The 57671-nt window shown below is 37.0% G+C and carries 44 protein-coding genes and 2 pseudogenes (1 of these 46 only partly in view); 32 read left to right on the top strand and 14 right to left on the bottom strand.

The window, feature by feature from the left end:
- Nucleotides 1–227: the beginning of a transcriptional repressor LexA gene (gene lexA / locus HMPREF2802_RS01765; protein ID WP_002472065.1), read on the bottom strand. 397 nt of this gene lie to the left of the window's left edge; 227 of the gene's 624 nt are visible here — the first part of the coding sequence; the start codon lies at nucleotides 225–227; its stop codon lies beyond the left edge, outside the window.
- A gap of 143 nt (nucleotides 228–370) precedes the next feature.
- Between lexA and sosA the strand changes: the two genes are divergently transcribed.
- The 9 genes from sosA (at nucleotide 371) to sbcC (ending at nucleotide 10335) form a co-directional block, all read left to right on the top strand.
- Nucleotides 371–637, top strand: coding sequence for a DNA damage-induced cell division inhibitor SosA (gene sosA, locus HMPREF2802_RS12215; protein WP_040806597.1), 267 nt, complete (start codon nucleotides 371–373; stop codon nucleotides 635–637).
- A gap of 103 nt (nucleotides 638–740) precedes the next feature.
- Nucleotides 741–992: a DUF896 domain-containing protein gene (locus tag HMPREF2802_RS01755; RefSeq protein WP_049405136.1), complete on the top strand. Its 252-nt coding sequence runs from the start codon at nucleotides 741–743 to the stop codon at nucleotides 990–992.
- A gap of 113 nt (nucleotides 993–1105) precedes the next feature.
- A complete protein-coding gene (gene tkt / locus HMPREF2802_RS01750; RefSeq protein ID WP_070502567.1) occupies nucleotides 1106–3094 on the top strand; it encodes a transketolase in 1989 nt (662 codons plus the stop codon).
- 202 nt (nucleotides 3095–3296) lie between these two features.
- On the top strand, nucleotides 3297–3536 hold the full coding sequence (locus HMPREF2802_RS01745; RefSeq protein WP_049405131.1) for a YneF family protein: 240 nt from the start codon (nucleotides 3297–3299) through the stop codon (nucleotides 3534–3536).
- 202 nt (nucleotides 3537–3738) lie between these two features.
- On the top strand, nucleotides 3739–4206 hold the full coding sequence (locus HMPREF2802_RS01740) for a CcdC family protein (protein ID WP_002472069.1): 468 nt from the start codon (nucleotides 3739–3741) through the stop codon (nucleotides 4204–4206).
- A 160-nt stretch (nucleotides 4207–4366) separates the two neighbouring features.
- Nucleotides 4367–5080, top strand: coding sequence for a hypothetical protein (locus HMPREF2802_RS01735; RefSeq protein WP_070502566.1), 714 nt, complete (start codon nucleotides 4367–4369; stop codon nucleotides 5078–5080).
- 102 nt (nucleotides 5081–5182) lie between these two features.
- Entirely contained in the window at nucleotides 5183–5962 is a 780-nt protein-coding gene (locus HMPREF2802_RS01730; protein WP_083307571.1) for an OmpH/Skp family outer membrane protein, read from the top strand.
- A gap of 216 nt (nucleotides 5963–6178) precedes the next feature.
- The gene (sbcD, locus tag HMPREF2802_RS01725; protein ID WP_070502565.1) at nucleotides 6179–7306 is read left to right on the top strand and encodes an exonuclease subunit SbcD; all 1128 of its coding nucleotides are present in this window, start codon (nucleotides 6179–6181) and stop codon (nucleotides 7304–7306) included.
- A 2-nt stretch (nucleotides 7307–7308) separates the two neighbouring features.
- The gene (gene sbcC, locus HMPREF2802_RS01720) at nucleotides 7309–10335 is read left to right on the top strand and encodes an exonuclease subunit SbcC (protein ID WP_070502564.1); all 3027 of its coding nucleotides are present in this window, start codon (nucleotides 7309–7311) and stop codon (nucleotides 10333–10335) included.
- Nucleotides 10336–10432: 97 nt separating this feature from the next.
- On the opposite strand, the gene mscL is transcribed toward sbcC, so the two are convergent.
- On the bottom strand, nucleotides 10433–10798 hold the full coding sequence (gene mscL / locus HMPREF2802_RS01715) for a large conductance mechanosensitive channel protein MscL (RefSeq protein WP_070502563.1): 366 nt from the start codon (nucleotides 10796–10798) through the stop codon (nucleotides 10433–10435).
- A 214-nt stretch (nucleotides 10799–11012) separates the two neighbouring features.
- Here mscL and HMPREF2802_RS01710 point away from each other — a divergent pair, with 214 nt between their 5' ends.
- The 3 genes from HMPREF2802_RS01710 to menI all read left to right on the top strand — a co-directional run bounded on the left by HMPREF2802_RS01710 (nucleotide 11013) and on the right by menI (nucleotide 16505).
- On the top strand, nucleotides 11013–12656 hold the full coding sequence (locus tag HMPREF2802_RS01710; RefSeq protein WP_002472019.1) for a BCCT family transporter: 1644 nt from the start codon (nucleotides 11013–11015) through the stop codon (nucleotides 12654–12656).
- Nucleotides 12657–13174: 518 nt separating this feature from the next.
- Nucleotides 13175–15880, top strand: a complete 2706-nt coding sequence (gene acnA, locus HMPREF2802_RS01705; protein WP_070502562.1) for an aconitate hydratase AcnA — start codon at nucleotides 13175–13177, stop codon at nucleotides 15878–15880.
- 157 nt (nucleotides 15881–16037) lie between these two features.
- Nucleotides 16038–16505, top strand: a complete 468-nt coding sequence (gene menI, locus HMPREF2802_RS01700; protein WP_070502561.1) for a 1,4-dihydroxy-2-naphthoyl-CoA hydrolase MenI — start codon at nucleotides 16038–16040, stop codon at nucleotides 16503–16505.
- A gap of 478 nt (nucleotides 16506–16983) precedes the next feature.
- Here the strand turns inward: menI and HMPREF2802_RS01695 are convergent, their stop codons facing one another.
- The gene (locus HMPREF2802_RS01695) at nucleotides 16984–17280 is read right to left on the bottom strand and encodes a HesB/YadR/YfhF family protein (protein ID WP_070502560.1); all 297 of its coding nucleotides are present in this window, start codon (nucleotides 17278–17280) and stop codon (nucleotides 16984–16986) included.
- A 208-nt stretch (nucleotides 17281–17488) separates the two neighbouring features.
- Nucleotides 17489–18097, bottom strand: a complete 609-nt coding sequence (gene plsY, locus HMPREF2802_RS01690) for a glycerol-3-phosphate 1-O-acyltransferase PlsY (protein ID WP_070502559.1) — start codon at nucleotides 18095–18097, stop codon at nucleotides 17489–17491.
- Nucleotides 18098–18290: 193 nt separating this feature from the next.
- Here plsY and parE point away from each other — a divergent pair, with 193 nt between their 5' ends.
- The 5 genes from parE to mprF all read left to right on the top strand — a co-directional run bounded on the left by parE (nucleotide 18291) and on the right by mprF (nucleotide 28788).
- Nucleotides 18291–20291, top strand: a complete 2001-nt coding sequence (gene parE / locus HMPREF2802_RS01685) for a DNA topoisomerase IV subunit B (RefSeq protein ID WP_070502558.1) — start codon at nucleotides 18291–18293, stop codon at nucleotides 20289–20291.
- On the top strand, nucleotides 20288–22693 hold the full coding sequence (gene parC / locus HMPREF2802_RS01680; RefSeq protein WP_070502557.1) for a DNA topoisomerase IV subunit A: 2406 nt from the start codon (nucleotides 20288–20290) through the stop codon (nucleotides 22691–22693). The genes parE and parC overlap by 4 nt, the downstream gene beginning before the upstream one ends.
- Before the next feature lie 194 nt (nucleotides 22694–22887).
- On the top strand, nucleotides 22888–24348 hold the full coding sequence (locus HMPREF2802_RS01675) for a glutamine transporter AlsT (protein ID WP_049410502.1): 1461 nt from the start codon (nucleotides 22888–22890) through the stop codon (nucleotides 24346–24348).
- Between the two features lie 338 nt (nucleotides 24349–24686).
- A complete protein-coding gene (locus tag HMPREF2802_RS01670) occupies nucleotides 24687–25937 on the top strand; it encodes an AI-2E family transporter (protein WP_070502556.1) in 1251 nt (416 codons plus the stop codon).
- A gap of 322 nt (nucleotides 25938–26259) precedes the next feature.
- Nucleotides 26260–28788, top strand: a complete 2529-nt coding sequence (gene mprF / locus HMPREF2802_RS01665; protein ID WP_070502555.1) for a bifunctional lysylphosphatidylglycerol flippase/synthetase MprF — start codon at nucleotides 26260–26262, stop codon at nucleotides 28786–28788.
- 196 nt (nucleotides 28789–28984) lie between these two features.
- Here mprF and msrA read toward each other — a convergent pair whose 3' ends face one another.
- Nucleotides 28985–29503, bottom strand: coding sequence for a peptide-methionine (S)-S-oxide reductase MsrA (msrA, locus tag HMPREF2802_RS01660; protein WP_070502554.1), 519 nt, complete (start codon nucleotides 29501–29503; stop codon nucleotides 28985–28987).
- A 137-nt stretch (nucleotides 29504–29640) separates the two neighbouring features.
- Between msrA and HMPREF2802_RS01655 the strand changes: the two genes are divergently transcribed.
- Nucleotides 29641–30633 (top strand): LCP family protein, encoded by a 993-nt coding sequence (locus HMPREF2802_RS01655; RefSeq protein WP_070502553.1) that lies wholly within the window; start codon nucleotides 29641–29643, stop codon nucleotides 30631–30633.
- 140 nt (nucleotides 30634–30773) lie between these two features.
- Here the strand turns inward: HMPREF2802_RS01655 and HMPREF2802_RS01650 are convergent, their stop codons facing one another.
- On the bottom strand, nucleotides 30774–30959 hold the full coding sequence (locus HMPREF2802_RS01650) for a 2-hydroxymuconate tautomerase (protein ID WP_002472067.1): 186 nt from the start codon (nucleotides 30957–30959) through the stop codon (nucleotides 30774–30776).
- Nucleotides 30960–31100: 141 nt separating this feature from the next.
- On the opposite strand from HMPREF2802_RS01650, the gene HMPREF2802_RS01645 reads away from it, so the two are divergent.
- Nucleotides 31101–32363 (top strand): Y-family DNA polymerase, encoded by a 1263-nt coding sequence (locus HMPREF2802_RS01645; protein WP_070502552.1) that lies wholly within the window; start codon nucleotides 31101–31103, stop codon nucleotides 32361–32363.
- A 153-nt stretch (nucleotides 32364–32516) separates the two neighbouring features.
- Here HMPREF2802_RS01645 and HMPREF2802_RS01640 read toward each other — a convergent pair whose 3' ends face one another.
- Entirely contained in the window at nucleotides 32517–33608 is a 1092-nt protein-coding gene (locus tag HMPREF2802_RS01640) for a prephenate dehydrogenase (protein ID WP_070502551.1), read from the bottom strand.
- A 102-nt stretch (nucleotides 33609–33710) separates the two neighbouring features.
- Between HMPREF2802_RS01640 and HMPREF2802_RS01635 the strand changes: the two genes are divergently transcribed.
- From HMPREF2802_RS01635 to HMPREF2802_RS01585, 11 genes and pseudogenes are all read left to right on the top strand, one after another.
- Nucleotides 33711–34751, top strand: coding sequence for a M42 family metallopeptidase (locus HMPREF2802_RS01635; RefSeq protein WP_070502550.1), 1041 nt, complete (start codon nucleotides 33711–33713; stop codon nucleotides 34749–34751).
- A gap of 500 nt (nucleotides 34752–35251) precedes the next feature.
- A pseudogene (locus tag HMPREF2802_RS01630) lies at nucleotides 35252–36659 on the top strand (anthranilate synthase component I).
- Complete coding sequence (locus HMPREF2802_RS01625) at nucleotides 36656–37279, top strand: anthranilate synthase component II (RefSeq protein ID WP_070502549.1); 624 nt, start codon at nucleotides 36656–36658, stop codon at nucleotides 37277–37279. The pseudogene HMPREF2802_RS01630 and the gene HMPREF2802_RS01625 overlap by 4 nt, the downstream one beginning before the upstream one ends.
- On the top strand, nucleotides 37230–38246 hold the full coding sequence (gene trpD / locus HMPREF2802_RS01620) for an anthranilate phosphoribosyltransferase (RefSeq protein ID WP_070502548.1): 1017 nt from the start codon (nucleotides 37230–37232) through the stop codon (nucleotides 38244–38246). The genes HMPREF2802_RS01625 and trpD overlap by 50 nt, the downstream gene beginning before the upstream one ends.
- A complete protein-coding gene (trpC, locus tag HMPREF2802_RS01615) occupies nucleotides 38230–39009 on the top strand; it encodes an indole-3-glycerol phosphate synthase TrpC (protein WP_070502547.1) in 780 nt (259 codons plus the stop codon). The genes trpD and trpC overlap by 17 nt, the downstream gene beginning before the upstream one ends.
- Nucleotides 39009–39656 (top strand): phosphoribosylanthranilate isomerase, encoded by a 648-nt coding sequence (locus HMPREF2802_RS01610; RefSeq protein WP_070502546.1) that lies wholly within the window; start codon nucleotides 39009–39011, stop codon nucleotides 39654–39656. Before trpC ends, HMPREF2802_RS01610 begins: the two co-directional genes overlap by 1 nt.
- Complete coding sequence (gene trpB, locus HMPREF2802_RS01605; protein WP_070502545.1) at nucleotides 39640–40869, top strand: tryptophan synthase subunit beta; 1230 nt, start codon at nucleotides 39640–39642, stop codon at nucleotides 40867–40869. Before HMPREF2802_RS01610 ends, trpB begins: the two co-directional genes overlap by 17 nt.
- The gene (trpA, locus tag HMPREF2802_RS01600; RefSeq protein ID WP_070502544.1) at nucleotides 40862–41590 is read left to right on the top strand and encodes a tryptophan synthase subunit alpha; all 729 of its coding nucleotides are present in this window, start codon (nucleotides 40862–40864) and stop codon (nucleotides 41588–41590) included. Before trpB ends, trpA begins: the two co-directional genes overlap by 8 nt.
- Nucleotides 41591–41707: 117 nt before the next feature.
- Nucleotides 41708–42370: a type 1 glutamine amidotransferase domain-containing protein gene (locus tag HMPREF2802_RS01595; RefSeq protein WP_070502543.1), complete on the top strand. Its 663-nt coding sequence runs from the start codon at nucleotides 41708–41710 to the stop codon at nucleotides 42368–42370.
- 390 nt (nucleotides 42371–42760) lie between these two features.
- Nucleotides 42761–44029, top strand: coding sequence for an aminoacyltransferase (locus tag HMPREF2802_RS01590; RefSeq protein ID WP_070502542.1), 1269 nt, complete (start codon nucleotides 42761–42763; stop codon nucleotides 44027–44029).
- Between the two features lie 25 nt (nucleotides 44030–44054).
- The gene (locus HMPREF2802_RS01585; protein ID WP_070502541.1) at nucleotides 44055–45314 is read left to right on the top strand and encodes an aminoacyltransferase; all 1260 of its coding nucleotides are present in this window, start codon (nucleotides 44055–44057) and stop codon (nucleotides 45312–45314) included.
- A gap of 2050 nt (nucleotides 45315–47364) precedes the next feature.
- On the opposite strand, the pseudogene HMPREF2802_RS01580 reads toward HMPREF2802_RS01585, so the two are convergent.
- Nucleotides 47365–47670, bottom strand: a pseudogene (locus tag HMPREF2802_RS01580) (hypothetical protein); the annotation flags it as partial.
- Between the two features lie 255 nt (nucleotides 47671–47925).
- Between HMPREF2802_RS01580 and pepF the strand changes: the two are divergent.
- The gene (gene pepF, locus HMPREF2802_RS01575) at nucleotides 47926–49731 is read left to right on the top strand and encodes an oligoendopeptidase F (protein WP_070502539.1); all 1806 of its coding nucleotides are present in this window, start codon (nucleotides 47926–47928) and stop codon (nucleotides 49729–49731) included.
- Between the two features lie 135 nt (nucleotides 49732–49866).
- Here the strand turns inward: pepF and phoU are convergent, their stop codons facing one another.
- From phoU to HMPREF2802_RS01545, 6 genes are all read right to left on the bottom strand, one after another.
- Nucleotides 49867–50505: a phosphate signaling complex protein PhoU gene (phoU, locus tag HMPREF2802_RS01570; protein ID WP_070502538.1), complete on the bottom strand. Its 639-nt coding sequence runs from the start codon at nucleotides 50503–50505 to the stop codon at nucleotides 49867–49869.
- Between the two features lies 1 nt (nucleotide 50506).
- Nucleotides 50507–51349 carry a phosphate ABC transporter ATP-binding protein PstB gene (gene pstB / locus HMPREF2802_RS01565; protein ID WP_049410471.1) on the bottom strand — a complete coding sequence of 281 codons (843 nt, stop codon included), beginning with the start codon at nucleotides 51347–51349 and terminating at the stop codon, nucleotides 50507–50509.
- A gap of 12 nt (nucleotides 51350–51361) precedes the next feature.
- Nucleotides 51362–52279 (bottom strand): phosphate ABC transporter permease PstA, encoded by a 918-nt coding sequence (gene pstA, locus HMPREF2802_RS01560; RefSeq protein WP_002472017.1) that lies wholly within the window; start codon nucleotides 52277–52279, stop codon nucleotides 51362–51364.
- 1 nt (nucleotide 52280) lies between these two features.
- Complete coding sequence (pstC, locus tag HMPREF2802_RS01555; protein ID WP_371091345.1) at nucleotides 52281–53216, bottom strand: phosphate ABC transporter permease subunit PstC; 936 nt, start codon at nucleotides 53214–53216, stop codon at nucleotides 52281–52283.
- Nucleotides 53217–53336: 120 nt separating this feature from the next.
- Entirely contained in the window at nucleotides 53337–54311 is a 975-nt protein-coding gene (locus HMPREF2802_RS01550; RefSeq protein ID WP_002472029.1) for a PstS family phosphate ABC transporter substrate-binding protein, read from the bottom strand.
- A 429-nt stretch (nucleotides 54312–54740) separates the two neighbouring features.
- Nucleotides 54741–55652: a CvfB family protein gene (locus tag HMPREF2802_RS01545; RefSeq protein WP_002472054.1), complete on the bottom strand. Its 912-nt coding sequence runs from the start codon at nucleotides 55650–55652 to the stop codon at nucleotides 54741–54743.
- Nucleotides 55653–55804: 152 nt separating this feature from the next.
- On the opposite strand from HMPREF2802_RS01545, the gene HMPREF2802_RS01540 reads away from it, so the two are divergent.
- Nucleotides 55805–57415 (top strand): ABC-F family ATP-binding cassette domain-containing protein, encoded by a 1611-nt coding sequence (locus HMPREF2802_RS01540; RefSeq protein WP_002472027.1) that lies wholly within the window; start codon nucleotides 55805–55807, stop codon nucleotides 57413–57415.
- The last annotated feature ends 256 nt before the right edge of the window (nucleotides 57416–57671 follow it).

Genomic DNA, 57671 nt, shown 5'->3' with positions numbered 1-57671 from the left:
GCATCTTCTAATTCTTCATTAACAATTTCAATGGCTCTCGGCTTTGTTGGGTCTCGTCTAATATAACCCTTTTCTTCTAATCTTGATAAATGTCCATGTACTGTAGAACTAGAAGCAAGTCCAACTGCTTCTCCTATTTCACGAACACTTGGTGGGTAACCTTTGTTCTGTACGACATACTTGATAAAATCGAATATTTCACTTTGACGTTTAGTTAATTCTTTCATTATAGGCACTCTCCTAAATAGGTTTGAGTCAATTATAGCATGCTTTATAGCCTTTTACAAACGTTTGTTCGTTTAAGTGTTGACAGAGAACTTATGTTCTGGTAAGTTATTAATACAAACAAACGTTCTAGGAGTGAGAGTAATTGACTTTGATAAATAAATTTCATTTAAGTCCTTATATTGCGGTGTTTATTGCTACTGTAGTCCTTTGTACTATATTTTTTATTAGCGCAAATGTAAATGGAACAACGGAACAGACGTACGAAATGACGGATCATAGTATTTCTAGCTCTACGGCTCAACACGAACAAGAAAAGCGAACTGAACATTTAAAAGCTCAAGATGACTTACCGAGTCAATATAAAGAAGATGAAAATGTCTCTAAACCTTTAATTGCTAAAGCAAATTAATATATCATATATTAGGAAGATGAAGAGTGAGCGAAACTGTTTTAGTTTGGCTCACTTTTTTGGTATATTCTTCGTATAAATTCGTCACCTAAGGAGGTTAATTATGTCAGGTAAAGATAGTCTTAATATCGAACGCATTAATGAATTAGCTAAAAAGAAAAAAGAACAAGGATTAACTGAAAAGGAAAAGAAAGAACAAGAGAAATTACGTAAAGAATATTTACGTTCATTTAGAGAAGGATTTAAGAAACAAATTGAAAATACAAAAGTGATAGATCCAGAAGGTAATGATGTAACACCGGAGAAAGTCAAAAAAATGAGAGAACAAAATCAAGATTCTGAGAAGAAAGATTAATTTAAATTAATAGTGAAAGTGCTTATATTACTAAAAGGTGAATCTTTTGTTAAGCTATTTTCAATTAAGTTATAATAATTGATAAGTAGATGTTTAGAAAGGAAGTCATATAGATGTTTAACGAACAAGATCAATTAGCTATTGATACAATTAGAGCACTGAGTATAGATGCAATTGAACAAGCTGGCTCTGGACACCCAGGCCTACCTATGGGTGCAGCGCCAATGGCATATACATTATGGACACGTCACTTAAATTTTAATCCCCAATCTAGTAATTATTTCAACAGAGATAGATTCGTTCTATCAGCTGGTCACGGTTCAGCTTTACTTTATAGTTTACTTCATATTTCAGGTAGCTTAGAAATGGAAGAAATGAAGAACTTTAGACAGTGGGGCTCTAAGACACCTGGGCACCCTGAATTTAAACATACTGAAGGCGTAGAAATTACTACTGGTCCGCTAGGTCAAGGATTAGCTATGTCAGTTGGTATGGCCTTAGCAGAGAAACATCTTGCTGGTAAATTTAACAAAGATAACTATGATGTTATAGATCACTATACCTACGTTTTAGCCTCAGATGGTGACCTCATGGAAGGCATTTCTCACGAAGCAGCATCGTTTGCTGGTCATAATCAATTAGATAAACTAATTGTTCTTTATGACTCAAATGATATTTCATTAGATGGTGACTTAAATAAAGCCTTCTCTGAAGATACTAAACAACGCTTTGAATCATATGGTTGGAACCACATCTTAGTTAAAGATGGTAATGACATTGAAGCGATCGATGGGGCAATACAACAAGCTAAAACTCAACAAGGTCCAACAATTATTGAAGTTAAGACAATCATAGGATTTGGTGCTACAAATAAACAAGGAACACATGGTGTTCATGGTGCACCTTTAGGCGATGATGAAAGAAAAGTAGCGTTTGAAAATTATGGTTTAGATCCTGAAAAACGTTTTAATGTACCAGATGAAGTTTATCAAATCTTTAAAGATACGATGCTAAAACGTGCGAATAGTAATGAAGATGAATGGAACAAATTAGTTGAAGCATACTCAAATGAATATCCTGATTTAGGTGAAGAATTCAAATTAGCTATTAGCGGTAAATTACCATCACAATATGAACAAGAGTTACCTCATTTTGATAGTGAGCATAACGCAGCTTCACGTGCTGATTCTGGTGAAATTATTCAAGCACTTAGTAAAAGTGTTCCTTCATTCTTTGGTGGTTCAGCCGACTTAGCTGGTTCAAATAAATCTAATGTTAAAGAAGCCATAGATTTTGACAAAGATCATCCTGAAGGTAAAAATATTTGGTTTGGTGTACGTGAATTTGCTATGGGTGCAGCGGTAAATGGTATGGCTGCTCACGGTGGTATTCATCCTTATGGAGCGACGTTCTTCGTGTTTAGTGACTACTTGAAACCGGCATTAAGACTTTCAGCGCTCATGGGATTAAATTCTACATTTATTTTCACTCACGATTCTATTGCTGTCGGTGAAGATGGACCTACACATGAACCAATCGAACAATTAGCTGGACTTAGAGCCATTCCTAATATGAACGTGATTCGTCCGGCTGATGGTAACGAAACACGTGTAGCTTGGCAAGTCGCATTAGAATCTGAATCTACACCTACTTCTCTAGTATTAACACGTCAAAACTTACCAACATTGGATGTAGATCAACAAGATCTTGAAAAAGGTGTACGCAAAGGTGCTTATGTTGTGTATGAATCAGAACAAGAAGTAGAATACTTATTATTAGCATCTGGTTCAGAAGTAAGTCTTGCTGTTGAAGCAGCTAAAGATTTAGATGCTCAAAACAAAGGTGTCCGTGTTCTTTCAATGCCTAACTGGCACGCATTCGATCAACAAGATGAAGCATACAAAGAACAAATCTTACCTAAGCATATTACTAAACGTGTAGCGATTGAAATGGCTTCCTCCCTAGGTTGGCATAAATATGTCGGTACAGAAGGTAAAGTCATTGCTATTGATGAATTTGGTGCGAGTGCGCCAGGTGGTTTAGTAGTTGAAAAATATGGCTTTACTAAAGAAAATATCCTAAACCAAATTCAAACATTCTAAGTAATAATTAATTAATCTTTGCTTTTTTATAGGAGTAGAGTATAAATACTGTTATGTTCTACTCCTTTAAAAAAAGCATGTTTACAATATCTCACCATAGTTGGTATACTTTAAAAGTTAGTAACAGTAGATTTGAGGATAATCTTGAATTAAATCTATTTATTTAGTAAAATGCAAACGGATAAAGAAAGTGGGTGAGATTATGGCAACATGGTTAGCAATTTTATTAATTGTCCTTGCACTCATCATCGGTTTAATTGGCGGTTTCTTCTTAGCTAGAAAATATATGATGGACTATTTTAAAAAGAACCCACCAATTAATGAAGAAATGTTACGTATGATGATGATGCAAATGGGTCAAAAACCTTCACACAAAAAAATAAATCAAATGATGACAATGATGAATAAAAACATGGATAGCAAGATGAAAAAAGGTAAATAATTTGCATAAAAGGGCTAGAAGCGTATGTATTGTGTCGCTTTTAGCCCTTCTTCTTTCTCATTATGTCAGAATACGATGTAGACATTTTAAATAGGACGTCATATGTTAAAAATTAACTCATTAAATTTACTGATATTAGAAGGTGTTAGTGGTATAATGTCGACTATGAATAAGTCATAAGTGTATAAAAGAAGGTGTAAACGTGCTTTATCTTATATTCTCCATAGCTTTCGCCTTTTTAATGGGTATTGCAGTTATTATCATACGAATGAAAGCTCAGAAATTTCCAGTTAATGAAAAGAAAATAATCTTACCACCTTTCTTCATGGCAACTGGTGCATTAATGTATGTCGTTCCTTACTTTAGACTCACTGGTATGGAAATTCTAGAATCAATAATACTTGGCGTGATTTTTTCAAGTGTATTAATTTGGACATCCAAATTTGAAGTTCAAGGCAGTGAGATTTATATGAAGAGATCTAAAGCCTTTCCAATTATTTTGATTAGTTTACTAGTAATAAGAACTGTCATTAAGATTTTTGTTAGTAATACGATTGACCCAGGACAGCTCGCAGGTATGTTCTTTTTATTAGCTTTCAGTATGATTGTACCTTGGCGTTTAGCAATGTTATATAGATTTAAAAAGTTACAAAAACAAATGATTCGATAATATTAAAACCGTTTATCTTTAATTAGGTAAACGGTTTTATTCGTATAAAGTCGAACTTTTTTGAATTAATTTCCTAAAAAGTATTATCATTTTATTGAATTTAAGTTATCATCTATCATGGAAATATTATTCCAAATAGATATAGCGGAGGATTTATATTATGAAGAAATTTTTAGTATTAATTTTATCTACTATTTTTATTTTAGGGGCTTGTGGCCAAAGCAAGAGTGATAAAAAAGGGAAGACAGTTAGTTTTACTGACCAACTTAATAAAGGTAATCATGTAGTATTGCTCTATGAAGATAGCGATGATGAAATAGATAAAGATCAATATTTAGACGGTATTGCAAATATTGAAGATGGAAAGGCTACTTTGTATAACTTTAGAGAAAAACATATGAACGTTGGGGAAGCTGAGAAAAAAAGTGATAAAGATTTAGTTAAAATGGCAAAAAAAGAAGATAAAAAGGCGTTCAAAGATGCTAAACGAAAAAAAATTGACCTTTACGAAAATTTAAGTTCTTCTGATGATGACAAATTTAAAGAAGATAATAAGAAAGAGTTAAAAGAAGCTAAAAAATTAAAATACAAAGAACCCAAAAAACAAACGATGACTACTGAAGTGAAAGCGGTGAAAGGTACTACAAAAAATTCTAGAATAGAAACTTCAAAATTCGATGATGATTCAGATGATGAAATAAACGATATTATATTGGATTATAATAGTTATCTAAATGAAGAATTTAATAGTGTATGTAAACCTAAAAAAGTTGGTTCTACTAAAATGATTGGTGTAGTTAAAAAAACAGGTAGCGGAGATAATTTACACGCAATTATGAGAAGCGACTATAATGTTAGCAAAGTCACTCTATAAAGGATGTCTTGTGAACTATTTTCCTATATAATGTGGGTAGAGCAATAGTATTGTATGTTAACTAACTCTATTAGTACATCAATAAAATAGAGGAGAATGATTATGAGCAATCAAGATTTAAAAAATTACCCACAAATTTTAAAAATTGAAGATGATGGGAAAATAATCGCTCTAGATAAAAATGGTAGAGTGAATACTGAACTTAATACACACACTATTAACGATAATGAAGAATATCGAGTATTTGGCAGATTATTATATGATGATTATCGCAGAAATAGCATGAGTCGCTATGAGAGAAACAAAGAAACTTACGATGAGGATCGTCGGATTCAAAGTCGACCAGAAGATTACTATACTGACCGTGATCGTGAACGCGATTGGCAACAACGTGATGAGATTAATAAACGAAAGTCAATGACAAAATGGCTAAGTATCGGTTTAATCATCTTGCTTATCGTGGTAGTTATCTTCGTTGTAAAAGCTTGTACAACTCATGATGATCAACAGAATACAAATTCAGATAACCAACAAACAGAACAGAAAGAGCCAAGTAACGAAGATAAAGATTATGTTCAGAAACAATCTGACGATATTAAACAACAAATTCAAGAAACTAAAGATAGTATCCAAAACAACAAAGAAGATACTCAGTCTAAATTAGACCAACTTAAACAAAAGATTAATGATTTGAAGTCTAAAACTAGTGATGAGCAGTCTCAAAAAGTAGCGAATGATTATCAAGATACTGCCGATAATCTAGATAAAGCACAACAAGAGAGAAACAACGGAAATGAAAGCAAGATGCAAGAAGAGTTAGATAAAGTCAATTCTAAACTCGATGAGATTAAGAATAAAATATCTGAGTGGTTTAATAAATAAAAGTTCTCAAATTTAACAAGCCACTGCATCTCTAACTTAATATATGAGAAAGAGTAGTTCTTTACTTTAGTCCAAGGTGATTTAAAGTGAGGCTACTCTTTTTCTATATTTGTTGGCTGAGAAATAGTGTAAAATGAGCCACTCAAATTACTTGCTATGATTTAGAAATTGTAATATTATAAAAGAGAACAAACGTTCTGTATAGGAGAGGTTGAAATGAAGATAGTACACACTGCTGATTGGCACTTAGGTAAAATTTTGAATGGAAAGTCATTGTTAGAAGACCAAGAATATATATTAAAACAGTTTGTAGAAGAGATGAAAGAAGAACAACCTGAGGTAATCGTCATCGCTGGCGACCTTTATGATACAAGCTATCCCAATAAAGATGCAGTAAAGTTACTTGAACAGACAATTGCTGAATTAAATTTAGAATTAAACATTCCGTTAATTATTACTAATGGTAACCATGATGGTAAAGCGCGATTAAACTATGGAGCAGAGTGGTTTAGTAAATCTAATTTACATATTAGAACGTCATTAGAAGATATCAAGAAACCGATTATTATAAATGACGTTAACTTCTATACATTACCTTTTGCAACACTCGCTGAAATTAAAGACTTCTTAAACGATGATGAAATTCAAACATACCAACAAGGTATTACTCAATTAATTAACCTTATGACTGAAGATCTAAATAGTAATGAAATTAATATACTGATTGGGCATTTAACAGTTCAAGGAGGCATACGTTCTGATTCAGAAAGAGAAATAACAATAGGTACAGTTGAAGAAGTTAATGAGCGTTATTTCGAAAGTTTTGATCGCGTACTGCTAGGTCATCTTCATCACCCATTTAGTATTAATTCTGAGTATATCCAATATAGTGGTTCACTATTACAGTACTCATTTTCAGAGGTGAATCAATCCAAAGGATATCGTATTATTTCAATTAAGGATAACGAGATTAAAGGTTATTTTAAAAAATTAGATCCTCAACGTGAATTAGAAATTGTGACTGGGGACTATGAGGACGTGGTTCAAGAACGACTACTTGTTAAGAATAAAAATAACTATATGCAGTTTCGATTAAGCCATATGTCTCACGTTACTGATCCTATGTCCATATTAAAAAATATATTTCCTAATACTTTATCCCTAATTAATAATGAAATGAATGAGCAACTTAATCAATTTGAAGTTGATCATACAATGCATCAAAAAAGTGACTTTGAAATCATTAATGAATTCTATCGACACGTCACAAATCAGTTATTATCCGACAACCAATCTAAAATGATTACCGATGTGCTTGAAGAAATCGATAAAGGAGAGTATTAATTATGAGACCTTTAAAGCTAACAATGAATAATTTTGGTCCTTTTATTAAAGAACAGATTGATTTCACACAAATAACTAACAATCAACTGTTTTTAATCAGCGGTAAAACGGGTTCTGGTAAGACGATGATTTTTGATGCGATGGTATATGCGCTCTTTGGCGAGGCTTCTACAAAAGATCGTGACAAAGGAGATTTGCGAAGTCACTTTGCTGATAGAAATGAGGCATTAAAAATTGCTTTCGAATTCAAGCTAGGTACAGAAATTTTTCGAGTGGAAAGACAAGGGAAGTTTACTAAAGAAGGTAATAAATCTGAAACACCTGGACATCTGACTGTTTATAGAAAAACAAATAATGATTATGAGCTAATTGAGAGCACGATTAAAGATGGTAATAAATTTATTAAAGAAAGACTAGGCGTTAATGCTGATCAATTTAGACAATTGTTTATCTTACCTCAAGGCGAATTTAAAAAATTCTTAGTTTCAAGTAGTTTAGAAAAGCAACAAATTTTAAGAACACTTTTTAATAGTCAAAGATTTGAAGTGATACAGAATACATTAAAGGAAAATGTGGATCAAGTACGCCAACAAATTGATGATTTATATCGAAAGTTCCAAGATAATTGGGACGATGTTAATGATTTTAATGATGAAGATTTGCAAGCTTTAAAAAACATTGATGCCAATCAAACGAAGCGGATTGTTGAGGCTATTAAAAGTTTTGAGCATCGAGCGAATGATATACTAACGCACTTGTTTCATAATAAAAATGAACATGAAAAAACACTTAATCAACATTTAAAGATATTCGAAGAACAAAAAACACTTTCACAGAACTATAAAAAGCTATCAGAATACGAAAATCAATATAATAAATTGTTAGAAAGAAAAGATGAAATAGCTAAGATTAAACAATATTTAAATGAAATTAATGAAGTTAAATTGCTATCACAATATATGAAACAGCATAAAAGCGTATCTAAAAAGATTTCTGATAGTCAAATGAAAATAGATGAAGCTAAAAATAAATCGAAACTACAAGAAAAACGTATTCAAGAATATGAAGAAAAATTAAATTCACTTGAAGAACAAAGTGACTACTACAAGCATATTGAAACCTTTCTAACTGAAAACAAGTTGTTCTTTAAAAATATTGACTCCTACCAACAAGCCTATAAGAACATAAATGAATTAAATGAAAAAATTACCGATTTAAAAAATGAACAAAATGAGGTCAATGTTAATTTAGAAGAGTTGGCGCTTAATATCAAAGATAAAGAACTTAACTATGAGATTATAAATGATTTCAATAACGATATTTATCAATTAAAAGACCAAGAAAGACTTGTTACACAAGAGATTGAAGAGAATTCTCAAAGAGAAAATTTAATTGGTTTACTTTCGAAAGAAAAGAAACATTTAGAAAAAGTAAATAAAAAACTAGAAGAAAATTTCAAACATACGCAAACCAATTTATTGAATTTAGATTTTGATAATTATGAGAAACTCGTTTCAACTCTTCAACAGCAAGTGACAATAGGAGACACTTGTCCTATATGTGGGAATGAAGTTACTGATTTAAGCGAACATATTGATATCGACCAAATGAAAGAAGATCAATTTAAACAGGAGCAAATTGCAAAACAACTTAGTGAATTACAGGAGAAAAAAGGTAAATTATTAAATAGTATTGATAACATTAATCAAGAATTACCTAAGTTAGCTCAGTCTAATAAAACGATGGAAGATGTTCAGAGCTTAAAATCAATGAGAGAAAATCTCGAAGCACGTTTAAAGAAACAAAAGCAACACAATCAGTTTATAGAAAAACAAAAAGAAGAACAGGAAAAATTGGTGAATAAACAGCGTAAAATCGAAACAGACTTACTCAATTTTAAACATCAATTTAAATCAGAAGAAACTAAAATCAATGATTTCGAAACAACGACAGAATACACTGACATAGAACAATTTAAAGAAAGTTATCAATCTCATCAAAGTGATTTAGAACAATACTCTAAACAGTTTAATGATACTAAGGACCATGTTAAGGAGGAGAAACAACAACTTGAATTAACTCAAAATAATATTAAGTATCTCAATGATACTTTTGAAAACTTACAACAAGAAAAGCAAGAATTAGATGAGCAAATTAGCAATGAAATGACACGAATTGGTTTCGAAACCCAACAAGAAATTGATGAAGCTGTTGATAAAACAAAATATCAAACTCGATATGAACAACAGGTTGAGAGTTATGAAAAAGAAAAACAATCTCTTGAAGGCATCATTCAAAATCTTAAAGAAGACTTAAAAGATAAGAAACAATTAGATTTAATAGAAGTTGAAGAGACCTATCAGAAGAGTAAACAACAATTTAATGAAATTGTAGAGAAGTATAATCATCACACGTATAAAGTAGAATTTAATAATCAAAAATTCAAAGAAATTAAAGCAATTGTTAATCAGTTAGATAATGAATTACAAAATCAAACCGAAATGATACAGCTATCTGATGTCATAACAGGTAAAAATGCAACGAAATTAAAACTTGAGAATTATGTACTTATTCATTATTTAACTCAAATATTAAGCCAGGCTAATAAGAGATTATCTTCAATGACTGGCGAGAGATACCAACTTGTAAGAAAACAATCTGTTTCGCAAGGGTATAGTGGCCTTGAAATTAATGTTTTCGATGCGCATTCTAATAAAGAGAGACATGTTAGCACTTTATCAGGAGGAGAAACTTTCCAAGCTTCTTTAGCACTTGCGCTCGGTTTGAGTGAAGTTGTGCAACAAGAATCAGGGGGTATCGCTTTAGAGTCCATCTTCATTGACGAAGGTTTCGGCACTTTAGATCAAGAAACACTTGATACTGCGTTAGATACCTTAATAAACTTACAGTCTACAGGTAGATTGGTAGGTATTATCTCTCATGTTTCTGAATTAAAACAACGTATCCCACTTATTTTACAAGTTACATCTAGTCAGAGAGAAAGTTACACGAAGTTGATTAAACAGTAATAGAAAAGAGAGGAAATCGCTTATTGATTTCCTCTCCAATATAAATATAATTTACTTCGACCCATAGTGTATTCAAGATTATAACTGCTTCGTTGTTTTAAATATCTTTCTTTTCGCGAAGTAAATCACGAATTTCAGTTAATAGTACTGTATTCGCCTCTATTTCTTCTTCCTCTTCTTCTTCTTTACGCATTAATGTATTAGCGATTTTAACGAAAATAAATAATGCGAAAGCAATGATTAAGAAGTCAATAACTGATTGGACAAACATACCGTATTTAATACCCATAAACGACCAGCTTTTCGCAAAGTCTACTGTTCCAAAAATAAGTCCGATTAAAGGCATGATAATGTACGTAACTAGCGCTGTGACAATCTTATTGAAAGCTGCACCCATAACTACAGCTACAGCGAGATCTAGTACATTTCCTTTGAAGGCGAACTCTTTAAATTCCTTTAACATGCTTAATTACCTCCAACTAAAAAATAGTTTTAATAGTTTTTTAATTATACCTTATAACTCAAAAAAAGGGAATGCTACATAAAAGTAAATTTGATTAGATTGTGGAGTTTTGTTATTCTATATGGTAGCTTATGGAATGGTAGTATTAATTTGTGTCACAAATTAATAAATCTTTTTCGGTTTGACAATTTAATAGGAAGGGGAGTAATTAGTTATGAATTCTTCTAATCAGTACGATAGTAAGAAGAAGATTTCGCCTGTCTTTATATACAGTGCAATAATCGTTGCTATCGTCGTTATATTAGGTGCCGTTTTCCCTGCGAAATTCGGTGAAGTAACGGACACGATTAAGCTATGGATTACTGACAAATTAGGTTGGTATTACTTAATCTTAACAACGATTATTGTATTCTTCTGTATCTTCTTAATCTTTAGTCCTATCGGTAAGTTGAAACTCGGTAAACCTAATGACAAACCTGAATTTAATACAATTTCATGGTTTGCGATGTTATTCAGTGCCGGTATGGGAATTGGTTTAGTATTCTATGGTGCAGCTGAGCCAATGGGTCACTTTATGTCACCACCAACAGCTGACAAAGGATCCCCTGCTGCATATACTGAATCATTACGTGCAACATTCTTCCACTGGGGCTTCCATGCTTGGGCTATTTATGGTGTAGTTGCTTTAGCACTAGCATATGCTCAATTTAGAAAAGGCGAACCTGGTCTTATCTCAAGAACACTTCGCCCACTCTTAGGTAATAAAGTTGAAGGTCCAATCGGAATTATTGTTGACGTACTTGCAGTCTTTGCAACTCTCGTTGGTGTTGCCGTATCTCTTGGTATGGGTGCGCTTCAAATCAACGGTGGTTTACATTACTTATTCGGAGTACCTAATAATGAATGGGTACAAGCGATTATTATCGTTGTAGTTACAATCCTATTCATTGCAAGTGCTTGGTCAGGTTTAAGTAAAGGTATCCAATACCTTAGTAACTTAAACATTAGTCTAGGTGCAATCTTGATGGTTGCAGTGCTTATTATTGGACCAACAGTGCTTATTCTTAACTTCATGACTAGCTCTATAGGTCACTTATTTAATTCATTCTTACTCAATACATTTGACTCAGCTCCATTAAATGGACAAAAACGTGAGTGGATGACAACTTGGACATTCTACTACTGGGGCTGGTGGTTAAGCTGGAGTCCATTCGTTGGTATCTTTATCGCACGTGTTTCTAAGGGACGTTCAATCAGAGAATTTATCGCGGGTGTATTACTCGTTCCAGCATTAGTAAGTTTCGTATGGTTCAGTGTCTTTGGTGTACTAGGTATTGAAACTGGTAAATCTCATAAACAATTATTTGAAATGAGTCCAGAAACTCAATTATTTGGTGTGTTCCACCATGTACCAATGGGTATGGCTTTATCCATTATTGCATTAGTATTGATCGGCTCATTCTTCATTACTTCAGCCGACTCAGCAACGTTCGTACTTGGTATGCAAACATCATTCGGTACATTAGAACCACGTAATACCATCAAGGTATCCTGGGGTATTGCACAAGCCCTTATCGCCTTCATTCTGCTATTAGCAGGCGGTGGCGATGGATCACAAGCATTAAACGCTATCCAAAGTGCGGCGATTATTAGTGCCTTACCGTTCTCTATAGTGGTTATACTGATGATGATTTCATTCTACAAAGACGCAAACCAAGAACGTAAATTCTTAGGCTTAACATTGACGCCTAATAAACATCGTCTTCAAGAATATGTTCAATATCAACAACAGGACTATGAAGATGATATTCTCGAAAAAAGAGAAGCACGTCGAAATGCCGAAAAACAAAATAAATAATTTGAGGCACTTAACGGGAGTTACTATCACGTAGCTCCCGTTATTTTTAACAGTTTTAAAGTATTTTTCTTAGTACATAGTTTGTCAGCGTATTAATGTACTCCTACAACTCCACTGTCTCTACTTTCTTTCTAACAATTTGGCAGAAATCGCCATCCAAATCATACTTTTTAAGCATTAAAAATAAACGCACATTATAATTATTCTAATCTGTCTCCCACACATAAACTTCCCGAAATAATGGCTCATATATACGACCTAAATTCAATCCCATGAAAATAGAATTTTACTCACCCAAACGAAAAACTAAAAACAAAACAAGATAAGTGATAATGATTCTCAATTGATAAAAATAACTTATGATAGAGCTATTTTATGATAAGGAAAAGTTATACATACTGATTGTAAAATCAAAAGGTAAACTAGGCTATTTCTAGCTTTAGACAGTTGTATTCATGAATATATAATTATACAATTTAGTTAAGGCATATAAAAATTAAGGTTCAGGGGGGATAAATATGGCTTCAAATATGAAAGAGCAAGCGAAAAAGACGTTTGATCTTAACGGTAAATCATATACTTACTATGATTTAAGTACTTTAGAAGACCAAGGTTTAACTAAAGTATCTAAATTGCCATATTCAATCAGAGTATTATTAGAATCAGTATTAAGACAAGAAGATGGTCATGTCATTACTGACGAACACATTAAATCTTTAGCAGAGTTTACTCAAGGTGCTAAAGGTGAAGTTCCTTTCAAACCATCACGTGTTATCTTACAAGACTTCACTGGTGTACCAGCAGTAGTAGACTTAGCATCATTACGTAAAGCTATGAATGATGTAGGCGGGGATTTAAACAAGATCAATCCAGAAGTGCCAGTTGATTTAGTTATCGACCACTCTGTACAAGTTGATAGCTATGCAAATCCTGATGCACTAGAACGAAATATGAAATTAGAATTCGAACGTAACTATGAACGTTACCAATTCTTAAACTGGGCAACTAAAGCTTTCGATAACTATAAAGCTGTACCACCTGCAACAGGTATCGTACACCAAGTTAACTTAGAGTACTTAGCTAATGTTGTTCACGTACGTGAAGATGACAATGGTGACGAAGTTGCATTCCCAGATACACTAGTAGGTACTGACTCTCATACTACTATGATCAACGGTCTCGGTGTATTAGGCTGGGGTGTTGGTGGTATCGAAGCTGAAGCAGGTATGTTAGGTCAACCATCATACTTCCCAATTCCAGAAGTAATTGGTGTTAAATTAACTAACGAATTACCACAAGGTTCTACAGCTACTGACTTAGCTTTACGTGTAACTCAAGAGTTACGTAAAAAAGGCGTAGTTGGTAAATTTATCGAATTCTATGGTCCAGGTGTAGTTAACTTACCATTAGCTGACCGTGCAACTATCGCTAACATGGCGCCAGAATATGGTGCAACTTGTGGTTTCTTCCCAGTAGACGAAGAATCACTTAAATACATGAAATTAACAGGTCGTTCAGACGAGCATGTTGCTTTAGTTAAGAAATATTTACAAGAAAACAGCTTATTCTTCGATGTAGACAAAGAAGAGCCAGAATACACTGATGTCATCGAAATTGATTTATCAACTGTCGAAGCATCATTATCTGGTCCTAAACGTCCTCAAGACTTAATCTTCTTAAGTGACATGAAGAAAGAATTCGAAGACTCTGTTACTGCTCCAGCAGGTAACCAAGGTCACGGTTTAGATAAGAGTGAATTTGACAAAGAAGCAACAATTAACTTTGAAGATGGCTCTACTGCGAAGATGAAGACTGGTGATATTGCTATCGCAGCGATCACTTCTTGTACGAACACTTCAAACCCTTACGTAATGTTAGGTGCAGGTTTAGTTGCTAAAAAAGCTGTTGAAAAAGGCTTGAAAGTACCTGAATTCGTTAAAACATCATTAGCGCCAGGTTCTAAAGTTGTTACAGGTTACTTACGTGACGCTGGTCTTCAAGATTACCTAGATGACCTAGGCTTTAACCTTGTAGGTTATGGTTGTACAACTTGTATCGGTAACTCAGGTCCATTATTACCTGAAATCGAAAAAGCAGTTGCTGAAGAAGATTTACTCGTAACTTCAGTATTATCAGGTAACCGTAACTTCGAAGGTCGTATCCATCCATTAGTTAAAGCGAACTACCTAGCTTCTCCACAACTTGTAGTAGCTTACGCTTTAGCTGGTACAGTAGATATCGACTTACAAAATGAACCACTTGGTAAAGGTAAAGATGGTCAAGATGTTTACCTTAAAGACATTTGGCCTTCAATCAAAGAAGTTGCTGACACTGTAGACAGTGTTGTAACTCCTGAGCTATTCAAAGAAGAATATGAGTCTGTATATAACAACAATGAAATGTGGAATGAAATCGATGTTACTGATAAACCATTATATGACTTCGATCCTAATTCTACTTACATTCAAAACCCATCATTCTTCCAAGGCTTATCTAAAGAACCAGATAGCATTAAACCATTAACAGGTATGCGCGTACTTGGTAAATTTGGAGATTCAGTAACTACTGACCACATTTCTCCAGCAGGTGCGATCGGTAAAGATACGCCAGCAGGTAAGTACTTACTTGAACATGATGTTCCTGTACGTAACTTCAACTCTTACGGTTCACGTCGTGGTAACCACGAAGCAATGGTACGTGGTACTTTCGCGAATATCCGTATCAAGAACCAATTAGCGCCAGGTACTGAAGGTGGCTTCACTACTTATTGGCCAACTGACGAAGTAATGTCTATTTATGATGCAGCTCAAAAATACAAAGCAGACAACACAGGTTTAGTTGTACTTGCTGGTAATGACTACGGTATGGGCTCATCACGTGACTGGGCAGCTAAAGGTACAAACCTTTTAGGTGTTAAAACAGTTATCGCTCAAAGTTACGAACGTATCCACCGTTCTAACTTAGTTATGATGGGTGTACTCCCATTACAATTCCAAGACGGTGAATCTGCAGATAGCTTAGGTCTTGATGGTTCTGAAACATTCTCAGTTGATATTAACGAAGATGTTAAACCACATGACTTAATCGATGTTAAAGCAACTAAAGAAGATGGAACTGAAGTTGACTTTAAAGCTATCGCTCGTTTCGACTCTAATGTTGAAATGGATTACTACCGTAATGGCGGTATCTTACAACTTGTATTACGTGATAAACTTGCTCAATAATAATGAGTTTTGGACTGGGACTTTCGGGTTCCAGTCTTTTTTTATGTAGAGTAAAGCGACGCAAGGAAATATTACAGTTTAAAAATTTCTATTCTGTCATAAGCGTATGTTAAAATTTTCATTAGACTAAAAGTGAGTGAAATGAGGAAGTACTAAAATGATTTATAGTATTACTGAAATTCAAGCAAGATATCAAGAAACCGACCAAATGGGTGTTATTTATCACGGAAATTATCCTACTTGGTTTGAAGTAGCACGAACGGATTACATTAATAAATTAGGATTTAGTTATAAAGACATGGAAGATAACGGTGTTATTTCTCCAGTTACTGAGCTTGATATTAAATACATTAAGTCCGTTACATATCCTGAAAAAGTTAAAATTAAAACGTGGGTCGAAAGATATTCTCGACTCAAGTCTATTTATTGTTATGAAGTATATAATCAAGCTGGAGAGCTAGCAACTACAGGCTCTACAACTCTTACTTGCATCCGTAAAGATACTTATAAACCTATCCGTTTAGATCGCACTTTCCCAGAATGGCACGAAGTATATCGTAAGGTAGCAGGTCTCAACAAAGAAGGCGTGGATTACGAGGTTACAAACGGTGTTGAAGAGTTATAAGTTTAAAAAAGCGCTATGACAAAAAGGAGAAATCCTAAATGTCATAGCGTTAGTTATGTCAGTTTATTTGGTTTGATTTGAACGCATTAAGTAATAAACAATGTGCCTGAGTTCAAATTCTTCATTTAAGTTGACTGTACTGCGTAACAAGCGAATGCTAGCTTGTGCATTAGCCCAATTTGACGCTATATACTACGTTAAGTGTAGCTAAGTAGATCATACCTAATAGATTCTAATATAAGCTAGCACACGCACACCTGAGCAGACTGTGAAGTTAATGTAAGAAGTTTTATAACCAGTGTAAGCCTGTATTTCACTTGTGTACATTAATCTCGTGTTCGCACGAACTTTTCAATAGTGTTAGATTTCTCAATCACCTATAGTGAGCTCCTTCACTCACACCAGACATTTCCTACTCATCAATCTATGTTGTCAGGAACACTCTCTGCTGTTCAACTTACGCAAAGATTAACTTGAGTTACGTTTCTTCACTGTACGCAATTTCGTCGTGCTCACCTACATCAATTTTCAAATGGTGACCTTCGTAGTACCAAACGTCTTTATCTGCGATAACGATATTTAAACCGTTATAATTCTCCTCGTAACCAACATCTATATCATCTTTTTTACTTACAGTGAAAGCGGGGCCGAACCCTTGCTTAAGCTCAAACGAACCTCCGTAACGAACGAAGAATTGTACGACTTTATTATCTTCGGGTAATTCTAATTCGTCTTTAAACCATTCTATTGCTTCTTGAGTTAGTTCTATCTTCATCATCTGTCACTCCTTTATACATACTCGCTCACATCATTGAGTTGAGTATTTTAAAAGTATAACATCTAGTGTAGCAAAGAACTCTATTTCAGACTAATCAGAATATTTTATCGTAAATGATAACTCACTATTTTACTCTTCAAGTATAAAGCCATAGAAGTCCTCATCATTTCCACTCCTATGGCTTATCATGTCATCCCTATTAACTTTACATCCATTTAATCTTAGGTTCTTCACCTTTAATAATACGTACGATATTTGTACGATGTCTTATAATCAGTATAATTCCAACGACGATGCTCATACCAAGTAAGATGTAATTTCCGATGAAGATAGCACCGATAATACAACAAATTGCAGCGATAATACTTGATAATGACACGTATTTAGTTAAGTACAGAATAAAGAAGAAGATAATTGCGAGTGTTAGCAAGAGAATTGGGTGAGTTCCAAGTACTACACCAGCACTCGTCGCAACAGCTTTACCTCCACGGAAACCAAGATAGATCGGATAGACGTGTCCAATGATTGAGAAGACGCCTACAATTAAACCGTTCGTAAAGAATTCACTAATCGGGCCTGAACTATGTACAGGTAGCCATAAAGGTAAGAATACAACAATAAATCCTTTGAATATATCTAGAAAAGTAACGACAAAGCCGGCCGGTTTACCGAGAACTCTGAAACTATTCGTCGCTCCAGTATTCCCACTACCATATTGTCTAATATCTTTTTTGAAAAATAATTTGCCGATGACGAGCCCGCTTGGAATAGCACCAATCAAGTAGCTCAGTATCAATATGATTACTATCATCATTTTACAATCACAACCTTTAATGACGTTAGGATTATTTTATCATAGATAACGTAGGTGCGACGAATAAATTTTTAGATAAGCGGCTTTTACACTCTAAATATTGTTTTGACGCTTGCATTTTGCGTAAATTTATATAAGAATAACTATTGTATAGTTTAAAAAACGAACGTACGTTTGTAGGAGGGCGAAACGATTGGTTAAGAATAATAGCAACACTTATTCGGACGATTCCATTCAGGTACTTGAAGGGTTAGAGGCCGTAAGAAAGAGACCTGGTATGTACATAGGTTCTACCGATAAACGTGGGTTACATCACTTAGTCTACGAAGTTGTCGACAACTCAGTGGATGAGGTATTAAATGGTTATGGCGACCAAATCAAAGTCACAATCAATAAAGACGACAGTGTCTCCATAGAAGACAACGGTCGTGGTATGCCTACTGGAATTCACGCTTCTGGTAAACCGACAGTTGAGGTTATTTTTACCGTCTTACACGCCGGAGGTAAATTCGGCCAAGGTGGCTACAAGACTTCTGGTGGTTTACATGGGGTAGGTGCCTCAGTAGTGAATGCTTTAAGTGAATGGTTAGAAGTAGAAATCTACCGTGACGGTCAAATTTACCGTCAGACTTTCAGTAATGGTGGCTTGCCTACAAGCGGTCTAGAGAAGATGGGTAAGACGCGTAAGACAGGAACGAAAGTCACATTCAAACCAGACCCTCAAATATTTAAATCAGCCACTACATTTAACTTTGAGACGTTAAGCGAACGTCTACAAGAATCTGCGTTTCTACTCAAAGATCTCCGAATAGAACTGAAAGATTTACGTCAAGGTAAAGAACGTGAAGAAGTTTATCATTATGAAGAAGGAATTAAAGAGTTCGTAAGTTATGTCAATGAAGGTAAGGAAGTCCTCCATGATGTGACGATGTTCACAGGAGAAGCGAACAACATCGAGGTTGATATTGCCTTTCAATATAATGATCAATATTCTGAAAGTATCTTAAGTTTCGTTAACAATGTACGCACGAAAGATGGCGGTACTCATGAAGTTGGGTTTAAGACTGCGATGACACGTATGTTTAATGATTATGCCCGCCGTATTAATGAGTTGAAAGACAAAGATAAGAACCTTGAAGGTAATGATATTCGTGAAGGTTTAACCGCTATCATTTCAGTACGTATTCCTGAAGAATTACTTCAGTTTGAAGGTCAAACGAAATCGAAGTTAGGTACACCTGAGGCACGTGGTGCAGTAGAATCTGTTGTTTCAGACAAACTGCCATACTATTTAGAAGAGAAAGGACAACTTTCTAAATCATTAGTAAAGAAAGCGATTAAAGCACAACAAGCTCGTATCGCGGCACGTAAAGCACGTGAGGATGCACGGTCAGGTAAGAAGAATAAACGTAAAGATACTTTATTATCAGGTAAATTAACGCCTGCACAAAGTAAGAATGTAGATAAGAATGAGCTCTATTTAGTTGAGGGTGACTCAGCAGGGGGTTCTGCTAAGTTAGGTAGAGATCGTAAATTCCAAGCGATCTTACCGTTGCGTGGTAAAGTAATCAATACTGAGAAAGCACGTTTAGAAGATATTTTTAAAAATGAAGAAATCAATACGATTATTCATACGATAGGTGCAGGTGTAGGAACTGAGTTTAAACTTGAAGATAGTAATTACAGCCGTGTTATCATCATGACCGACGCAGATACGGATGGTGCTCACATCCAAGTATTATTGCTCACGTTCTTCTTTAAATACATGAAACCACTCGTGCAAGCAGGCAGAGTATTCATTGCGTTACCACCTCTGTATAAATTAGAAAAAGGTAAAGGTAAGCAGCAAAAGGTTGAATACGCTTGGACTGACGAAGAGCTTGAGAAGCTTCAGAAAAAGCTCGGTAAAGGCTTTAGCTTGCAACGTTATAAAGGTTTAGGTGAAATGAACCCGGAACAATTATGGGAAACGACGATGAATCCTGAGACACGTACATTGATTCGCGTGCAAGTAGATGACGAAATCCGTTCTTCAAAACGTGTGACGACATTAATGGGTGATAAAGTTGCGCCACGTCGTGAATGGATCGAGAATCATGTCGAATTTGGTCTGCAAGAAGATCAAAGTATCTTAGACAATAGTGAAATACAAGTATTAGAGCAAGATGACATCGACGAGGAGGATGCGAAGTGAGTGAGATAATTCAAGATCTTTCACTTGAAGATGTAATTGGTGATCGCTTTGGTCGTTATAGTAAATACATTATTCAAGAGCGTGCGTTACCAGACGTGCGTGATGGTTTGAAACCAGTACAACGCCGTATTTTATATGCGATGTATTCTAGTGGAAATACGTATGACAAGAACTTCCGTAAGAGTGCTAAATCGGTCGGTGACGTTATTGGACAATACCATCCGCATGGGGATACGTCTGTTTATGATGCAATGGTCCGCTTGAGTCAAGAGTGGAAGTTGCGCCATGTGTTGATCGAGATGCATGGTAATAATGGTAGTATTGACAACGATCCTCCTGCAGCGATGCGTTACACAGAGGCAAAGTTGAGTAAGCTATCTGAACAGTTATTGCGTGATATCAATAAAGAAACAGTGCCTTTCATGCCTAACTACGACGATACGACGACTGAGCCTATGGTATTGCCAGCACGTTTGCCTAATCTATTAATCAACGGAAGCACGGGGATTTCTGCAGGTTATGCGACAGACATTCCTACGCACAATTTGGGCGAAGTCATCCAAGCGACGTTGAAATATATTGATAATCCGGATATTACTGTGAGTCAATTGATGAAATATATCAAAGGTCCAGACTTTCCAACAGGCGGAATTATTCAAGGTATTGAAGGTATTAAGAAAGCTTATCAAACTGGTAAGGGTAAAATTGTTGTCCGCTCTAAGGTTGATACTGAGAGTTTACGTAATGGTCGTAAAGAACTTGTCGTGACTGAGATTCCTTACGAAGTGAATAAGAGTGCTTTAGTTAAAAAAATCGACGAATTACGTGCTGATAAAAAAGTTGACGGTATTGTAGAAGTACGAGACGAAACGGACCGTACGGGTCTAAGAATTGCGATCGAATTGAAGAAAGATATTAATAGTGAAGCAGTGCTTAACTACTTATTTAAAAATACAGATCTTCAAATTTCGTATAATTTTAACATGGTAGCGATTAGTGAAGGCCGCCCGAAATTGATGGGGCTACGTGAAATTATCAACAGTTACCTTAATCACCAGATTGAAGTTGTGACGAACCGTACACGTTATGACTTAAAACATGCGGAAGATCGTATGCATATCGTAGAAGGTTTGATGAAAGCTCTGTCTATTCTCGATGAAGTGATTCAATTGATTCGTAATTCTAAAAATAAACGAGATGCGAAAGATAATTTAGTTGCTGAATTTGATTTTACAGAAGCTCAAGCTGAAGCGATTGTGACACTTCAACTCTACCGTCTAACGAATACGGATATCGTGCAATTGGAAGATGAGCATAGTGAATTGAAACAGACCATTGAGCAGTTACGTCATATTCTCGATAATCATGACGCACTTCTTGCAGTGATTAAAGATGAATTAAGTGCGATACGTAAAGAATTTAAAGAGCCGCGTCGCTCAAGTATTGAAGCGGAAATTGCCGAACTTAAGATCGACAAAGAGGTTATGGTACCAAGCGAGAATGTAGTCGTAAGTATGACGCGCGATGGTTACATTAAACGTACGTCTTTACGTAGCTTTAACGCGAGTGGTGTGGAAGAAGTAGGAGTGAAAGAAGGCGACGGTCTACTCAAATACTTAGAGGTTAATACGCTTGATACCGTACTCGTCTTCACCAACAAAGGACGTTATCTCTACATTCCAGTATACAAATTAGCTGACATTAAATGGAAAGAGCTTGGTAAGCACATTTCTCAAATTGTAGCAATTGATCACGATGAAAGTGTCATCGATGTGTATTGCGAGCGAGACTTTAAGCCAGATGGCCATTATATTCTTGCTACTCGTAACGGTATGATTAAGAAAAGTAATGTTTCCATGTTTAAAACTGCACGTTATAGCAAGCCGCTCGTAGCCATGAAAGTGAAAGAAGGCGACGAACTCATCGATGTTATGCGTGTGACTGAAGCGCCTGAGATGATTACAGTACTAACGCATAAAGGAATGTCGTTAACTTACTCGTCCGATGAGCTCAACGATACGGGACTACGTGCAGCAGGCGTGAAATCGATTAACTTAAAGGATGAAGATTACGTCGTGCTTACGCAAACAGTTAATGAAACGAACACGATATTAATGGCCACTCAGCGTGGAGCTTTGAAACGCATCGGTTATGGTGTGTTACAACATGCGAAACGTGCTCAAAGAGGTATAACATTGCTTAAAGAATTGAAGAAACAACCTCATCGTATTGTCGGTGCAGATGTCATTTCGTCTGATGATGCACAATACACGATTATATCTGAGCGTGCCAGTGAGACAGGTAACGTGAAAGATATTCATCTTTCTGAACAGTACACAAATGGCAGTTTTGTCGTTGATGTGAAAGAGTTTGGTGAAGTTACATCACTGATCATTGAGTAAAAATATTCAAGATATAATAGTCTTTCTTGTCTTATAATGATAAAATGTAATTTAGGTTTAACCATTAGCATATGAGAATAGGTAAGAGATTTATAGTTCGATGAGCTCAGATGATGAGTGATCTTTGCGTTCATACAGTTCTATAAATCTCTTATCGTTTAAAAATTAAATTTACAAGATGAGAGGGATAAGAAGTGAATAACTTTGATAATTACATTCCTGACTGGTTTAAATCATTTGTATCAATTGGTAATGATTTAATCTGGTCACAGTATTTAATCGGCTTACTTATCACTGCCGGAATCTTCTTCACTATTGGATCGAGGTTTGTCCAAATTAGATGGTTCCCGGAAATGTTCCGAGCGCTCGGTGAGAAGCCAGAGACGTTAGATAACGGTAAGAAAGGAATTTCACCTTTCCAAGCCTTTGCGATTAGTGCGGGGTCACGTGTAGGTACAGGTAATATTGCTGGTGTTGCAACTGCGATTGTACTTGGTGGTCCTGGTGCTGTATTCTGGATGTGGCTCATTGCCATGATTGGTGCAGCCAGTGCATTTATTGAGGCGACTTTAGCACAAGTTTATAAAGTGCCAGATAAAGAAGGCGGTTTCCGTGGTGGACCTGCTTATTACATAACGAAAGGCTTAAACCAGAAATGGTTAGGTATTGTCTTTGCAGTATTAATTACGGTAACATTCGCTTTCGTCTTCAATACTGTTCAGTCCAATACTATTGCTGAATCACTCAATACACAATATAGTATCAGTCCTATCGTCACAGGGCTTGTCTTAGCAGTACTTACTGCTGTCATTATCTTTGGTGGGGTACGTAGCATTGCTAAATTATCTTCAGTGATTGTGCCTGTCATGGCTTTGATTTACATCGGTATCGTATTAGTTATCTTAGTTATTAATTACGATCAAATCATTCCGATGTTAGGTACGATTGTTAAAAGTGCTTTCGGTCTAGAACAAGTAACTGGAGGGGCAGTAGGTGCAGCTATCTTACAAGGTGTTAAACGTGGTCTCTTCTCCAACGAAGCAGGTATGGGTTCTGCACCAAATGCAGCCGCAACTGCAGCAGCACCTCACCCAGTGAAACAAGGTCTCATTCAATCTTTAGGTGTATTCTTTGATACGATGCTCGTATGTACATCTACAGCGATTATGATTCTGTTATACTCTGGTTTACGTTTTGGTGAAAAAGCACCTCAAGGTGTTGAAGTGACACAATCTGCATTGAATGAACACTTAGGAAGTGGCGGCGGAATCTTCTTAACAGTCGCTATTACACTATTTGCATTTTCATCATTGGTTGGTAACTATTACTACGGTCAATCTAACATTGAATTCTTATCTAAAAATAAACCATTAATGTTTGTGTTTAGATGTCTTGTTGTCGTGCTCGTCTTTATCGGCGCAGTAGTTAAGACAGAAACAGTATGGAGTACAGCTGATTTATTCATGGGACTCATGGCTGTCGTCAACTTAGTTTCTATCATAGGTCTTTCTAATATTGCTTTCGCAGTGATGAAAGACTATCGTCTACAACGCAAACAAGGTAAGAAACCAATCTTCCGCCCTGAAGAACTTGAAATCAATCTATTTGGTATTGAAAGTTGGGGCATGAATAAGAAGAATAAATCCTTATATTAAGGGTTACATTGAAGGTAAGTATCGCAGAATAGGTTAAATTTATTCTGAAGAACTACCTGATCATAATGGGAGTAAGACGTGAAAATGATAATTTTCTGTCTTACTCCCACATTTTTATATCTCAAACGGGTATGAAGTATAATATTGAATTATATTTACAACACGTTGAGCGACGACAAAGCCTCACTAGTGTAGTCGAGTTAATATCTATGTTCAGATGAGGTGTGTTATGATTATCAAGGTAGAACGACGTTTCACGTTGGTTAAGATGATAGCGTGAAGTGAAGTTGAAATAGTAATGTATGCAAGATTTAAGACATTAAGGTACGGTGAACCACATGGAAAAAGAAACTCATAAACAACATACGCACAAGTCAACGTCACAATCAAAGAAACTCCGACTCTCATTTCCTGAAACACGCTTTATGAAGTTTTTAGGCGGTAAGGATATTATATTTGGTTTAATCTTGCTCATTTTACTCGGTATCGTTATTTTTATTTTTGACCAAATCTCATATATCTTTAAACCGTTTATCATTATTTTTAATACAATTGTTGCACCAATTGTTATTTCATTAATACTGTTCTATTTATTAAATCCGATCGTAAACTTCATGGAGCGTTATCATATTTCACGATTATGGGGCGTTGTGATCATCTTTCTTGTGATTACTGGATTAATAACATTAGCAGTGAATTTATTAATTCCTGTTATTTCTGATCAAATTAAGAGTATGGCGAATAGCTTTCCGCATTATGTCGATCGCGTGAATGCGTTTATTGACAAGTTCTCAAACTATGCGATTATCTCTACTTTTTATGATCAGATTCAAGGTGATTTGGATAAGTTTGCTAATAAACTACCGACGCTCGCTTCAGATTATACAGATGGCTTAGGTTCTAAACTGAAGAACTTTGCGCAAACGTTAGTCAATGTCGGAATCGTCATCGCGACGACACCATTCGTGCTCTTCTTTATGTTGAAAGACGGGCATCGCTTTAAAGAATTTACAACTGGTATTGTGCCACCTAAGTTCAGAAAGGACTTTCATGATTTATTAGAGAAGATGAGCTTACAAGTAGGTTCATACATTCAAGGACAGATGATTGTGTCTTTATGTATCGGTATTCTGCTTTACATTGGTTATCTCATCATTGGCTTAGACTATGCATTAATATTAGCCGCAATAGCCGCAGTGACGAGTGTCGTTCCATACATTGGACCTACCATTGCAATTTCTCCAGCTATCATTATTGCTATTATTACATCGCCAATCATGCTGTTGAAATTAATTGTCGTATGGACGCTGGCTCATTTCTTTGAAGGTCACTTCATTTCACCAAATATTATGGGTAAGACACTCAAGATCCATCCGTTAACGATCATCTTTATCTTACTCTGTGGTGGTCACATACTCGGACCAGTGGGTATCATTCTCGGTATCCCCGGTTATGCGATATTAAAAGTACTCGTATCCCATCTCTATCTATTGTTCAAACGCCGTTATAATAAATACTACGGCGAAGATGCTGGTGAGTATGACTTTAATAGTGAGGAGAAAGAACTTTCTAGACAAGTCAAACGTTAAGTCTAGTGTTCGATAAAGAATAAAGTAAATAACTATGTCATGGACGTTACGTAGGATGTGTGGAGACGCATGCTTGCGTAACGTCTTTTTTGCGGAAATGATACTATGATTATTTCCGAATTCCCCAAATCTCCTCGTTCTACTTCACTGTTTAAAATTATTTATGGTGTACAATACTTACCACAGTATGTCATACAATTCTATACAAAGTGAGTATTTTTTAAGAAATTATAACTATCTTATCTTTTGTGTATCATCTTCAGCTACAATATGCTATATTCTTCATATCTTACTAATTAGACATTAAGAATTGAGGATGACTATGGCACAAGCTTCAAAACAACGTAAAAACAAACTATTTTCTATTCTTAAATTTTGTTTCGCTTTAATCTTATTTATCATAGTAATTTATTCGTTATATAACGAGTTAAAGCATATTGATCCTAAAGACGTCATATTAACTTTTAGTAAGACGGATCGCATGAGCTTAATCACGCTCTTCTTCAGTGGTGGGGCTGCTGTAATCTTACTATCACTGTATGATGTCGCTTTAACTAAGATTCTGAAGTTAAAGATTTCGATTTGGCGTACATTGCGTGTAGGTTATATCATCAATGCCTTTAACGCTTTGATTGGCTTTGGTGGGTTTATTGGAGCAAGCGCACGTTTTCTCGTTTATAAGCAATATACTACGCGTTACAAGGAACTCATACATACCATTTCAATCATTCTTTTATCGATGTTGACCGGTTTAAGCTTACTATCGATACTTGTCGTATGCCATGTTTTTAATGTTTCACATGTATTTACTCCATTTCCGTGGATTCATTGGCTATTGTATCTTGTCGCTTTATTTTTACCGATCTTTGTTATCGTGACTATTATTAAGCCGGTGCAAGGTAATAATAAGTTTGCAGGAATTTATTGTACCATCATTTCGAGCCTCGAATGGATGGCCGCTTCTGGCGTTCTATTCATGGCTATGAAAGTGGTTAATATTGATACGCACTATTCTACTTATATGGGAATATTTATCATCGCATCACTTTCTGGCTTAATCAGTTTTATTCCAGGAGGACTAGGTGCATTTGATCTCGTAATGCTTCTCGGTCTTAAAGCGATTGGTGTAGAAGAAGATAAAATCGTGTTAGCATTGTTGCTTTATCGTTTCGCATATTATTTCTTCCCAGTGCTCGTCGCTTTGATTCTCTCAATCTTCGAGTTTGGTGGATCGGCGAAGAGATATCTTGAAGAATCGGAGCGTTTGATGCCAGCGCGTGAAATCACGGCCTTTCTCATGTCATTCCAGAAAGATGTGAAGCAACGTATTCCTGCTCTATCTATGAGTTTATTGCTGATCTTTACATCTATATTCTTCTTTATTAATAACGTCAATATCATCGATGACGGTTTATACAGTAAAGATCACTCTTTCTATTATATTCTCGTAGCGATTCATACGACCGCTTGTTTATTGATTTTGCTCAATATTTTAGGGGTCTTTGCTTTGTCTAAAAGGGCTATTTTGTTTGAAATCGTCTCGATTATTTTGATTATTGGTGTGACATTTTGGACGTATGCATCTTATATTTCACTGCTATGGTTGATCGTTATTTTAATTTTACTCATCGTTCTTTACCGTAGTGCTTTAGTATTGAAGCGACCATTACGTGTCGGTAAATTAATCGGAAGTATCATCGTCAGTGGACTCGCGCTTTATCTTAATCACGCATGGATTGCGCACTTTTTCTATACATTAGATATGTATCATATTGAGGCGAATACGTCGTTGCTCAGATATTATTTCTGGATTACGCTGTTCTTTGTCATTATAATCGTGGGCGCGATTGTGTGGTATTTTGAACGCAAGACAACTTTGCCTCATGATCAGGAATCACTATCTCAATGTGAAGCGATTATCGATCAGTACGGCGGCCATTATCTCAGCCACTTAATTTACAGTGGTGACAAAGATTTTTATCTATCCGAAGCTGAAGATGCGTTTATCATGTACAAGCAGAAACACAACGCTTATATCGTACTCGGTGATCCTATAGGAAATCCACAGAGCTATTATGCGATGCTTGAGCAGTTCTATAAGCACGCGCACTATCTTGGATATGATGTGATATTCTATCAAGTCACTGATCGCTATTTATCGCTTTATCACAGCTTTGGCAATCAGTTCTTTAAACTCGGTGAAGAGGCAATTATTGATTTAACGCAGTTCACGATGTCAGGTAAAAAGAATCGGGGTCTGCGTGCAACGATGAATAAATTTAAAGATTTGAATATGACTTTTGAAGTGGTAGAACCACCGTTTGATACTGAGTTCGTTAAAGCACTACGACATATCAGTGATGAGTGGTTAGATGGTAGAAAGGAAATGGCGTTCTCAGTAGGTTCGTTTGATGAATTCTATTTATCTCAAGCACCTATTGCGGTGATTAGAAATGCGGAAGAGGAAATCATCGCGTTCTGTAATTTAATGCCGACGTATTACGAAGATACTTTATCCGTCGATCTCATTCGTTGGGGTTCTGAGACCGATTTACCATTAATGGATGTGTTATATTTAAACATCCTGCTTTGGGCGCAAGAACAAGGATATCGACATTTCAATATGGGGATGGCGACGCTCTCCAATGTTGGACAGGCATCGTTTGCATTTACAGGTGAGAAGATTGCGGGACGTGTATTCGAACACTTTAATGGTTTATATCGTTTCCAAGGTTTACGACGTTATAAAGAGAAGTTCAAACCATCATGGAAGCCGAGATTTATCGTTTATCGTAAACATAATTCTTTATGGTTAAGTATGATTCGAGTAGTTAGAGCAATACGTAAGTAGTAAGAAGAGGTTATGACGTTAAGTGTGGGGCGACCCATTTAGTGATAATTTGATAGCTATTAAAGATATTAACTGTTGCTTTGCGCAGTAGCTGTCTGTATTTGAGATAGCTGACGCTGTCTCAAATACGAGTCAGCCTTGCAGGGGGTGAGACGACGAAATCAAATAGATTTCTGTCTCACTCTCTTTTAGCAATTTAGTCGTTCTTATGAGCTTGTTTATAAGCTTCTCTTTCAGCGTGCTGTTGTGCGTAACGCTCAGGATTCTTTTTATAAAACATCTGATGAGACTCATCCGCTTCATAAAATTTAGATGCAGGAAGTAATTTCGTAGCAATTGCTTTATCGCTGTCTATAGTGTGAGCCATATCTTGTAGAAATTGCTCTGCAAGTTGTTGTTGATGTTCATCAGTGTAAAAGATAGCCGTGCGATACTGTGCTCCTCGGTCTTGATACTGTCCTTCAGCATCAGTTGGGTCGATAACTGAGAAGAAGATGGATAGCAGTTTCTCGTAGGAGAAGCGGTCAGCATCGTAAATAATCTTTACTGTTTCCATATGACCGGTATGCCCGCGTTTAATTTCTTGATAGGTAGGATTCTCGACATGTCCACCCATATATCCTGATACGACTTGTTCAATGCCGTCGTGTGTGTCAAAGGGATGTACCATACACCAGAAACACCCTCCAGCAAAATATGCTTCTTGTAAGTTCATATTTATGTCACTCCATTCTCAGTCCTTAGCTGTATTTATTAAGAAATCACTTGATTTTTAATCTCTTTTTATATAACTTAAATATGTGCTAATTATAATATATTGATTCGTAATTTTGAAGATATAAGGTTGGTAATATGGACGAACACAAAAGAAATAATGAAGAACTCAGACGCAGTAGTGATCGACAAACAAAGTCGCTACACCGTAAAAAGAAGAAGAAAAAACTAAGAAAGTTACCATTTATTATACTTGCGCTCGTGATTATTCTTGCAGCGTTTGTTGGATATGCCATTCACGGTTATAATTCCGGAATTAACTATGCAAAGAAACAGGGTAAATCGCTGAAGATGCATAAATTTAATGGCGCAGTTAAAAATGATGGTAAAGCTACAATTATGATTCTTGGTGCCGACAAGGAGCAAGGTGGTATTTCAAGGACGGACTCTATCATGATTGCGCAATATGACTACATTCATAAGAAAATGAAAATTATGTCTGTGATGCGTGATATTTATGCTGATATTCCTGGCAACGGTCAGCACAAAATTAACTCCGCGTATTCTATCGGTGGACCTGAGTTGCTACGTCAGTCATTGAAGAAAAATCTAGATATTGATCCAGAATATTATGCGATACTTGATTTTACCGGCTTTGAGAAAATGATTGATGAATTACAACCGAATGGTGTGCCTATTGATGTTGAAAAGGATATGTCTAAAAATATCGGTGTTTCCCTGAAAAAAGGGCATCATCGTCTTAATGGTAAAGAATTACTCGGTTATGCACGTTTCCGTCATGACGAGGAAGGTGACTTCGGTCGTGTACGTCGTCAACAACAAGTGATGCAAGCGTTGAAGAAAGAGTTAGTAACGCCAAGTACCTTATTCAAGTTACCTAAAGTGGCTGGTATTCTACGTGGTTATTTAAATACGAACATGTCTGATAGTACATTGATTAAGACAGGTACAAACTTTGGTGTGCGTGGGGATCACAATGTGAAGACATTAACGTTACCAGTCAAAGGAAGTTATTCTGATCTGCAAACGCCAGAGGATGGTAGTGCATTGAAGATTGATAAAGAGAAAAACAAAGAAGAAGCGAGAAAGTTCTTAGAAGATAATAAATAGAATAGACGCGTTTCAACTCAAAGTAAGCCCGTAGATGGTCGTTAAGAGCATCTACGGGCTTTTTATACTCTCTTTATGTGCAACTTTAGGGTAAGAGTAGTAAATCGTTTAATCGACAGTATTTACTGACGACAATCTACTTATTCATCTGATTTTCTAACACCAGCAACGCCATAATGTTCTTTCTTCATTTCTTCAATGATGACATGGATGGCTTCTCTATTTGCGCCTGTAGATTTCTCAACTGCATTCGTAACTTCTGTGACTAAGTCTTTAAGTTGTTCGTCTGAACGTCCCTCGATAAGCTTCACATTGATAATTGGCATAGCTTTCAACTCCTTTATCCTTTGTTGTTTCTATTATATCACGCGAGTAGCTGAAAAAATAAATAGAACAAATGTTCTCTAATAACTTGATTAAGAACACGCGTTCGTATATAATAGAATTATTCTGAGGAGGGCAGAATGATGTACGATTATAATCTTTTAGAGGATAGAGATATACTATGTATTGATCAGAAGAGTTTTTTTGCGAGTGTAGCGTGTATTCAAAAAGGGTTAGACCCTATGAAAGTAAAGTTAGCTGTAGTAGCAGACACGAAAAGACAAGGTTCAGTAGTATTAGCGGCGACACCAGAGTTGAAGAAATTAGGAATTAAGACTGGATCTAGATTATTTGAAATACCGCATCGTAACGATATCTATATTATCAATCCTAGTATGCGTAAATACTTGGAAGTTTCTTTAACAATTTCAAAGATTGCATTAAGATATGTGCCTCCAGAAGATTTACATCAATATAGTATCGATGAATTTTTCATGGATGTAACGGACAGTTATTATCGTTTCAACAGTACAGTTCAGTCATTCTGTGAGAGATTGATGAAAGAGATTAAAGAAGAAACACAAATTCACTGCACGATAGGTATAGGTTCGAATATATTATTAAGCAAGATTGCGATGGATGTAGAGGCGAAACACAACCCTAGTAAGATTGCTGAGTGGCGTTATCATGATATTCCAGAGAAACTTTGGCCAATCAAACCACTTAGCGAATTTTGGGGAATCAGTAGACGCACAGAAGCAAAGTTAAATAAACGAGGCATCTTTACGATAGGTGATCTAGCGCGTTATCCATACCGCTATTTGAAGAGAGATTTAGGTGTCATAGGGGTGGATTTACATTTACATGCCAATGGTATTGATCATAGCAAAGTACGAGAGAAGTATAGAGTGACCAATCCATCTATTTGTAAAAGTCAAATTTTAATGCGAGATTATCGTCTCGAAGAAGCAAAGGTTGTCATGAGAGAGTTGATTGAAGATGTAGCAAGCCGTATTCGAGACAGAAAGCAACTGGCTCGTACAATTCACTTTTCATTTGGTTATAGTGATGGTGGCGGCGTGCATAAACAGTACACGCTAGATGATCCAACTAATTTGGAGAAAGATATATATAATGTGGTCAATCATTTTGCGAATCAATTGTGCGATCCTACTGAGTTATATCGTACACTCAGTGTTTCGTTAACCCAGTTTGTGAATGAAAGTGAAAGACAGTTGAGTTTATTTATCGATGAATACGAGAGAAGAAGAAATGAACGTTTAGCGAAGACGATTGATTTTTTGCATCAAAAGTATGGAAAGGGCATCGTCTCAAAAGCTGTGTCTTATACTGAAGCGGGAACGAAGCACGGTCGTTTAGGATTGATGGCAGGGCACAAGATGTAGTTGTAGGGTTAAAGTTTGAAGGAGATAAGAATTAAAAAGTGGAGAGGAAGCCACCACTGCACTTAGAGGCTCCTCTCCGGCAATATAACTAATAATTTAAGCAATATATAGTCACTCATCCGACTGTTTCGGTGGAATGAGAAAACAATTTCTTTATGGAAGGTAAGTGTCAAAATCTTGCAAAGCAACTTTAGCGCGTTCGCGATCGTTCGGCATCTTAAAAGTTAAACATAGGGCACCCATAATATCTTCTCGAACTTCTAAAATTCTAAGGTTACTGATAGAAATATTATGTAAACTGAGAATATAAGTTACTTTACTAATCATTCCAGATTCATCAGGGATATCAACATAAAGATCGTAACCGAGATTTAATGCGCCACGAGTTTGTGCTGGAAGATGATCTCTATATGTCTTTGCTTGTTGAAAGAAGTTATATACTTCTTTAGGATTATTATCTTTAATCAACTGAATGACATCATTGATTTGTGCCTGCCAATCGTGCAAGATGTCGAGAATATGTTGATTATTTGCTTCAACGATATCACGCCACATTTCTGGGCTGCTACTAGCGATACGTGTTAAATCTCGGAAACCACCTGCTGCGAGTTCTTTGATTAAATGAGAAGTTGAGCTATGATTTTCGTTTAGATGAACTAAACTTGACGCTATGATGTGCGGAACATGACTAACCACAGCCGTAATGTAGTCGTGCTCTTCGGCAGTCGATGAGATTATCTTTGCGCGAGTAAATCTCAATAAATGTTCGATATATTGATGTGCTGAGCGATTCTCAGGCAGATGGTGGATGAGTACGTAATATGCATTTTCGAACAAATGTTTTTTCGAATTGAGTACGCCTGTTTTATGACTGCCAGCCATTGGATGTCCACCCACGAGATGGATATCTGCTTCGAGTAATCTACTTTCGTGTGCCATGATACTTGATTTAGTACTTCCAGTATCAGTCACTATCAAAGAAGGTTGAGTATTGTATTGTGGTAACTCACGTAAATATTGGATTGTTTGTTGTACAGGAGTGGCATAAATAATAATATCTGCTTGTTCTACGGCCTCAGCATAGTTGGTGACCATCTCATCGATGATACCTATAGATTGTGCTTTACGTAATTGTTCTTGATCCGCATCATAAGCTGAGATGACGAGATCTTCATGATAGTAGTGGAGATTACTTGCTAAGCTACCTCCGATTAAACCTAGACCTACAAACAAAATTTGAGTCATATCGAGCACTCCTCTATCAAAAGATTCAGAATAGTATTATTGTATAAGAAGAGGTTACAATTAGCAATAAGAATCGCAAAGTAACGAAAGGGGATTTTAACTATGACTGAAAGTGTATTAGAGACGATACGTGAGCTGACAGCGATTCCAAGTCCTTCTGGGAATGCTTACAAAGCGATAGCGTACGTGGACGATATAGCTCAAGAACTTGGGTTTTCTACGCAAATCACTAATAAAGGTGCTTTAATTATTACTGTTGAAGGAGAAGAAACAAAAAGACAACGTTGTATAACTGCCCATGTAGATACATTAGGGGCAATGGTTAAGGAAATTAAAGAAGATGGTCGTCTAGCGTTGTCGCTTATCGGTGGTTACAGCTACAATGCGATTGAAGGTGAATACTGCGAAATCGAGACCCGAAGTGGAGAAACATATTCTGGTACGATTTGCCTTCATGAAACTAGCGTTCACGTGTATCGTGATAATGATCAAATTCCACGTAATCAAGAACACATGGAAGTAAGAATCGATGAAAAGGTAACATCTGAAGAAGAAACAAAACGCTTAGGTATCCAAGTAGGAGATTTCGTGAGTCTCAATCCGAGAACTGAGATAACTCAATCAGGGTTTATTAAGTCACGTCATTTAGATGACAAAGCGAGCGTGGCAATGATAATTGAGTTTCTAAAAAAGATTAGTAATAATGACTTAAAACTTCCTTATACGACGCAATTTTATATTTCTAACAACGAAGAAATCGGTTACGGTGCGAATGCATCAATAGCCCCTGAAATTGAAGAATTGATTGCATTCGATATGGGCGCCCTTGGAGATGGCCAAAGTTCAGATGAATATACCGTTTCCATCTGTGCTAAAGATTCCTCAGGCCCATATCATAAGCATTTAACAGATCAATTAGTATCACTATGTGATCAACAACATATCCCGTATCAAATCGATATCTATCCTTACTATGGCTCAGATGCTTCTGCAGCATTACGTGCAGGTGTTGACGTACGACATGCATTATTTGGGGCAGGTATTGAATCTTCTCATGCGATGGAACGTACGCATATCGATTCACTAAAAGCAACACAAGCGCTATTAGAAGCTTATTGTATGTCATCAATGACAGAAAAATAAAAAAAGTGATTGACAAAAATGTTTCACCCAAGTATGATACTAAGTAATTACTTTTAATAATACTGACTCAGAGATGAAGTAGTGAATGCAGAACGTAGTTTCAGAAAGCTAATGGTAGATGGAAATTAGCACGTCGCATATCATGAATTGGGCTTTGAGTAACAAGATTTAATATACTTTCATAAAGTGAACAATTAAGTTTGTTAACTAAGGTGGCACCACGGTAACGCGTCCTTATAGGTCTGTGTTACCGTGGTTTTTAGTTTTAGTGCAAATAAGATGTAGTACGTATGAAATGTTGTAGTGACAGAAAGTCAGTGGTTGATGCGAACTGACACACTTTTATACAGAAATTGGGTCTTATTGAAGTAATTAAATAGCAATTTGAGTGAGTGAAACATCGAGGTGTTTTGCTAATTAAGGTGGTACCGCGCGACTAGCGTCCTTTTTGAAGGATGCTAGTTTTTTTATATTTATTGTTTAATAAAGGAGGATTATTGATGCAAGTCTATTATGAGAAAGTCAAAGCGGATGTTACGCCAGAGGCGATAGCAAGGACAACAAAGAAAAAGATTATTTTAGAGAGTGCTGATAGCTCGCAGACGAAAGGGCGTTATTCTATCGTCGTGCTAGATGTTTGTGGTGAAGTGATTTTAGATAATCATGAATTTAGGGCGACCGGTCCTGGTTTTATCGAAGCAAATTTGGAACAGCCGTATCAATTTCTAAAGCATTTTTTAAACGATTATAAAGTCACTATTGATGATGAAACGTTGCGAAAGCTCCCATTTATTTCAGGATTTATCGGTTCTTGTAGTTTCGATCTCGTCCGACATGAGTTTCCAACATTGCAGAACATTGAATTATCGGACCATAAGCATCATGACTTACATTTTTATATGGTCGAGGATGTTCTAGTGTTTGATCACTATAAAGAAGATCTTTATATCATTGCTTCTAATTTATTTTCAAAAGCGGAAGAAGAAGAACTTCAAAAACGTGTACAGTCTCAAATAGAGAATTTAAAAAAACATACCTGTCTTTAGTGAAACGGTTCCGTTTGAAACGCCAGAAGATAAAGTTGTCAGTGGCAACATTTCTAAAGAGAATTTTATTAAAAATGTAAGAAAATTCAAGAAGCTTATCGCTGAAGGGGATATGTTCCAAGTGGTGCCTTCGATTATTTACAGTTATACGCACGATTTCGGAGATCAACGTTTCCCATTGTCTTTCCAAATGTATCAGAATTTAAAAAGACAAAATCCGAGTCCATATATGTATTATCTCAGCATGGGCAATACGATTGTTGTCGGTAGTTCACCGGAAAGTTTCGTGAAAGTGAAGAATAATCGCGTCTACACGAACCCGATTGCTGGAACGATTAAACGTGGTGCAACGGAAGAAGAGGATCAAGCGCTGGCAAAGCAACTGCTTTCAGATGAAAAAGAGTTAAGTGAACATCGCATGCTCGTTGACCTTGGACGTAACGATATTCATCGAGTATGTCGACCAGGCACATCTGAAATTCATAAGCTCATGATGATTGAGCGATACGAACACGTCATGCATATCGTTAGTGAAATTTCAGGTGAGCTTGATGATTTATCACCGCTTGAAGTCATCACGAGTCTATTGCCAACAGGTACAGTTTCTGGAGCGCCAAAGTTAAGAGCAATTCAACGAATTTATGAAACGACGTCACAGAAACGGGGAATTTATAGCGGAGGCATAGGTTATATCAACTGTAATCATGAACTTGATTTTGCGCTAGCGATTCGTACGATGATTGTTGATGTAGGAAAGGTGAATGTAGAAGCGGGGTGCGGTATCGTTTATGATTCGGTTCCCGAAAAAGAATATGAAGAAACACAAATGAAAGCGAAAAGTTTATTGGAGGTGACACCATGATTCTAATCATCGATAATTATGATTCATTTACTTACAACTTAGTTGATATCGTGGCGCAACATCGTAAGGTCAAGTTAACTTATGTTGATCAAGTTTCTATTGATCAATTAATAGGATTGAATATTGAAGGTATTATTATCTCACCTGGACCAGGGCATCCGCAAGACTATCCAGAGTTGATGAAGATAATCCTTATATTCTCTAATGTACCAATACTTGGTGTGTGTTTAGGAGCGCAAGCTTTGACGTGTTACTACGGTGGCAAAGTCGTACAAGGTTCCAATATCCTACATGGTAAAGTAGATCAGATGGACATACTAGGAGAATCAAAGTTATTACGAAAGATTCCACAATCTTCTGACATTATGCGTTATCACTCTTTAGTGAGTGACCCGAAATCTTTTCCTAAAGAACTCATTATCACAGCACAAACAAGTGATTGTATACAAGCATTTGAACATCAGTCATACCCTCACTATGGCGTACAGTTTCACCCAGAATCCTTTGCGACTAAGTATGGGGAACAGATTGTATTAAATTTCTTAGATATATGTAAGGAGGCAGAACATCGTGGCGTTAAAGTTAAAACTACAACAGCAACAACCACTGACTCAGAGTGAAATTAACGACTTTGTAGCGTTATTAATTTCGCCTGAAATTGATCAAGAAGAGAAACGACGTTATTTACAAGCCTTTTCAAATAAAGATTATAGTCAGAAAGAATTAACTTATTTATCGCTAGCACTCATACACACGATGTATGACCCACAACCTTATTATCCTGAAGGTATGTGTGTCTGCGGTACGGGTGGGGACCGGTCTAACAGTTTCAATATTTCCACGACGGTCTCGTTTATCGTAGCGAGTGCGGGTGTTCCGGTAATCAAACACGGCAACAAGAGCATTACGTCCGCTTCAGGCAGCACAGATTTACTGGCTGCGATGGCGATTAATACCACGCCAGTGTCTCAAACACCAAAGCAGCTCCAGGAAACGCATTTAGCTTTCTTGAGCGCGACCGAGACATTTCCGGTGATGAAGCATATTCAGCCTGTTCGTAAAATGATTGAGACGCCGACTATTTTTAATATTATCGGTCCAATCATCAATCCGTTTAAACTCGACTATCAAGTGATGGGTGTCTATGATAAGGAACGTTTACCGCATATTGCACAGACTCTACAAGACTTAGGACGTCGGCGAGCAATCGTTGTCCACGGCGCAGGTGGAATGGATGAGGCGACGTTGTCAGGTGAGAATATCATTTATGAAGTGAATCAGGATACAGGCATTACGAATTATACCTTAAACGCTTCAGATGTAGGCTTACACTCAGCAGACAATACAGAACTTGTTGGAGGATCGCCGCTTGATAACCTACAAATTTCGGAACGCATTTTACGAGGAGAGGATCAATCAGCTAAATATGAAGTGGTCTTGTTAAATGCCGGACTTGCTCTTTATGTAGCTGAAAAGGCCGTAACGATACAAGAAGGCGTCGAACTGGCGCATACATTAGTTCAAAGTGGCAAAGCATACGAACAGTATCAAAGTATGAAAGGAGAAGTTCATGACTATATTGGATGAAATCGTTGAGTATAAACAAGCGTTGTTAGCCAAAGGATACTATGATGAACAATTAAACAAACTCGATAGTGTCGATGTGACGCATAAGCAGAGTTATATTAATCAGCTTAAGCACAGTGAACAATTAGGTATTATTGCTGAAATTAAATCTAAGAGTCCATCTTTAAATCAGCTTCCTGAAAAAGATTTGGGTCAACAAGTAAGGGATTATGAGCGCTATGGAGCAAGTGCGATATCTGTGCTGACAGATGAACGTTACTTTGGTGGTAGTTTCGAGCGACTTCAGGATTTAACGATGAAAACGTCTTTACCTGTGCTCTGTAAAGATTTCATTATCGATCCGATACAAATCGATGTTGCGAAACGTGCAGGGGCATCGATGATCTTACTCATCGTTAATATCTTATCTGACGAACAATTAGAGTCACTATACAAGTACGCGACGCAACAAGGATTGGATGTGCTCGTTGAAGTTCATGACCAAGAAGAGTTAGCACGTGCGCACCAACTTCAACCTGAGTTGATTGGCGTCAATAATCGTGACTTACGTACTTTTATCACCGATGTCGAAAATACGAATCAAATCTTGAGAGACAAACAATCAGGATTTCTTTACATTTCTGAAAGTGGCATTCATTCTTGCGAAGATGTTGAACAAATCATGCCATCCGGTATAGAGGGATTATTAATAGGTGAAGCACTGATGAAGTGTGAGGATTTAAGCCAATTTCTACCAAGTCTGAAGCTAAATAAGGTGAAATGATGAAACTGAAATTCTGTGGTTTTACGAGAAAAGAAGATATTGAGAAGGTGAAGCAGCTTAATGTAGATGCGGTAGGATTCATTCACTATCCTAACAGTAAGCGACATCTTCCTATAACAATGATTAACGAATTAATGCAGCGACTTTCAGTAAAGATGGAGAAAGTCGTCGTTGTGGTCAATCCCTCTCGTGCTACGATTGATGCTTTAGCTACCACGACGCCAATGACGACATTACAGCTCCATGGAGACGAACCATTAGAAACCATTCAATATATACGAGCACATTATCCTGATTTACGCATTATTAAAGCATTAAGTGCGCGTAATCAGGAGGAATTGCAAGTGCGACTCGACCATTATCGTAATCAGGTTGATGAATTTATTATCGACACACCTTCACAAGATTATGGTGGAACAGGTCAAACGTATGATTGGGAAATCTTGCGCGGCATTCACGATGTCCCTTTTATGATAGCGGGTGGACTTAACTACGACCACATTCAAACTATCAAGCAAATGGATTTAAAACATCACGGCTACGACATCGCTAGTGGGATTGAAACTGAAGGACGTAAAGATTTGGGTAAAATGAGACGCATTATCGAAAGTGTAAAAGGAGTGACAAAGTATGACAAACTCATTTAAACAAGAAATTCAAACAGAAGCGGATGAATTAGGATTCTTCGGAGAGTATGGCGGGCAATACGTACCTGAAACGTTAATGCCAGCAATTCAAGAGTTAAAGCAAGCCTATAAAGAAGCGAAAGCAGATCCGACGTTCCAAGATGAACTTAAAGCGTTACTCACAGACTATGTGGGGCGTAGTACACCCTTAACGTATGCGCAATCGTATACAGAATCGTTAGGTGGAGCAAAGATTTATTTAAAACGTGAGGATCTGAATCACACAGGTGCGCATAAGATTAACAATGCGTTAGGGCAAGCTTTACTCGCGCGACGCATGGGCAAGAATAAGCTCGTAGCAGAAACAGGTGCAGGTCAACACGGTGTAGCAAGTGCGACAGTAGCAGCGCTCTTTGATATGGAACTCGTCGTCTTTATGGGCGCAGAAGATATGAAACGTCAAGCATTGAATGTCTTTCGTATGGAATTGTTAGGAGCAAAAGTAGTCTCTGTTGAGGAAGGCCAAGGTACACTCTCGGATGCAGTCAACAAGGCGTTGCAATACTGGGTCAGTCACGTCGACGATACGCATTATTTACTCGGTTCGGTCATGGGGCCAGATCCATTTCCGACGATGGTCAGAGATTTTCAAAGTGTTATAGGCCAAGAGATTAAAGCGCAAATGGTAGATAAAGAAGGCCGTTTACCTGATGCGGTGGTTGCTTGTATCGGTGGCGGATCAAATGCCGCGGGAACGTTCTATCCTTTCGTGTTAGATGATGTGAAGTTGTATGGTGTAGAAGCGGCTGGTAAAGGTGTTGACTCTCAGAAACATGCCCTTGCTTTAAACAAAGGGACGCCAGGCGTGTTACATGGTGCACGTATGTATTTATTACAAGACGCACATGGACAAGTGCAATTAGCACACTCTATTTCAGCGGGACTCGATTATCCAGGTGTTGGGCCGGAGCATTCTTACTATCATGACTTAGGTCGTGTGACGTATGAGACGGCGACGGATGATCAAGCGATGCAAGCATTGAAGCGCTTCACACGAGCTGAAGGAATTATTCCAGCTATAGAAAGTGCGCATGCGTTAAGCTATGTTGAACGGTTAGCACCAACAATGAAGCAAGATGACATTATTGTGGTGACGGTTTCTGGACGTGGTGATAAAGATATGGAATCGATACGTTCGTATTTATCAACAGAAGGAGGGGACCAAGATGAGTAAATACTTCATTCCTTACATCATGGGCGATCAATCCTTTATCTCTAATTTAAAGTTATTACAAGAGCACGGGGCAGATATCGTTGAAATTGGTATACCGTTCTCTGATCCTGTAGCTGATGGGCCAACGATAATGGAAGCGGGTAATAAAGCAATTGCTGAAGGTATGACGGTGGAGAAGATACTTCAAGAACTTAAACAGCATCGTGATACGTTGCATGGGCGTTATGTATTAATGACGTACTATAATATCATTCATTATTACGGTGAAACCGAGTTTCTAAGTGCTTGCGAGGAAGCGGGTGTTTATGGTCTGATAATTCCAGACTTGCCGTTTGAACTCATCGAGGAGATGAAACAACGTCATCCAGAACGTCAAGTTAAATTGATTTCTCTCATCGCAATGACAGCTTCAGAGGCACGTGTGAAACGTATCGCAGAACATGCAGAAGGCTTTATATATACAGTGACGATGAACGCGACGACAGGTGAAGATGGAACATTTCATCCTGACGTCAAAGCGACGATTCAAAGTTTGAAATCTTATACGTCTGTTCCAGTAGTTGCTGGTTTTGGAATTCGTACGCCTGAACACGTTCGAGACATTGGGAGTGTGGCTGATGGTGTCGTGATCGGCAGTGAAATCGTCCGTCGTTTTGCTTCACAAGACCGAGCAACAATTACTACGTATTTGAAGTCCATTCGAGACGCGCTTGATTCGTAGCCAAACTATTATTTTTCATTTACGCATCTTATTTTTTAGCTGTGAAAAGATTTTCCAACGTGAAGAGCGGGTAGACTGATAGTGGATTTCGAAAAAGCTATAACGAGGAGTGTCAGTATGACTAAGAAAGTATTATTCGTCTTAACAAGTACGAGTCAATTTCCTGATGGTACACAGACAGGGCTGTGGTTGGAAGAAGCCAGTGTGCCATATCAAGTATTGACTGAAGCTGATATCGATGTAGATGTCGTGTCGATCGAAGGTGGCGAAGTGCCGATTGATGATAATTCAACTCAAAATAATGAACTTGAAACTTACAAGCAATTCGTTGATTTAATTCAAGATGTTCCTGCACTAAATCTCGTCAATACAGCAGAGTATGACGCGATTTATCTACCAGGCGGCCACGGCACGGTCTTTGATTTCGCGAACAATCCTCAACTCTCAGACATATTGTTATCCTTTAAAGAAGATAACAAGTTCATTGCATCTGTCTGTCACGGACCAAGTGCATTTGTAGGCGCGAAGGATAAGCAAGGCAATAGTTTAATCAATAACATGACGCTGACTTCATTTACCGATGAGGAAGAACGTCAGATGGGCTTTGAAGAGCAAGTTCCGTTCCTTACGCAAACTGCATTACAAGACTTAGGTGCAAACTTTAAAGCTGCTGAAGCTTTCTCTTCACACGTTGAAACTGATGGCCAATTGATTACAGGTCAGAATCCACAATCGAGTCAAGCAGTGGGTGAAGCATTGCGCGATGCATTGTTAAGTTAGTAGTAGAAAATGAAGAATAACAGACATCGACTTTCAACAGTCCGTAGCTCTTAAGTTTAGAGGCGACTGTTGGAAGTTCTTTGTTGTGTTTTCAAGAGTTTGAATTGTTCCATGTGAGTTTTGTTGTAGCGTAAAATGGATATATTTATTACTTAGTACATATATTATGGAAAGTGGTAACGTTTAGATTGCTTTATTATACAGCTATCACTGAAATGTTATAATAAGGGTAAAGATAATTGTTTGAATAAGTTTTTACCGGCGATACATTCGCCGAATTATTTTGGTTTTAAAAACGATTATTGTATAATGAGCAAGATTGAAATTGTATACATAACTTATATTGAAGTAAGATGTAGAATAATATTGAAGTAAGAAGAGGTTAGATAAATGAAATTTACAAATTTAACAGCAACAGAGTTTGGTTCCTTTGTTGATCAAATGCCCGACAGTCATTTTACTCAGATGGTGGGTAACTATAATTTGAAGATTGCGGAAGGCACAGAAACACACTTAGTTGGTGTTAAAGACAATGACAATAATGTGATTGCTGCTTGCTTATTAACTGCAGTGCCCGTGATGAAATTCTTCAAGTATTTCTACTCTAACCGTGGACCTGTCATAGATTATGATAATAAAGAGCTCGTTTATTATTTCTTTAACGAGTTAAGTAAATATGTGAAGAAACATCGTTGTCTCTATCTCAGAGTGGATCCATATATGGCCTATCAATATCTAGACCACGATGGTAACGTTCTGGATAACGCGGGTCATGATTGGATCTTTGACACGATGAACTACTTAGGCTATCGACATCAAGGTTTCCTAACTGGCTTTGATCCAGTGATTCAAATTCGTCATCACTCAGTACTTGATTTGACTGGTAAAACGGCGAAAGATGTCTTAAAAGATATGGATAGTTTACGTAAACGTAATACTAAAAAGGTACAGAAAAACGGCGTAAAAGTACGCATGCTTGATTCTGATGAACTTCCAATCTTCCGTTCATTTATGGAGGATACATCTGAAAAGAAAGACTTTGATGACCGTGATGACAGCTTTTACTATAATCGTTTGAAATATTATCAAGATCGCGCCCTTGTGCCTCTTGCTTATATCAACTTTGACGAATACATCGAAGAGCTTGAATCAGAACGTCAGAAATTGCAGAAGGATCTTAACAAAGCGTTGAAAGATCTTGAAAAACGTCCAGATAACAAGAAATCTCATAACAAAAAAGAGAATTTAGAACAACAGTTAGATGCGAACCAACAGAAGATTGACGAAGCGCGTCAGTTACGTGAGCAGCATGGCGTTGAATTACCAATTTCAGCCGGGTTCTTCATCGTTAATCCATTTGAAGTAGTGTATTACGCAGGCGGTACCGCTAACGAGTTTAGACACTTTGCAGGCAGCTATGCGATTCAGTGGCACATGATTAACTACGCTTTAGACCATGGTATTAATCGTTACAACTTCTACGGTATTAGTGGTGATTTCTCTGAAGATGCTGAAGATGCTGGCGTTGTGCGTTTTAAAAAAGGATTTAATGCTGACGTCGTCGAATATGTCGGAGATTTCATTAAACCTGTCAATAAACCGATGTATAAAGTTTATACAACATTGAAAAGGTTAAAAGATAAAGTAACTAAATCCTAATTTCATTAAGAAAGGACAAAGTAATATGAATTTTACAGAGTTAACGGTTCAAGAATATGAAAGTTTCGTTCAAAATCCAGCTTTAGAAAGTCATTATTTCCAAGTGAAAGAGAACATCGATACACGTGAGTCCGACGGCTTTGACGTGGTGTTGCTTGGTGTGAAAGATGACAATCAACAAGTGATTGCAGCGAGCCTTTTCTCAAAGATTCCAACGATGGGTAGCTATGTCTATTATTCTAACCGTGGTCCTGTGATGGATTATGATGATTTAGGTTTAGTGGATTTTTATTTAAAAGGCTTAGATCAATATTTGCAAAAGCATAACTGCCTCTATGTGAAACTAGATCCGTATTGGATTTATCAAATTTACGACAAAGATATTAAACCTTTCCCAGATCGTACACCAAATGATGCACTTGTAACGCTCTTTAAATCGCATGGTTACACGCATCATGGCTTTACGACACAATATGATAGCTTAAGTCAGGTTAGATGGATGGGTGTGTTAGATTTAGAGGATCAAACACCATCTTCTTTAAAGAAAAAATTTGATAGCCAACGTAAACGAAATATCAATAAAGCGATTAAATATGGTATCAAAGTACGTTTCTTATCACGCGATGAGTTCCCTATATTCTTGGATTTATATCGCGAAACAGAGGCGCGAGCAGGCTTTGCGTCTAAAACGGATGAGTATTTCTATAACTTTATCGATACATATGGGGATAAAGTGCTCGTTCCTTTAGCTTATATCGATTTAGATGAATATATTGAGCATATTCAAGGCGAGATTAATGTTAAAGAGAACCGTCGTGATCAAATTATGCAAAAAGATAACAAGTCAGATAAGCAATTGAAGAAAATTGCTGAGTTTGATAAGCAAATCGCACATGACAAGAAAGAGTTATTAAATGCAAGCGAATTAAGACAGACTGATGGTTCTATTTTGAATCTCGCATCAGGCGTCTTCTTTGCAAACAGCTATGAAGTGAACTATTTCTCCGGAGGTTCTTCTGAGAAATATAACCAATATATGGGTCCATACATGATGCATTGGTACATGATTAACTATTGCTTAGAGAATGGTTATACACGCTATAATTTCTATGGTCTATCTGGCGACTTTACAGAAGATAGCGAAGACTACGGTGTTTATCGCTTTAAACGTGGGTTTAACGTGCAAATTGAAGAGTTAATTGGAGATTTCTACAAGCCTATTAAGAAGATGAAATACCGCTTATTTAATACTTTAAATAATATACGACAAAAGATAGGCAAATAAGATAAATAGTAAGCCGGTGAGCGTTTATGCTCATCGGCTTTTTATAAATCTAGGGTGGGTATTGTGTACCAAAAGTTTGTGAGACCTTTCAGTAAGCACTGAGGGTAAATGTAGTAGCATTTATGTACTAAACATCCCTCAATTAAATTATAGCATGTATACGCAATTATTCAATCTTGATTTAAATTATTATATAAATAATATTGATATAAAATATATTTGGTTATCGTGTTCTATATTTGTTAAAGTAAGAGCTTATCTTAATATGAACTTTATTAATTTACTGTATGAACTCAATTTAATTAATATAAATTACAATGAATCATTTTAGATGATAATAGTTAAAAGGATGCGATCTTAGAGCGTATAAGTGAAGATTAAGTGTTGGATGATAATAATATCCAAAGGAATTGACCGATTTAAGTAGAAATACCAATACACTCACACAAATCATGGACTAAGAATCGTTAATCATGCAATGATTAATAGAAAATCGCGAAACCAGCGACAAATTTGAGTCATTTAAACTGAGACATAACAGAAATCTATTTGATTTCTTAGTCTTGATATCGCAAGAGTGACTCGTATTTGAGAAAATGCAAGCTATCTCCAGTACACACAGCAACTGTGACAAGCATGAGTTAATAGCTTTATCAACAATCAAATTTGCTCTAAATGAAATGACTTCATATCTATGGCTTGTGGTTACTGTAAATTTTTAGTCAATTTCAACATGAGATAAAAGAACCATATTTATGTTATGTAAACCTATAGAGTTATTTAACATAAGGATATGATGTTCAAGGTGATTGATAGTAATTATTTCGATTTGCGACTTCTCTTTATTATAATAGTAATAATTGCTATTATTTAAGACGCTGAGAGACGCTTTTATTTGCATTGAAAAATACATTCACGACCACTTTCCATGTGAGTGCAAAATTCGATGTAGGATAAATTTTGTATAATCGCTCTACTAAATGCAGCATTACACAGTGCGATAATTATTAGCAAACCTAATAGCAAAAGCTATTCAAGCTATTAAGGTACTATAATGATGATTAAAAATTGATATGTATAATCAAAATTTTAGTCATAGTTAGTAATAGCTAATTTATGATATCAATAGCAGTTAAACTAATAAAAACGTCTGAATCATAAGTAATAGATATGTATCTGAATTGTTAATGTGTTTAATATGAGTATTGTAAGTAACTTATGAATGAATGAATGCAGTTATAGATCATCATAAGTTAAATGCTGATAATAGATTTACAGATAATATATACATGAATAAGCTCATCTCATTTAAGTTTACGTTCTAGTTTACATAATATATATTATAGGAAGTTATCTATATTTCTGAAAAGGGACGATTTCATCTCCCTCTTATAACCTATTCGGCTTATATTAGCTTTTGGAATCTGAACTTGATCTTACTTGAAACAGTTATTGCGTCTGAAGTTAGATCTTACATACATTGCACTATGATATTTATTAGCACCTTGAATCTCGTCATTTATATAAACGAATTTCCAATTTAAGTACGGTATATAATATTTTGTTGGTTTAGAGTTTTTTCTCAGTGTAATTGAAAATATCCAATTAAATGAATCATTTCTTTGCTAAGTTATTACTAATTACTACATAAGGTCTACATCTTTGTTTTTCTAACACATGTTTATTCTAAATAAATCTACTGTTATAATATCAAACTATTTCACCATAAATTATCGCCAACATTCTACTTATAGATTCTCCAAATTGAAACAGAGTTTTAACTAATTATATAAATGTAACTCAACTATATAATCGATATTAGAGATAAAGCTTTTAGTTCAGATGTTTAAACTCTAAAAAATATCTCATTACATATGTACTAAAAAACCTCTAAATCGTAAAAATTATGAAATAGAGGTTTCATCTACATTTATCTATCATATTCATTTCTTTTGACGCGGCTTAATGTGTCGTTTTCATCTTCAGGTTCATTACGTCTAGCTGTTGGTCTCTCTTGTTGGTATGCTTCAACGTCTTCTTTCGGAATACCGCCCCGTTTACGTATCTCTTTCTCACGTTTCTTCTCGCGACGTTTTTTACGCCAATTACGTGTTGAGAACCAACTTAAGAAACTAATAAGCAGACTCACTACAGCAAGGAAAGCTGCATAGCCTAGCAAGGGTTCGTATGAGATATTCACGAAGTTTGGAATAAAGAATGCTACGACGCCGAGTACTACGAATGTAATCACGGCCGGCGTGAACCACTTATTAAGTGCGAAATTGCATAATAGAGTGAATACCACCATACCGATAATCGTATAAGTCATATAGTTCGGCATATCAAAGATCGTCATAAGTATCTAAACTTTCTAGTTCAATCGTTACTTTAGTTTAGCTTATTTTACATGGATTGTGAATTAATAGTTATTACTCGCCTTCCCTTTCGCCTCTTTTTTCAATCATAGATTCTCTGTCCGACGAAGCGTCCTTTTAGTAAAAACAGCTTCCTTTATCATAAAATAACCCCTACTAAACAAATCGCGTGAACAGTCTATCACTCTGAAATCATGTATAATGTAAACTAAAGCGTACTAAAGGAGCGTGTGATTATGGGAAATCATTTACCAGCGCGACATGAAGTTGCGAAAAATGAAAAATGGGATATCACAGATGTCTTTGAATCTGATGAAGCATTTTACCAAACACTAAATCAGACATTAGAGAAAGCCAAACAGTTTAATCAACAATATAAAGGGTCGCTTCAACACGTGCAAGATGTGAAAGATATCTTATCACCGTTCACTGAATTGCTTATCAACATTGATAGTATGTTCAATTACAGTGAATTGCGTTTAAGTGTAGATGCAACGGATGATACTGCCCAAACTTTAAATGCGAAACTCAATACTACATTGGGGCAAATCACGAGTCAACTGTCATTCGTGGAGTCGGAAATCACTGCGTTATCTGACGAAGATTTGGACCAACTCATTGCGGAAACGAATGTCCCACATTACTTCAAACAGTTGAAAAAGAAAAAAGCATCTCAATTAAGTCCGGAAGTTGAAGAAACGTTAGCGAGTCTGTCACCTACATTTGATAGTGCATTCGACTTATATGGTACTACAAAGATGCTTGATATAACCTTTGAACCGTTTAATCACCAGGACAAGTCGGTGCCGATGAATTACGCTACATTCGAAAATGAATATGAAGATCATCCAGATCCTGAGTTCCGTCGCAAGGCTTTCAAGCATTTTAGTGAAGGTTTGAGAAAATATCAACATACGACTGCAGCAACTTACAATATGCACGTGCAACAACAGAAGATTGAGGCGACGATGCGTGGTTACGACTCTGTCATCGACTTCTTGCTCAGCGATCAGGAAGTGACACGTGAGATGTATGACCGTCAAATCGACGTGATTATGGAAGATTTAGCGCCTATTATGCAGAAATACGCGCGTTTGATTAAACGTATCCATCGACTCGATGATATGCGTTTCGAGGACTTGAAAGTCTCCGTAGATCCATCGTATGAGCCGGAGATATCCATTGAGCAATCGAAAGACTATATCTATGGTGCGTTAGGTGTGATGGGTAACGATTACGTGGATATGCTACAGACAGCCTATCGTGACCGTTGGATTGACTTCGCTCAGAACAAAGGTAAAGAGACGGGAGCATACTGCGCGAGTCCTTATGCAACCCATTCTTACGTCTTTATCTCTTGGACTGGTAAAATGACAGAAACCTTTGTGTTAGCACATGAATTGGGACATGCTGGTCACTTTAAGCTTGCACAAAGCACACAACCTTATTTAGATTCTGAACCATCACTTTACTTCGTTGAAGCACCATCGACAATGAACGAAATGCTCATGGCGAATTACTTGTTTAAACAAGATGATGACCCTAAATTCCAGCGTTGGGTGATTGGGTCTATCATTGCGCGTACGTATTACCATAATATGGTCACGCATTTATTAGAAGCTACTTACCAACGTGAGGTTTATGAAAAAGTGGATCAAGGTGAATCGTTAACAGCACAGTCATTGAACCGTATTATGTACAACGTTTACCAACAATTCTACGGCGATAGTGTACAACTTACAGAAGGTACGGAATTAACTTGGATGCGCCAACCACACTACTATATGGGACTTTATTCTTACACGTACTCTGCTGGTTTAACTATCGGAACGGTTATGTCACAACGTATTAAAAATGAAGGTGAACCAGCCGTACAAGACTGGTTGAAGACGTTGAAAGCGGGAGGTAGCCTATCTCCAATCGACTTAGCTCAAACTGCAGGTATTGATATCACGACAGACCAACCATTGAAAGAGACAATCGCTTACATTGGCGAACTTGTTGATGAGCTCGAACGCTTGACTGACGATATTGATGGCTAAGCTTCTATAAAACACATTACAATTTCAAAATACAACATAAAATTATCCTAGTTCATCATTTAGTGAGGGTGCAGTGCCAATGCTTCGGCATTTCATCCTACCACTCCAATCAATGCATGAACTAGGATTTTCTTCTTAATTATTAAGTTCTCCCGTGTAATAATAAAGAATATTTTCAGCAATATTACCTATGTGATCACCGATGCGTTCTAAAGATCGTGCAGCGAGATGGGCTTGCCCTGCTACGTAAGGATCGTTATCGATTAAATACGTAATATTAATAATGTGTGTGTAAAGGTCATCAATATCTTGGTCGCGTTGAATAATTTCTTCTACTAAAGACAGTTCTTTATCCTTGTTAGCCGTATCAAGATCTTCTAACATTAACAGGCTTAACTGCCCCATCGCTTCTAAGCGCTTCAACACATATGCATCATCGATACGCGTTCGTAAACGAATATGTGCAATGTTCGCAGCGTTGTCACCAATACGCTCAAGTTCGTTCGCAATCTTTAACGCAGCGAGCACTAATCTTAAATCTGATGCTACAGGTTGTTGTTTTAAAATAAGCAGAACGACACTTTCATTAATATCTGTCTCTAGCTGATTAATCAATTGATCTTTTGCGATAACTTGGCGTGCGCGTGCTTTATCGTTATCATTCAACGATTGAATGGCCCTTGTGATGCTGCTATAAACACGTAGGCCCATTCGTCTCAGCTTGTGGTGCAAAGCGTCAATGTCCGCCTCATATTGTGAACGAATTGTCATCATATTAACCAAATCTTCCTGAAATGTAATCTTCTGTCTCCTTATCGACAGGATGCGAGAACAGTGTATCTGTATCGTTATACTCATTGACGTAACCGTTAAGGAAGAAAGCGGTACGATCTGATACACGCGCTGCTTGTTGCATATTATGTGTCACCATGATGATGGTATAATCTTCTTTCAACGTTTGAACGAGCTCTTCAATCTTTAGAGTCGAAATGGGATCCAGTGCAGATGTAGGCTCATCCATGAGTATCACATCAGGTTGAATTGCAAGCGTTCGTGCGATACACACACGCTGTTGCTGACCACCAGATAGGCTATAGGCATTGCGATTAAGTTTGTCTTTCACTTCATCCCACACTGCGGCATCTTTCAACGACTTCTCGACGATGGCATCGAGCGTCTTTTTATCCTTGATACCGTGCATTTTAGGTCCATAGGTTACATTGTCATAAATTGATTTAGGGAATGGGTTTGGATGTTGGAAGACCATTCCTACTTTCGTTCTGAGTTTCTCAACAGGTAATTGACGATCAAAGATATTCTGCTCACGATAGTAAATCTTACCCGCTGTCTTAACAGATGGTACGAGTTCGACCATGCGGTTCAATGCTTTGATATATGTTGATTTACCGCAACCTGAAGGACCGATAATCGCAGTAATTGTGTTCTCCTCAATATCTAAGCTAATATTTTTCAAAGCGTGATAGTCACCGTACCACAAATCTAAATTTTGAGTGGAATAAACGATATTTTTTGATGCTGGTTGCGCTTCTGTTTGGTTGAAGTCTGAAAGTCGTTGTGCGACCTTGGTATTTTTTCTTTCTTGTAAAAGTTGAGACATAATTACACTCCCCTAAAATTTTTTACTAAACTTATTACGTAAAAAGATGGCTATCGCATTCATTAACAGTAAGATGATGAGCAAGACGATAATTCCGGCTGAAGCGACGTTCTGGAATTCAGCTTGCGGTAGTTTCGCCCAGTTATAAATCTGCATTGGTAAAGCTTGAAATTGATCGAATATACTAGATGGTAGCGACAATAAGACGGTTGGAATACCAATGAGAATGAGTGGTGCCGTTTCCCCTAATGCACGTGATAAAGCTAATATAAAGCCAGTTAAGATACCTGGTAGTGCAGCAGGTAGAACGACACGACGAATCGTTTGCCATTGTGTTGCACCTAAACCATATGAAGCATCTCGCATCGATTGCGGGACAGCACGTATCGCCTCTTGGCTTGCAACGATAATAATCGGTAAAATGAGTAGCGACATCGTCAATGCTGCAGCAATAATTGAGTTGCCTAAGCCAAGTGCTTCGATGCCCATACCTCTAACGAATATCGTCAGACCAAGTAAACCGAAAACGACGGAAGGAACGCCTGCTAAGTTTGAAATACTAATTTTAATAATTCGTGTGAATGTGTTATCGCGTGCGTATTCTTCTAAATATATCGCTGTGCCCACGCCGAGAATAATTGAAATGGGAATAATCGTCACCATTAACCACAGCGTACCAACTAGAGCGCCTTTAATCCCTGCCATGCTTGGCGTAGAAGAAGAGAACGACGTTAAGAAATGTAAGTTGAGATGACTTGTTCCTTTTACTAAAGTGTCGATAATCAGCACAGCTAAGACAAGCAAGCCGACTAAAGTACAGCCTAAGAGTACATACTTGAGTATGCGATTGAGTTTGAGACGTTGACGTATGCGTTGATTTAACTTCGCGTCATCTTGCTTAAGTTGTCGAGTTGGTGCAGATACCGTCATATTAATACTCCTCTCTGAAGCGGTGCGTAATCCACTGAGAAATCAAGTTCATGATGATCGTGAAGATGAAGAGTGTGAATCCTACCGCATAAATACTGTAATAAGCTGTAGAGCCGAAAGTTGCATCACCTGTCGCCACTTGGACGATGTAACCAGTCATCGTTTGAATGGAATTCGTTAAATCAAATGATGAGCTCGGTGTACTGCCAGCTGCTAACGACACGATCATCGTCTCGCCTAATGCTCTAGAGATAGCTAACACGATCGATGCCATGATGCCTGATGTCGCAGCGGGAACGATAACTTTGCGTGCAACTTCAAACTTGGTTGCCCCCATTCCTAAAGCGCCCTCTCGTACTTTATTTGGTACAGAAGACATCGCGTCTTCACTCATACTTGAGATGAGTGGAATAATCATGATGCCTACAACAATTCCGGGGCTGATGGAATTGAAGCTATTGATATCAGGAAAGATAGATCTGAGTAAAGGTGTGACGAAAGTTAAGGCGAAGAACCCAAAGACAATCGTCGGAATTCCTGATAATAATTCCAAGGTAGGTTTAATGATCTTACGTGCCGTCTTTGAGGCATATTCACTGAGATATATTGCAGAACCTAAACCAATAGGCACTGCTACGATAGTGGCAATGACTGTGATCTTCAGTGTGCCGATGATAAGCGCCCAAATTCCGTATTTCGGTGACGAAGTGAATGGTGACCACTCCGCTGTGAATAGGAATTCAGTCAGTGGTATGCGTGTGAAGAATGTGATTGTTTCAGTGAGCAATGTCACTAATATGCCTAGTGTAGTTAGAATTGAAATCAGCGCGATGAGTGCAAGCACTTTTGGAACGACTTTGTCGCTCGTTACTTTCGCTTTCGATTGTTTATCTTCAATCATCTTGCTGACGTTGATTTGTGGTGTAGTCAATAGCATCCCTTCTTTCTTCTGTAACTCCCAATTATGTAAAAAGATTGGGAAGCGTAGAAAGGTAATTTGTCGTACTTCGCTTTCTACTCAGTCTCCCCAATCTTTATCTTCTACTTAGAAATAATTTTATTTATCCTCTTTATCTTTGCTATCTTTATCGTCGTCTTTTTTATCGTGTTTTTTGATAAAATCTTTAATCTCGTTCTTTTGTTGTTTGTAATCTTTGTCTGGTAGTGCGACGAAACCAGCTTTTTCGGCAGATTTACCTTTATCATCCATGACGAATTTCATGAATTTCTGGAAGCCTTTATTACTTTCGAGTTTCTTATCATTGGTATAGATAAAGAGTGGTCGACTTAAGGCGTAAGAATCATTTTGAATTGTTTTCTTAGTCGGTTTCGTTACTTTGCCGTCATTATCTTTGATCTTAACTTCTTTTAATTTGTCTTTATTTTGTTCGTAGAAGTTGTAGCCGAAGTAACCGATACCTTCTTTGTTATCTTGAACAGACTTAACGATGACGTTAGTATCAGCATTTTTATCTGCTTTAATGTCACCATCGTTCATTACTTCTTCAGTAAAGAAGTCGTAAGTACCGTGAGATTGGTCAGGAGAGAACGCTTTGATTTTCTTATCTGGCCATTTAGAGTTCACGTCTTTCCAAGTCTTGTCTTTACCAGAATAAATATCTTTGAGTTGATCTTTCGTTAACGTATCAACGAAATCGTTATCTTTATTGACAGTAATTGTTACGCCGTCTTGTGCAACTTTGTACTCATGATATTTGATATTTTTATCTTGTAGTTTTTTCTTTTCTTCATCTTTGATTGGTCTAGAAGCATTAGAGAAATCTGTGTTACCAGCGATGAACTTTTCGAAACCGCCACCTGTGCCTGCTGTACCTGAAGATACTGTGACATCTGAATGGTCTTTCGAGAATTTCTCATTTAACTTCTCAATGATTGGGCCGACTGTAGATGAACCGTCGCCCTTTACTTTGTTTGAACTATCGTTGCCCGAGTTGGCATTTCCTCCCCCACACGCGCCAAGTAGTAAAGACGCGCCGATAATCGATGTACCAACGAATTGCCATTTCTTCATTCCAACATCCTCCTCAGTGATATGTAATGTTTAAGTTATTTCACTGTTTATATTAGAGGTTGTTTATTAAGTTAAAATAGTTGCAGTGTAAAGATTAAGTTAAGTTCGTTTAAAAAGCTGTAAAAGTATGGGTTAATGAAGTTAATTGAAGGGAAGAATGGTCTAGAAGAAGGTTGTCTAATAGGAATTATTGAAGTTTTTTTCGCGAATTATCTGTCGTTTTCAAGTTGGCAAGTCTTCCTTGCTGAAGCGCCGCACTTTCCTCATTTACGACATCTTAGTGGTATCATGATTGGATGTTCGTCTCGGATGTGTCAAATAGCTTTCTCCACATAAAAAAGCTTGAATTCGAATGTGAGCGCTATGCTTTTTCGAACTCAAGCTCATTTTTAAAAGCTATTCTATTTTCCTAAAGCTAGAGTTAAAGCTTTATTCACTTTCATTATCTTTCGCAATACTCCAACCTTTTTTCGTTAAACTAATCTGTCCTGTTTCGATATTAATAATTTTTCTTTTATACAAGTGGCCTATCGCACGTTTGAAAGCACCTTTACTCATGTTAAAGACTTCTTTAATAGCTTCAGGGCTAGACTTATCCCAGAAAGGTAATTTACCGTCATATTCGACAAGTAAGTCAAAGATAACTTGGCCATCATCATCTAAGCGTTCATGCGCGAGTGGTAAGAACGAACCATTGAGCTCCCCTTTCTCATTGTAGCCAATGATGCGGACATTCATTAATTCGCCTAAACGCGGCTCTTCCTTACGCTCAGATTGATGAACAAAGATTTTATGTCCTTCAGTTGAAAGTAAAAATGTTCCAACGCGAAGTAAACGGTATGGACGCGCTTGAATTTCTTGATTATGATAACGGTCATCATGAATCGGCGTATACATACGTTCGACAATCGTTTCTGAAGCGAGACGCGCGAACATTTGACGTTGGCTATCGATACGTAAAGTGACAAGGACATAATCGCCTTGTGCTGGCCATAACGATTTGAGTTTAGGTAGGTCTTCCCACGGAATCAATACTTCACGAGGTAAGCCTACATCCACATGTGCGCCATCACGGTCGGCTTTTAACACCTTAACGAAATCGTATTTGTCTTTCGTAATATCAGGCATGTTTTGCGTAGCGAATAAATCGCCAGAGCGGTTCGGATATATGAAGAAACTATATTCCTCTCCTACTTCTAAGTCATCTTCTTCACTAATTTCAGAAGGATTCAACTTTACTATTTCATTATTGGGACCGCGTAATATATAGGTAGAACCTGACGTATCTACCACTTCTAGGAAATCAATTGTTCCTGCAATATCTTGTTCATTGTGTGCCATAATTATCTCCTTTGCACATATAATCTTAACCATTATAACACGCATTGATACTCCTAGCATTAAACCCTATCACGATTCTCATCATGACTATCGAATGCGTTCTTATTATATGTTATAATTTGTCCGATATAATAACGTAAAGGAGTTATGACATGTTACAAGTTTCAGATGTAAGTTTGCGTTTTGGGGACCGTAAGTTATTTGAAGATGTAAATATCAAATTTACTGATGGGAACTGCTATGGTTTAATCGGTGCGAACGGTGCTGGTAAATCAACATTTTTAAAAATATTATCTGGTGAAATTGACGCTCAAACAGGCCACGTTTCTATGGGTAAAGACGAGCGTTTAGCAATATTGAAACAAGATCACTTTGCGTATGAAGATCAACGCGTACTTGATGTAGTCATCCAAGGTCATGAAAGATTATTTAATGTTATGAAAGAGAAAGACGAAATTTATATGAAACCTGACTTCAGTGACGAAGACGGAATTCGCGCGGCAGAACTTGAAGGCGAATTTGCGGAAATGAACGGTTGGAATGCTGAAGCGGATGCGGGTTCCCTCCTATCAGGGCTCGGAATCCCTGCTGAATTGCATGACAAGACAATGTCTGAACTAGAGAACAATCAGAAAGTGAAAGTACTCTTAGCTCAAAGTTTATTTGGCGATCCAGACGTCTTACTTCTCGACGAGCCTACCAATGGTCTCGATATTCCTGCGATTAACTGGCTCGAAGATTTCTTAATCAATTTCGAGAATACTGTGATTGTCGTTTCACACGATAGACACTTCCTCAATAACGTATGTACGCATATTGCGGATTTAGATTACGGTAAAATTAAACTTTACGTCGGTAACTATGATTTCTGGTATCAATCCAGCCAACTTGCAATGAAGATGGCGCAAGAGCAAAACAAGAAAAAAGAAGAAAAGATTAAAGAATTACAAGACTTTATCGCGCGTTTCTCAGCCAATGCTTCAAAATCTAAACAAGCGACAAGTCGTAAAAAACAATTGGAAAAAATTGAACTTGAAGATATTCAACCGTCCTCAAGACGTTACCCATTCGTTAGATTTACACCTGAACGCGAAATCGGTAATGACTTATTATTCGTCAATAACGTTTCTAAAACGATTGATGGCGAAAAAGTGCTTGATGACATCTCCTTCACTATGAATCCAAATGATAAAGCTGTGCTCATTGGCGATAGCGAAATTGCTAAGACAGCATTACTTAAGATTCTTGCAGGAGAAATGGAACCTGACGAAGGTTCAGTTAAATGGGGTGTGACAACTTCACGTAGTTACTTCCCTAAAGATAATTCCGCTTATTTCGAAGGTGTAGACATGAACTTGGTTGATTGGTTACGTCAATATGCACCTGAAGACGAACAAACTGAAACGTTCTTACGTGGTTTCTTAGGTCGTATGCTCTTCAGCGGTGAAGAAGTTAAGAAGAAAGCCAGCGTCTTATCCGGTGGTGAGAAAGTACGTTGTATGTTGAGTAAGATGATGTTATCTGAAGCGAACGTACTTCTCATGGATGAGCCAACGAACCACTTAGACCTTGAAAGTATTACCTCTGTGAACGAAGGCTTAAAGAACTTCAAAGGCTCTATTATCTTTACTTCACATGACTTTGAATTTATCAATACGATTGCGAACCGTGTTATTGATATTAATCAACCAGGCGCAGTTTCTAAAGAAATTCCATATAGTGAATATCTTGAAGAAATTGGTGTCATTAAACCTCAAAGTTAATCATCCTTAAAAAATTAATACTATCTACTTTATTCAATGTTAAGACTCTCGCTTGGTTGGGAGAAACCCGGAAATCTTTGATTTCGTAGTGTTTCTCTCGTAAGGAGAGCTAGGATTCATAAGAGTTGAACCTCTTATGAATCCAAATTTCTATTGCGTAGGATCACACTCAACTCATTTTTTTTCGCACAAAGTGTTCAAAGAATGGATGTTCGTTGTGACCTGATTCCATCAAGCGTCTCGAGTCGACATTGAA

The organism is Staphylococcus sp. HMSC071G07, assembly GCF_001811435.1.
Classification (GTDB): domain Bacteria; phylum Bacillota; class Bacilli; order Staphylococcales; family Staphylococcaceae; genus Staphylococcus; species Staphylococcus pettenkoferi.
This window is presented reverse-complemented; position numbering and strand designations above follow the sequence as displayed.

Excerpts from the sequence above, each read along its gene's own strand:
- HMPREF2802_RS01755 (WP_049405136.1), top strand. The coding sequence starts at position 741 with ATGTCAGGTAAAGATAGTCTTAATATCGAACGCATTAATGAATTAGCT.
- tkt (WP_070502567.1), top strand. The coding sequence starts at position 1,106 with ATGTTTAACGAACAAGATCAATTAGCTATTGATACAATTAGAGCACTG.
- HMPREF2802_RS01745 (WP_049405131.1), top strand. The coding sequence starts at position 3,297 with ATGGCAACATGGTTAGCAATTTTATTAATTGTCCTTGCACTCATCATC.
- HMPREF2802_RS01735 (WP_070502566.1), top strand. The coding sequence starts at position 4,367 with ATGAAGAAATTTTTAGTATTAATTTTATCTACTATTTTTATTTTAGGG.
- HMPREF2802_RS01730 (WP_083307571.1), top strand. The coding sequence starts at position 5,183 with ATGAGCAATCAAGATTTAAAAAATTACCCACAAATTTTAAAAATTGAA.
- sbcD (WP_070502565.1), top strand. The coding sequence starts at position 6,179 with ATGAAGATAGTACACACTGCTGATTGGCACTTAGGTAAAATTTTGAAT.
- sbcC (WP_070502564.1), top strand. The coding sequence starts at position 7,309 with ATGAGACCTTTAAAGCTAACAATGAATAATTTTGGTCCTTTTATTAAA.
- mscL (WP_070502563.1), bottom strand. The coding sequence starts at position 10,798 with ATGTTAAAGGAATTTAAAGAGTTCGCCTTCAAAGGAAATGTACTAGAT.
- HMPREF2802_RS01710 (WP_002472019.1), top strand. The coding sequence starts at position 11,013 with ATGAATTCTTCTAATCAGTACGATAGTAAGAAGAAGATTTCGCCTGTC.
- acnA (WP_070502562.1), top strand. The coding sequence starts at position 13,175 with ATGGCTTCAAATATGAAAGAGCAAGCGAAAAAGACGTTTGATCTTAAC.
- menI (WP_070502561.1), top strand. The coding sequence starts at position 16,038 with ATGATTTATAGTATTACTGAAATTCAAGCAAGATATCAAGAAACCGAC.
- HMPREF2802_RS01695 (WP_070502560.1), bottom strand. The coding sequence starts at position 17,280 with ATGAAGATAGAACTAACTCAAGAAGCAATAGAATGGTTTAAAGACGAA.
- plsY (WP_070502559.1), bottom strand. The coding sequence starts at position 18,097 with ATGATGATAGTAATCATATTGATACTGAGCTACTTGATTGGTGCTATT.
- HMPREF2802_RS01670 (WP_070502556.1), top strand. The coding sequence starts at position 24,687 with ATGGAAAAAGAAACTCATAAACAACATACGCACAAGTCAACGTCACAA.
- mprF (WP_070502555.1), top strand. The coding sequence starts at position 26,260 with ATGGCACAAGCTTCAAAACAACGTAAAAACAAACTATTTTCTATTCTT.
- msrA (WP_070502554.1), bottom strand. The coding sequence starts at position 29,503 with ATGAACTTACAAGAAGCATATTTTGCTGGAGGGTGTTTCTGGTGTATG.
- HMPREF2802_RS01655 (WP_070502553.1), top strand. The coding sequence starts at position 29,641 with ATGGACGAACACAAAAGAAATAATGAAGAACTCAGACGCAGTAGTGAT.
- HMPREF2802_RS01650 (WP_002472067.1), bottom strand. The coding sequence starts at position 30,959 with ATGCCAATTATCAATGTGAAGCTTATCGAGGGACGTTCAGACGAACAA.
- HMPREF2802_RS01645 (WP_070502552.1), top strand. The coding sequence starts at position 31,101 with ATGTACGATTATAATCTTTTAGAGGATAGAGATATACTATGTATTGAT.
- HMPREF2802_RS01640 (WP_070502551.1), bottom strand. The coding sequence starts at position 33,608 with ATGACTCAAATTTTGTTTGTAGGTCTAGGTTTAATCGGAGGTAGCTTA.
- HMPREF2802_RS01635 (WP_070502550.1), top strand. The coding sequence starts at position 33,711 with ATGACTGAAAGTGTATTAGAGACGATACGTGAGCTGACAGCGATTCCA.
- HMPREF2802_RS01625 (WP_070502549.1), top strand. The coding sequence starts at position 36,656 with ATGATTCTAATCATCGATAATTATGATTCATTTACTTACAACTTAGTT.
- trpC (WP_070502547.1), top strand. The coding sequence starts at position 38,230 with ATGACTATATTGGATGAAATCGTTGAGTATAAACAAGCGTTGTTAGCC.
- HMPREF2802_RS01610 (WP_070502546.1), top strand. The coding sequence starts at position 39,009 with ATGAAACTGAAATTCTGTGGTTTTACGAGAAAAGAAGATATTGAGAAG.
- trpB (WP_070502545.1), top strand. The coding sequence starts at position 39,640 with ATGACAAACTCATTTAAACAAGAAATTCAAACAGAAGCGGATGAATTA.
- trpA (WP_070502544.1), top strand. The coding sequence starts at position 40,862 with ATGAGTAAATACTTCATTCCTTACATCATGGGCGATCAATCCTTTATC.
- HMPREF2802_RS01595 (WP_070502543.1), top strand. The coding sequence starts at position 41,708 with ATGACTAAGAAAGTATTATTCGTCTTAACAAGTACGAGTCAATTTCCT.
- HMPREF2802_RS01590 (WP_070502542.1), top strand. The coding sequence starts at position 42,761 with ATGAAATTTACAAATTTAACAGCAACAGAGTTTGGTTCCTTTGTTGAT.
- HMPREF2802_RS01585 (WP_070502541.1), top strand. The coding sequence starts at position 44,055 with ATGAATTTTACAGAGTTAACGGTTCAAGAATATGAAAGTTTCGTTCAA.
- pepF (WP_070502539.1), top strand. The coding sequence starts at position 47,926 with ATGGGAAATCATTTACCAGCGCGACATGAAGTTGCGAAAAATGAAAAA.
- phoU (WP_070502538.1), bottom strand. The coding sequence starts at position 50,505 with ATGATGACAATTCGTTCACAATATGAGGCGGACATTGACGCTTTGCAC.
- pstB (WP_049410471.1), bottom strand. The coding sequence starts at position 51,349 with ATGTCTCAACTTTTACAAGAAAGAAAAAATACCAAGGTCGCACAACGA.
- pstA (WP_002472017.1), bottom strand. The coding sequence starts at position 52,279 with ATGACGGTATCTGCACCAACTCGACAACTTAAGCAAGATGACGCGAAG.
- pstC (WP_371091345.1), bottom strand. The coding sequence starts at position 53,216 with ATGCTATTGACTACACCACAAATCAACGTCAGCAAGATGATTGAAGAT.
- HMPREF2802_RS01550 (WP_002472029.1), bottom strand. The coding sequence starts at position 54,311 with ATGAAGAAATGGCAATTCGTTGGTACATCGATTATCGGCGCGTCTTTA.
- HMPREF2802_RS01545 (WP_002472054.1), bottom strand. The coding sequence starts at position 55,652 with ATGGCACACAATGAACAAGATATTGCAGGAACAATTGATTTCCTAGAA.
- HMPREF2802_RS01540 (WP_002472027.1), top strand. The coding sequence starts at position 55,805 with ATGTTACAAGTTTCAGATGTAAGTTTGCGTTTTGGGGACCGTAAGTTA.